This is a genomic window from Terrisporobacter othiniensis, from assembly GCF_000808015.1.
Taxonomy (GTDB): domain Bacteria; phylum Bacillota; class Clostridia; order Peptostreptococcales; family Peptostreptococcaceae; genus Terrisporobacter; species Terrisporobacter muris.
Genome location: NZ_JWHR01000087.1, coordinates 1 through 57,671, shown reverse-complemented (window position 1 = coordinate 57,671; position 57,671 = coordinate 1). Strand labels below are relative to the sequence as shown.

Sequence of the window (57,671 nt, the reverse complement as noted above, 5' to 3'; positions counted from 1 at the left end):
TAAATGTAATAGAGGATAATGAGCAATTATGGAATATAATTGACGAAAAAGCGAAAGAAATAGAAAATAATGTTCCTGTTAAGTCAATAACTACAATAAAAAATATTGCAGATTCTAGGGTGGCTTATAAATCTTTTGGAAAAGATCCATCTAGATATAGACTATCTTCTGAGGCATTATATAGAAGAATAGCTAGGGGACTTGGTTTATACAAAGTTAATAATGTAGTAGATATAAATAATTTAATTTCTTTAAATTCTTCATACTCAGTGGGAACTTATGATTTAGATAAAATAAGTGGAGAGATTCATTTTACTATAGCTGATGAGGGAGAAACTTATACAGGAATAGGAAAGGGAGAGTTGAATATTGCTCATTTACCAGTATTTTATGATGATAAAGGTAAATTTGGCAGCACTACTTCAGATTCTGTAAGAGCAATGATAACTACAGATGCTAAGCATATTTTAATGAATATAATTTCGTTTAATGGAGATGATGAACTAGCTAAATATATGGATGAGGCTTGTGAATATTTAGAAAAATACGCTGACGGGAAAATTATATGTAAAGAAATAAATAAATGGTAATATAATTAAATAAAAATAATTATTTTTCCAAAGAGTATGGAGGAATTTTAAGGATGGAGATGAGTAATTTGAAAAAAATTCAAAAGCCTAAAATAAATATTAATTTAGAAGTGATAAACACTGTGGATGACTTTTTAGAATTAATAGAAGAAGATGAAAAAATCTGTGATAAACTGATTGAAAACATTGATATTCCAACAATGGATGAGTCTAGGTTATCTTTTGACAGTTGTGTTTTTAAAAATGTAAATTTTGAAAACTGTACATTTAGATATATAGACTTACTAGATGTGATATTTGAGAAATGTGATTTATCAAACATTGATTTTTCTGAAGGAAGTATTTTTAGGACTGAATTTGTAAATTGTAAAATGATAGGGTGTAAAATCGAAGATGCACATTTAAAAGATTGCTTATTTAAGAATATTTTAGGTGACTACAGTAGCTTTGCTTTCAGTAAATTGAATAAGGTAAGTTTTGAAGGTTCGTCTTTTGCTTCTAGTGTATTTATGGAAGTAAAAAATAAATATTTAAATTTTGATGATTGTGATTTTAAAAAGACAGTTTTCACAAGAACATATTTAGAAGATGTAAATTTGTCTAACTGTGAAATTGACGGAATAGAAATTGGAATACCAGAACTATACAAGGCTAAAGTAAATGCTAGCCAAGGATTAGAATTAGTAAGATTAATAGGATTAATTGTAGAATAAACTATACTAATACATAAAAAATTTTCTTGAATATAGTCCATTTTTGTTTTAATATATTGTATAAACAATTATGTGGAAATATCTTATTCTTAAGGAGAATGTATAATGAACAAGACTATGAATACTGGCAACAGGTTTTTAGATAGTTTTAAGAGGGTATTAGTAAAATTTAGAGAAGCTGGATTTGGTATAGGATTTATAAAGAATCTGCCTAAAGTTGCAGATTACTTTAGTGATAGAAATGTATTTTTTTTAGGAAAGGCTAAAGTATTCTTTTCTTTTGTAGCTACACTAATATACTTTGTATTTTCTATAGATATTATTCCAGAAGCTTTATTTGGTCCATTAGGATTTTTTGATGATGCTTTTATGATAATATGGGCAATCGGCATAATTAATGAAGAGCTTGATAAATATAAAGGTCCACAAGACCCCAATATGAGGGGAAGTAAAAATGTATATAAAGATCCAAATATAATAGATGATGCTAGATATAGTATCAAAGACGATGAATAAAGCCAGTTTTATACTGGCTTTTTTTAAATAAATATGTCATAGAAAAAATACAATTGAAAAAAATATAACTTAAGGCTATATTTTATATGTGAAGAAAAAGGCGTTAGGGAGGATAATAACATGAAAAATAGAAAAATCTTATTTTTTGATATAGATGAAACTTTACTTTCTCATAAAACTTTCACTATACCGGAAAGTACAAAAATTGCACTAAAAAAAGCAAAAGAAAAAGGACATTTAATTTTTATAAATACAGGAAGAACAAAATCATTAATTGGTGACGATATAAAAGAAATAGGTTTTGATGGATACGTTTGTGGATGTGGTACTTATATAGAAGTTAATGATGAGGTACTTTATTCCAATAGGGTAAGCAAAGATAATTATAATATCATATTAGATTCATTAAAAAAATATAAGTTAAATGCTGTACTAGAAGGTGAAGAAGCAATATATGTGGATGAAAACACAGAAGATGACTTCTTACTATCAAATTTAAGAAAACAAAACTATCCAATAAAGACCTATGATTTAGATAATATGACATTTAATAAGATGTTTATTAGATACGATGATAATAAATATATAGACGACTTTTGTGAAGATATAAAAGAACTATTTGATTATATAGATCATGGAAAAGGAACAAGAGAGTTAGTACCTAAAGGACATTCAAAAGGGAGTGGCATAGATTTCTTAGTTAATCATTTTAACATTGATAAAGAAAATACCTTTGCTTTTGGAGATAGTAATAATGATATACCTATGTTAGAGAATGTTTCAAATAGTATAGTTATGGGAAATGGAAATCCAGATTTATTTAAAAAGGCCACTTTTGTTACAAAGCATATTGATGAAGATGGAATAGAGCATGCAATGAAATATTTTAAAATTATTGATTAGGTAGAAACCTCCTTTTTATTAGGAGGTTTTTTTAGAACAATAAGGTAGTACTACTTTAATTGACAGGATTTAACTTAAGTGATAGACTTTTTTATAAATACATATAGTTAAAGAAATAAAGGAATTTATTTGGGTTAAGGTTATAATTTTTTCAAGATTGAGGAAATAAATTTAAAACTAAAATGTCAGCTTAATTGATTTTTTGTGTTTTTGCTAAGGAGTGAAATAAAATGAGTGTTTTGGTTATTTCAGAATCAGATATTATAATTGGAGTAGTAGAAGATATACTAAATAATAGTGAAGATGAAATTGAAGTTATTTCTGTGAAAAAATTAGAACTTATTTGTAATATGCAGTACGATAATATTGAAATGATAATAATAGATATTAGAAATGACTATTTAGAATTATTAAGCTTTATAGAATCTATAAAGTCTATTAATAAAGGAATAAAAGTTATTGTATTGGATATTAGAAAAAGAGGTGTTATTTTTAAGAGAGCTTTAAAAAATGGCGTGGAAGGTTATGTTGCAGATATACCTGATAAACATGATTTTTCCTCTATTATACAAAGTGTAATAAAAGGGAAAAAATATTATGATTTGGACTTATTGGAAAAGTTATTTGAACATGAAGAAAAGCATAGTAGAAATAAACTAACTAAAAGAGAAGATGAAGTGTTGCAATTAATTGGAGATGGTTGCAATAATAAAGAAATCGGTAATAAACTGTATATTACAGAATGTACAGTAAAAAAACATGTTAGTAATATTTTTGTTAAGTTAAACCTCCGAAATAGAAAAGAAGCAATTTCTTATGTGAAGTTACAAAGTAAAGAATAAAAATATTTATATGGTATTACTTTAAGTAGTACTACCATACTAATACAAAAAGACTAGACTATGTTCTGGTCTTTTTTTTTATATAATTTTAATATAACAAAATATATCCGTTTTAGAAATATTTTGTAAAAGTCACAATAATAAACTTAAAAGGGGGATGAGTTTGATGAAAAAACTCAAGGGAAGATTTTTATCCCTAATGATGTCTTTAGTGCTTGTATTTAATATGATATGTCCAATATTTGCAAGTACAGAGAATCAGACTAATCAGAAGTTGGGCTATATTGAGGGAAAAACTCCTCAAGGGTATGTAACTTTAAGTGTAGAAAAATTTACGCTTGGTTTGGGTTATATACAAGAGCCGATTATAGTTCCTTATTATGAAGGTGATAATGGAGCTAAAGTTATGGACAGAGTTATTGGAAGTGGAAATTATCAAGCAACAGGGGATCTTGAAAGCACTTTTTATATTTCTAGTATAAAAGATAATGACTACAGAACAGAAAATATACCAACATATATTTTAGAAAAGTTATCAAGTGATCCTACTGGTAGAAAAAAAGAAGGCTGGCTATCTGCATTTGATTATACTCAAATGTCAGGTTGGATGTATACTGTAGCAAATGAATTTTTAAATGTAGGTGTAGCAGGATATCACCCAGAAAATGGGGATGTAATGAGATGGCAATTTACTGTATATGGATATGGTGAAGATTTAGGATCATCTTGGGGTTCGATTAAAACAGCTAATAAAGACAAATTAACAACAGCTGTTGCAAAAGTAAATAGTGCAGATAATAAATTATCATTATTAAACAGTATGAAAGTAAGAAAAGCTTATGATAAAGCCAATAATGTATTAACAAATATGGAAAGTACACAAGACGAGGTAGATAGTGCTTTAAAATCCTTAGAAAGTGCCCTTAAACAATTAGGTGTGAATGATAACATAAATTCACCATCACCATCTGTTAATGATGCAATAAGCTCTACTGGAAAATTCATGATAAATACTGTTCCAGAACCTGCTTTTGGAACAAATGCAGGAGAGTGGACAGTTCTTTCTCTTGCAAGGGGAAATATAAGTGTCCCACAAAATTATTATGAAGATTATTATAAAAGAATAGAGCAGATTGTTGAAGAGAAAAAAGGCGTATTACATTCTAGAAAATATACAGAGTATTCAAGATTAATTTTAGCATTGTCTTCAATAGGCAAGGACGCAAGAAATGTGGCAGGATATGATATGGTGGCTCCATTAGGAGATTTTGATAAAGTAGTATGGCAAGGAATAAATGGGCCTATTTTTGCACTTATAGCTTTAGATACTAGGGACTATAAAATGCCAACAGCACCAGAAGGCAAAGTACAAGCTACAAGAGAAAAATATATTGATTATATACTAAGTAAAGAAATAAAAACTGGTACTGATGAAGCTGGAGGATGGGCATTAAGTGGAACTACACCAGACCCAGATATAACAGCCATGGCACTGCAATCATTGGCGCCATATAAAGATGATAAAAAAGTAGCTCCTTTCATAGAAAGAGCATTAGCTACACTTTCTAAAATTCAAAAAGAGAATGGTGGTTATGCAAGTTGGGGAACAGTAAATAGTGAGAGTGTGGCTCAAGTTATCGTTGCTTTATGCGCCCTAGGCATAGACCCAACAACAGATTCTAGATTTATAAAAGAAAAAAATTGGTTAGTAACAGCAATTATGGAATATTACTGTGAAGGTGGAGGATTTAAACATACATTAGATGGAACCTTAAATGGTATGGCTACAGATCAAGCAATGTATGCCCTTGTTGCTTATCAAAGGTTTGTACAAGGTAAAAATAATCTTTATGATATGACAGATGCGATATCAATGTCACTGAATGATGTAACTTTACAAAAAAATGAAAGTAAAAAACTAGAATTAAAGATAAATGGAGACTTTATAGTTAAAGATATATACTGGTCTACAGAAAATGATAAAATAGCAACAGTTTCACAAGATGGAACAATAGAAGGTATAGGTGTAGGCACTACAAAATTATATGCTTATGCAAATGGGCAAACTGTATCTTGTAATGTAACAGTTAAATCAAAGCTTACTGGTGTAAAGCTTAGCAAAACAGAATTATCTTTAGATACAGGAAAGACATCTACTTTAAGTGCAACTCCTTTACCAGGGGATGCTATGGGAGATACTACTGTGACATGGAAATCAGAAGATGAATCTATTGCAAAAGTTGATGAGAATGGCTTAGTAACAGCAATTGCTGCAGGAACAACAAATATAGTGGCACAAATAGGTGAATTTACAGCCAAATGTAGCGTTACAGTAAATATACCTATAACAAAAATTACTATAAATCCAAGTACAGCAAAAATAAGTGTAAATGGTACTATAAAACTTTCTGTAGTTACAGAGCCAGAAAATTCAACAGTAGATAAAACAGCAACATGGACAACTTCTAGTAGCTCAATAGCTATAGTAGATAAAAATGGTGTAGTTACTGGTAAAAAGGCAGGAACTACAAATATATACGGTAAAGTAGGTGGAAAATCTGCTTACTGTAAAGTAACTGTTATAAGTCAAGATGAAGAAACAGCAAACTCTGTTATGGAAAAAATTAATGCAATAGGGGATGTTACATTAGCTAATAAATCAGAAGTTGAAGAAGTAAGAAGAGTATATGATTCATTAACAGAGGAGCAAAAGAAATATGTTACAAACTTAGAAAAATTACTTAAAGCTGAGGAAACAATAAGTAATTTAGAGATAGAAAAAGTAAAAACTGTTATATCTAAACTTCCAGATGAAATAACTTTAAAAGATGAAGATATTGTAAAGGGAGCAAGGAAAGCATACGATTCATTAACAAAAGAACAGCAAGAATTATTAAATAGTGATTTAATAAATAATATAACTAAAATAATAAATGCAGAAAATGCAATTGTTAGTATAAAAGCAGTTAACAGAGCATTTGCAGATAAAGTTATTAAAGCTATAAATAATATTAATTTAAGTGATGGATATAGCGATAAGAATAAATCAGATATATTATCAGCAAAAGTAATGTATGACTCATTAAGTGATGATCAAAAATTATTGGTAGATAATACTGTAGTATTAAAATTAAATAATTATATAGAAAAAATTAAACAATTAGAGATAAGCAACTTTGTAAGCTTAGTTGAGAAAATTCAAAGACCAGCACTAGAAGAAGATATGAATAAAGCGATAGTATCAATAAGTGCATATGGAAATATGGAAGACAGTATTAAAAATAATGACAAAGTTAAAACTGCAAAAGCTACTTTAGATGAAATAGTAGCTGAAATAGGAAAAGACAAAGTAAATAAAGAAACTGCACAAGCTCTTGTAAAAGAATTTGGAGATTTACAATTGCCATTAAAGGCTAATAGAAGTACTGTAGAAAAAGCTAAGATGCTAGTAAATAGATATGAATCATTAAACTCACAATCTAAAAAATATTTTGATTCAAATAATTCAGCAAGAGAAGATTATAACAAAGTGATAGCAAACTTAAAATTAATTAAAAAAGCTGATGCATTTGACAGTAAAGTAAAAGAAACTTCTTTAGTAATTACTAATAAAAAACAATTAGAAGAAGGAAAATCATTATTAAATGAAGTTGATAAACTTGATAAGGATGTACAAAATTATTTATTAACCATATCACAAATCAATAATTTAAAAGATTTAGTAGCAAAAGGAGAAGTAGACTTAAAAGAGGCGACTAAGGTAGATAACTTAATAAGTAAAATACCAGCCAATATAACAAAAAATGATTATGCAAAAATTAAAGAAGTAAAAGCTGCTTATGATAAATTAAGCAAAGATCAAAAAAATTATGTGGAAAAGGTAGATAAATTAAACGAAGCAGTAAGTAAATTAAAAGCTGAATTTGATAATAATGTAACTATAAATAATATTAAATACAGTGCAACTACAATTACAGGAAAAGGACAAGGCGGAGCGAAAGTGAAAGCTTATGTTGGAAGTAAATTAATAGGATCTTCAGTAGTATTAGCTGATGGAACCTATTCAATAAAAATACCTAGTCAAGTAGGTGGAACAAAAGTCACTATAAAAATGACTAAAGGTGGATATATTTCTCAAGAAGCAATAAAAACAGTATTAAAGCAAATAAAAACTTTTAAAGTAAATAGAGTAAAACCAAATAATAAACTTGTTACTGGAACAGGTATGGTAGGTGCTACAGTTAGGGTATACAATGGAGATAAAATAATAGGAACAGCAACTGTAGGAAAAAATGGAAAATATTCCGTTAAAATACCTTCACAAAAACTATATACTAAGATAAGTGTTAGAATTTCAAAAAATGGATATTGCACAAGATTAAAAACAACAACAGTTTTAAATGTTTTCTCTAAGTCACTTACTGTAAATGCCGTAAAATCAACATCAAAAAAAGTTACTGGTAAAGGTCAATCAGGAGCAACAGTTAGAGTTTATGTAAATGACAAGCAAGTAGGAAAATCAGTTAAAGTTAGTAAAAATGGTACTTACTCAATAAGTATACCAAAACAAAAGAAAAAGACTAAAATTACAGTGAAAATGAGCAAAACAGCAACAGCCAGTGCTTATAAATATATAACTGTAAAATAATAAAAGTCATCAAATAATATAATTTAATATATATTTGTCATAAAATTTGCCATTTTTAATAAATCCTCCAAATTTGGAGGATTTATTTATATAAATGGTAGTAGAGGTAGGTAGTACTACTGTAGTGATTTTAGTGTAATCTTATTGTTAATTTATTGATAAGAAATTTATCAGTAACTATAATCAAATGAGTAGTTAGAATACTTTTATTAAGGGGTGATTTCATGAAAAGAGCAAAATCTATATTAGGGAGAATGTTATCAGTATTAATGGCACTTGTTTTAACTTTTGTTATGAGTTTTGTTATGCCACAAAATGCTGAAGCTGCCTCTAGTCCAAAAGGATATGTTACAGTTAGCATGGAAAAATTTACTTTAGGGCTTGGTTATATCATAGAGCCAGTAAGAGTTCCTATATATGAAGGAGATACTGGCGCAAAAGTTATAACTAGATTAATAGATGAAAATTTGGGAAAAGGTAGTTATGAATATACAGGAAGTATAGGAAATCAATCGGGAGTAGTAGGACAAACATTTTATTTAGCAAGTGTAAGGGATAAAGATAAAAGAGATGCTAAAATACCTAAATATATTTTAGATGTATGTGATGAGCCTTATGGAAGAGACCGAGATGAATGGTTAGGTGAATTTGATTATACATTTATGTCTGGCTGGATGTATGCTGTAAATAATTGGTTTCCTAACTATGGATCAGGTAGTTATAAACTAAAAGATGGAGACGTAATGAGATGGCAATATACTGTCTGGGGATATGGAGCTGATTTAGGCTCAACATTCATGTCAGATGATGGTGGTACTGATGCATTAATAGATGCAGCAAACAAGGATGATTTAACTACAGCTGTTGCTAAAATAAATAGTTCAGATATGAAAGAACATATTTTGCAAGATAAAAATGTAAAATCAGCTTACAATAAAGCATACCGTGTATTACAAGATATGGAATCTAAACAAAGCGAAGTGAATGCTACATTAGCTACTTTAAATAAAGCTCTAGATAATGCTAAAAAACCTAAAATATTGTCACTTAATAAGATAGTAGACCAAGAATACACAGGAAAAGAAATAAAGCCATCAGTTACAGTAAAAGATGGTAATAAAACATTAAAGTTAGGAACAGATTACAAAGTATCATATAGTGATAATAAAAATGTCGGAAGTGCTACAGTAACAGTAACAGGTATTGGCAATTATGAAGGTTATATAGGAAAAGCTAAATTCAAAATTGTAAGGAAAAAAGAGTTTTCAGTATATTCAATATCAGATAAGTCATATACAGGAAAAGAAATAAAACCGACAGTTACAGTAAAAGATGGAAGTAAAACATTAAAATTAGGAACAGATTATACAGTATCATATAGTAATAATAAAAATATCGGAAGTGCTATAGCAACCGTAACAGGGAAAAATAGTTATAAAGGATTTTCAAAGAAAGTTACTTTTAAAATTGAACCAAGAAAAGTAAAAAATGTGAAAGCAACATCAACAACTTCTTCAGTTAAACTTACTTGGGATAAAGTGTCAGAAGCAACTGGATATAGAATTTATAGATATAATTCTAAGACTAAATCTTATGATTATATAAGTAAAGTAGCTAAAAATAGTACTACTTATTATACAAATTCAAAAAGAAGTTCTGCGACAAGTTATACTTACAAAGTGAGAGCGTATAAAACAGTTAGTGGAAAAATTTATTATGGTAATTTTAGTGATTCTAAAAAAATAACAACAAAGCCGTTGACTCCAAGTATTAAATTAAGTACAGGGAGTAAAAAAATTAAAGTAAGTTGGAATAAAATATCAGGCTCAACTGGATACGAGGTTTATAGAGCAACAAGTAAATCAGGAAAATACTCAAAAATAAAAACAGTAACTAAGGGGTCAACATTATCATACACAAATATCAAGCTTAGCAAAGGAAAAACATATTACTATAAAGTAAAAGCATACAAAACGGTAGATGGTAAAAAAGTTTATAGTTCATATAGTAGTGTAAAATATGCAAAAGCAAAATAGATGATAATTTGAACTATTAAAAAGTAAAATTTTTATAAAGTACTATAAGTAAAATAATATAGTTTTAGGAGTTAGGATATTTTAGTAATATTTATCCTAACTTTTTTATAAGAAGTATATTGAAAAAGTAGTATATAAAGGTAGTACTACTAAAGTAATTTAAGTATAATCTTTATCTTATTTTATTGTATATAAATAAAATAAAAATTACCATTTAAATAGAATAAAGTAATGTTTTTATAAAGGGGGAAAGATTTTGTTTAGGAATAGAATATTAAAAAAAATAATATGCATATTAACATTTCTAGTAATTATAAGTACTTTTGTAAGTGGATCTTATTCATTATCACTTAAAACTCCCAATCCTAGTGTTAAGGAAGCAATAAATAAAACAGGTATATTAATTCATAATAATACACCTGACCCAACAGTAGGAACATTTAGTGGGGAATGGTCTATACTATGTTTAGCAAGAGGTGGAATTAAAGTACCGCAGTCTTATTATGATAAATATTACTCAAATGTAGTTAAAACGTTAAAAGAATGTGACGGCATTTTACATAACATGAAGTACACAGAGTACTCTAGAGTTATTTTAGGACTAACATCTATAGGAAAAGATCCAAGAAATGTAGGGGGATATAATTTATTAGAAAAATTGGCTGATTTTAAAAAAGTTATCAAGCAAGGGATAAATGGACCTATATTTGCACTTATTGCATTAGATACAAATAATTATGAGATACCACAGGTAAAAGGTATAGAAGCTCAGACAACAAGGGATATGCTAATAGATTATATATTAAGCAAAGAGATAACTCAAAAATCTGGAACCGTAGGAGGATGGGCTCTTAGAGGGAATGTACCTGATCCAGATATTACGGCAATGGCTCTTCAATCTCTAGCTCCATACAAAAATGATGAAAAAGTAAGACCTTATATAGAAAGAGCACTTAATGTGTTATCAGAATTACAAAATAAAAAAGGCGGATATGAAAGTTGGGGAACTACAAATAGTGAAAGTGTTGATCAAGTTATAGTAGCACTATGTGCCCTTGGAATTGATCCAGCAAAAGATGAACGATTTATAAAAGAAGATGGAAGTTGGCTTATATCTAATTTACTTACATTCTATGTAAAAGGTGGAGGATTTAAGCATGTTTTAGATATGGATATTGACGCAATGGCAACAGATCAAGGTATGTATGCATTAGTTGCCTATCAAAGGTTTGTAGATGGTAAAAATAGATTATATGATATGACTGATGTAAATAAAACTCTTGATACTGGAGATAATCCTAATTTAGATAAAGATGACAATAAAGATGATTATGACAAAGATAGTAACAATGAAAATAATTCAAGTACTCTAATTAATAATGGAGGTAATTCATTAGGAACTTATTCATCTAGCGCAAATAATTCAATCAATAAATCAAACAACATATCTTCTTCTAATAATAAGAGCAAGGATAAGGAAGCTACAATAGTAGTAAAAAGCATATATGAAGGTGAGAAAGATGGTTTAATAGCAGAAAATAAAAAATGCATAATAGTAGAGTTTCCTAAAAAAAATGATAAAGTATCTGTAGTATTTAATAAAAAATATAAGCTTTACTATAGTGAAGAGCTATCAAAATTAAGCAAATCACCAACATATATTTCTCTTATAGACAAGAGTATTGAAAAAGATGTTCTGTTAGAAATGAAAAATTATGAATTTAAAGAAAATGAAATAGATGAAATATTATTTGGAGATATAAATGATGATAAGGTAGTAAATGCACAAGATATATTAAATATACAATCAATATTAAATGGAAAGTTAAGTCGTCCTAATGATAAAAAAATCTTAGCAGCAAATGTATCCGTGGATTCTAAAATAGATAATGGAGATATAGATAGTATAATAAGTAAATTTACAAGTAATAAAAAATATAAAATTTTTACTATTTATGATGATAAAAAAGATAATAACGATGATGATAAAGGAGGTGAAGGAGCATAATGTTAAAAAATTTTACTAATAAAAAAATCAGTATTATTTTGGCTCTTGCTGCAATTGTATTAGTGGGAGGAACTATCTACAGTATTCAAAAAACTAAGGATAATAAGATTGATATGGTAAGTGAAACAGAAGCAACAACAAAAGATGTAGAACTATATTTCAACTCAAGTGAAGACTCTAGGGGTAGTAATATTGTTAATGTAGATTTAAAAGTTTCACATTTGCCTTCAAATATTTATTCTAGTGCAAGTTTTTCTATTAATTTTGATAAAGATAGGTTGGAATTTATAGATTTAAAAAAAGGTGATATTTTAACTTATTCTTCTAAATCTCCTGATTGGCAATATGATGTGAATAATAGCAATAAAACGGGTTTAATAAATGTTATATATTTGGACTCATCTGGAGGTAGAGAATCCTTTACTAATAAATCTATAAGTAGTGATAAAAATAGTATATTAAGATTAGAATTTAAACTAAAGGATAATATAGAAAATGCTGATGAATTAAGCTTGAAAATAGAAGATGCTGTATTTGCAACTATAAAAGGTGATTTAGATAATACTAGTTTATCAACAAAGAAAAAGACTATAAAAACAAAGAACTTTATATTTCAACTTAAATAATTAAGTTTTTGGTGGAGGAGAAAATGAAAAAGATAAAAAGCAAATTAATAGCATTGATAGTCATTACTATTTTTTCTTTTGTAGGTTGCTCAAACGTTAGTAGCAATGAAGGTGGTAGCCCTTCGGGAAGTAATAATAAAATACCTGAAAATGGAGCAGTTACAGCAGAAACTTTTGAGAAAATAAAAGATAGTGGAAAAATGGCTCTTCTTCAAGGGGAAAATAAAACTTTTTCTTATGAGTGGATGTTTTTACCTACGGATATAACAGAAACTAAAGATATTAACTTATTAGTTAATTCAATTGATGGCAAGGCAGAAGATGTAAAAAAAGAATGTGACTCTAAAATTGTTTATGGATTTTCATTTGGAGAGTCTACAAGTTTAGATAGTAAAATTGCATTATCATTAATATTTAAAGATAAACTAGACTGCACTGCGGCAGATATATATCAATATAATGGAGATAAATTAAAAAAAGTAACAACAGCTACAGTAGACAATTCTTCTGGAACTACTTTTAATTTTAGCATTCAAGAAAGAAAAGGAGACTTTTATATTGTAGGTAGCGATCCTAAACAAGCTGCAATAGATGAAGATAATAATTCAAGTAGTGCAAGTGCATCTAGTGGTTCAAGTAATGAAAGTAAAAGTGAAAAAGAACAAGCAAGTTTACAATATAAAATTGAGCATGGGATTAACGTAGAACAGGGAACCGCTGGAGAGGGTGGAAAGGATAAATATTTAACAGATCCAACTCCAGCTGGAAAACCAAAACCATTTGAATGGAATGAAGGTGGAAATAAAGTTGATAAAAGTAAAGTAGCAGGTTATGTAACTTTATCAATAGATTGTAAAACTTTATTAAAGCCAGCTAATAGAAAGGTTGCAATAGAGAATGGTAAAGGTGATATGATTCCTAATGATGGAATTATATATAAAACTAAAAAAGTTAAGTTTTATAAAAATGAAACAGTATTTGATGTATTATTAAGGGAAGTTAAAGCTAATAAGATTCATATGGAATTTTCTATGACACCCATTTATAACAGTAATTATATAGAGGGTATACATAATTTATATGAATTTGATGGTGGAGAGTTAAGTGGATGGATGTATAAAGTTAATGGATGGTATCCTAACTATGGATGTAGTAGATATAAATTAAAAAATGGTGACAAGATAAATTGGAGATATACATGTGACTTAGGTCAAGATGTTGGATGTGATTGGATGGCAAATAAAAAATGATAAATTCATTTAAATCTTATCATCCAATTGTAAATTTTTATTATTTTACAGTAGTAATATTATTTTGTATGTTTTTTATGCATCCTGTATTTTTAGGAATATCTTTTATAACATCATTTATTTACTCCATTTGTCTTAATGGAGGAAAAGCTATAAAGTTTAATATATTATATATGATACCATTTTTAGTATTTTGTGCAGTAATAAATCCAGCATTTAGTCATGCAGGAGTTACAATTCTTTGTTATTTTAATACGGGGAATCCATTAACATTAGAATCTATTATTTATGGGATAGCAGCAGCAACTATGTTTATTTCTATGATTTTTTGGTTCTCTTGTTATAATGCAGTAGTATGCTCAGATAAATTTATATATTTATTTGGAAAAATAATACCAGGGCTATCACTTATAATCTCTATGGTGTTAAGATTTGTACCAAAATATAAGGCTCAAATTAAGGTAATATCAAATTCACAAAAGTGTATAGGTAGAGACGTTAGCAACGGAAATATAATAACCAAGGCGCTTAATGGAATTAAAATTTTATCTATAATGATGACTTGGGCGTTAGAAAATGGAATAGAAACGGCTGATTCAATGAAGTCAAGGGGGTATGGTCTTAAGGGAAGAACTAGTTTTTCTAACTATAGATTTGATAATAGGGATAAAATGATAATGGTACTCATGATATTTTTTACAATAATCATTTTAATAGGAAATTATAGAGGCGAAAATAATATGATTTATTTTCCTGCAATTAAAATGGTACCGATTACAATATTTAGTATAATTGATTATTTAGCTTATTTTCTTTTATGCATTACCCCAGTGATTCTTGATATTAAGGAGGAGATAAAATGGAGACATTTAGAGTTGAACAATTAGCTTTTTCTTACCCTAATATAGATAAACAAGCTTTAAAAAATATAGATTTAACTATTGAATCTGGGGAGTTTGTAGTTATTTGTGGAAAATCAGGTTGTGGGAAAAGTACATTGATAAGACATTTAAAAACAGTGCTTACACCTTATGGGAAAAGGGAAGGGAAGGTATATTTCAAAGGTAGATCTCTTGATATAGTTGATGATAGAACACAATCATCAGAGATTGGATATGTATTACAAAGTCCTGAAAATCAAATAGTGACTGATAAGGTTTGGCATGAGCTAGCCTTTGGACTTGAGAGCTTAGGATATGATAATAAAACCATTAGACTTAGAGTAGCTGAAATGGCAAGTTTCTTTGGGATACAAACATGGTTTGGAAAAAATGTAACAGAGCTTTCTGGAGGACAAAAACAACTATTAAATCTAGCTTCAATTATGGTCATGCAACCTTCTGCACTGATTTTAGATGAACCAACAAGTCAACTAGATCCAATAACAGCTAGTGATTTTTTAAAGACTATAAAAAAAATCAATGAAGAGTTGGGAATTACAATAGTAATGGTAGAGCATGACTTAGAAGAAGTATTTAATATGGCAGATAGAATAATACTTATGGATGAAGGTGAAATAATCATTGATGACAAGCCAAAGAACATTGGAGGTAAAGTGAAACAACTAATACCAGAAATGTTTGAGGCAATGCCATCACCTATAAAAATAGCATCTTCTTTAAATACAAATGAAACACCAATTACAGTAAAAGAAGGTAGATATTTTATAAATGAGCTATTTTCTAATGAGGAAGTTGCATATACAAGAATAGAAGATGATAAAGAAAATAACATATCAGAAGAGAAAGCTGCCATAAAAATGAAGGATGTTTGGTTTAAATATGAGAAAGACGGAAATGACGTTTTAAAAGATTTAAATTTTGAAGTTAAGTCAGGAGAGTTTTTCTGCGTGGTAGGAGGAAATGGTACAGGTAAAAGTACTACAGTTTCTTTGATATGTGGAATAAGAAAACCTTATAGAGGTAAAATAGAGATCTTTGGTAAGAATATACAAGAATATAAAAATAAAGAATTATTTGATAATAATTTGGCTATTCTTCCTCAAGATCCTCAAGCTTTATTTGTGAAAAATACAGTAGAAAAGGATTTATATGAAATGCTTCCTAAGTTTGGAATGAGTAAAAAAGAAAAAGCAGAAAAAGTAGCAAAAGTAGCAAGACTAGTTGAAATAGAAAATTTATTAAATCATCATCCTTATGACTTAAGTGGAGGAGAGCAACAAAGAGCTGCTTTGGCAAAGGTATTACTTTTAGAACCTAAATTATTAATACTTGATGAACCAACAAAAGGTTTAGATGCACATTTTAAAGTTAAATTTGCTAAAATGATTAATAAATTAATAGAAAGTAAAGTAACAGTAGTTATGGTATCTCATGATATAGAGTTTTGTGCTAGTTATGCTCATAGATGTGCTCTTTTCTTTGATGGAAATATTGTAACTAGTAATACACCAAATAAATTTTTCTCGGGAAATAGTTTCTATACTACTGTAGCAAATAGAATGAGCAGACAAGTATTTGAAAATGCTGTAACATGTGAGGATGTGATAACTTTATGCAAAGGGAACAAGGAATCAGTTCTACAAACACTAGCTTAGTAGACGAGCTATATTATGATACTAACTCATTAGAAGTAGCAAAAGAGAAGACCATATATAAGAAAGTCATAAATATTGAAGAAAAAAGAAGAAAAAGCAGACGATATTACTTTATGAGAAACAGAGTGACAAATAGACATATATTAACCGACTCAAAATTAAGTAAAAGAACTTTTGTAGCCATGTTTATAATACTACTTGCCATACCATTTACTATATACTGGTCAGTTTTTCATGGAAATCAAAGGGAAAATTACTATATGACTAGTTTAATTATAGTTATAGAAACTATGATACCATTTTTTATGGTATTTGAGGATAGAGACCCACAGGCAAGAGAATTAGTTATAATAGCAGTACTAGCAGCTATAGCGGTAGCTGGAAGGGGGGCATTTTTTATGCTTCCTCAATTTAAACCTGTTGCAGCTATAGTAATAATAACAGGAGTTTGCTTTGGAGGAGAAGCAGGTTTTTTAGTTGGAGCTGTGTCTGGACTTGTTTCAAATTTCTTTTTTGGGCAGGGTCCGTGGACTCCTTGGCAAATGTTTGCTTTTGGAATAATAGGATTTATAGCAGGAGTGTTATTTAAAAAAGGAATGTTAAAAAAGAAGAAAATATCTCTATGCATATATGGAGGTATTTCAACTTTTTTAATATATGGTTTCTTATTAGATACTGCATCAATACTTATGTTTTCGGAAAAAAATATAACAAAAGCAGGTGCAATATCAGTATATATAAGTGGTGTTCCATTTAATATAGTTCATGCTATATCAACAATATTTTTCTTATTTGTGCTTAGTAAACCTATGATAGAAAAGCTTGATAGGATAAAGATAAAATATGGGTTAATTGAACCATAAAAAATAATGCTCCACTTGAGGAGCATTATTTTTTGCCACATAAATAAAGTGAATTTTAGGTTTGTCCAACAATTTTACCAGTATCTTTTAAATCATACCCTCCAAGTCCTTCAAGTTCACTTTTAAACTCTTTAGAAGATAAAATATCAACAATAGATTTATAAATTGGGTTATTTAAATCATAACTTTTTATAACTAAATCATAACGTTCTTTTTGAAGAGGAATAAAATCGATATTATCTACTTGTTTAGAAACTTTTTCATTACCAATTCCCACATCAGCATCACCTCTAGCAACACAGCTAGCAACACTAAGGTGAGATGTTTCCTCATTTTCATATCCCTTTATATTATTTGATAAATTAAGAGAATTAAGCTTTCCATCAAGTAAAACCCTAACGCCAGAACCTTTTTCCCTATTAATCATAGTTATATCACTTCTATTTAAATCATTCCATGTTTTAATATTTTTAGGATTTCCGCTTTTAACATAAAAGCCTTGCATTCGATAAGCAATATTAATTAAAGTACAAGATACACCTGGAAGTAGTTTCTTTACAAAGTTAGTATTATATGTATCTGTTTCGCTATCCCAAAGATGGCAAGAAGATATGGAAACATTATTATTATACATGTCATATAATCCATTATAACTACCTATATTAGAACGATATGTTCTTATATTTTTTGTTCTAGATTCGATCATTCTACATAAGATATCTAAAATAATATCTTGGCCAGAAATTATAATTTCTCCACTTTTTACTGAAGAGGATTTAATATTAATAGTAGGTTCAAGTGACAAAATAGGTTTATTTGTAAATGTATTTTTTTGATTATTTATATAATTTTCAACATCAGTTTTATCGATTCTTATTTTCCTACCAACCTTATAAGAGGGAAGTTCTCCTCTTTTTATCATTTCATAGACTGTATTTTTTGTAATGTTTAGCATTTGTGCAACTTCCATTGCATTTAAAGATGAATTCATAATAAACACCCCCCTAGAAATATTGTAACATAAAATATTTTTTTTGCTAATTATTCTAAAAAATGTACAAATTTGTTGCGCTAAAAGTATCAAATATATACAATATAAGTTATAAAACATGACATAATACTATGAAACGTAATTAAACACAATAAAGGGGGATATTTATGAAAGTATTAAAAAAGTTAGGAATAATAGGATTGTTTTTAAGTTTAGCCATAGGAGTAGTTGGATGCTCTAGCAGTGAAGATAAAAGTAAAAAAGATGATACTGCAAGTGAAGAAACAGTTACATTGAATATATCTGCAGCAGCATCTTTACAAGAAGCAATGGCTGAATTAGAGACAAAGTTTAAAGAAATAGAACCAAATGTAAAATTAGAAGTTAACTTAGGTGCATCTGGTGCCTTACAACAACAAATAGAAGAAGGAGCACCTTGTGATGTATTTATATCAGCAGGTGAAAAACAAATGACTGCATTATCAGACAAAGATTTATTATTAGCAGATACTAATAAAACTTTATTAACTAATGATTTAGTATTAGTAGTAGCTAAAGGAACAAAAGTTAAAGACTTAGATGCACTATCTACAGATGATATAAGTAAAATAGCTATAGGTGATCCAGAATCAGTACCAGCTGGTAAATATGCTAAAGAAGTTTTAGATAACACAAAGATATATGACAAAGTTAAAGATAAATTAGTTTTAGCTAAAGATGTTAAAGAAGTTTTAGCTTGGGTACAACAAGGAAACGCTGAGGTTGGATTTGTTTACTTAAGTGATGCACAAGGTGACGATGGTGTTGAAGTTGCTTATACTACTGAAGCAGATAGTCATTCACCTATAAACTATCCAATAGCAGTTTTAAAATCTAGTGAAAAACAAGATAAAGCAAAAGCTTTTGAAGAATTCTTATTAAGTGCTGATGGACAAACTATTTTAGAAAAATACGGATTTAAAAAAGCTAAATAGGCTTTAAGATAGGAGAAAGAAGAATGAATGCAGGATTAACACCTCTTTGGATTTCCATAAAGACATCATTATTAGCAACATTTATAACATTTTTCATAGGAATAGGAACTGCGTATCTAGTAGCAAACTACAGAGGAAAGTGGAGAGGTTTTATAGATAGTTTATTTACACTGCCTCTTGTTCTTCCTCCAACTGTACTTGGTTTCTTTTTGTTACTTTTATTTGGTAAAAATGGACCAATGGGAAAATTATTAGAACTTATGGATTCAAGTATTATATTTACTTGGACAGCTACTGTTATAGCCGCTGTTGTAGTGGCTTTTCCTATGATGTATAGAAGTGCCAGATCTGCTTTTGAACAAATTGATAATAATTTAATATCAGCAGCCAAAACTCTTGGACTTAGCAATTGGAAGATTTTTTATAAGATTGCAATACCACTTGCTTGGCCTGGAATAATTGGTGGTGTTGTATTATCTTTTGCTAGAGCTTTAGGTGAGTTTGGAGCGACTTTAATGATAGCAGGAAATATTCCGGGAAAAACTCAGACTATGCCATTGGCAATATTCTTTAAAGTACAGGCTATGGACTACAAAGGAGCAATGCTTTGGGTTTGGACTATAGTAGCTATTTCAGTTGTAATGATATTAATATTAAACAAATGGTCAGACAAACAACAAGAAATTGTAGGGAAGAGGGGTTAGGTCATGTCATTAATAATAGATATAGAAAAAGATTTTGGAACCTTTTCTCTAAAAGTTAATATAGAGCAAGAAAATGGGGTTTTAGGACTTTTAGGGGAATCTGGATGTGGGAAAAGTATGACTCTAAAATGTATTGCTGGAATTGTAAAACCTGATAAAGGGAAAATAATTTTAAATGGAAGAGTATTTTTCGATTCAGAAAAGAAGATAAATATTCCTCCTCAAGAACGTAAAGTAGGTTACTTATTTCAAAACTATGCCTTATTTCCTCATATGACAATTAAGGAAAATATAGAAATAGGATTATCTAGTCTTAGTAAGGATGAAAAGAAAAAAATTGTAAAAGAATATCTTATAAAAATGAAGCTAGAAGGATTTGAAAATAGATATCCTCATCAATTATCAGGAGGACAAAAGCAAAGGATAGCATTTGCTAGAGCTTTAGCTTGTAGTCCAGATATACTTCTTTTGGATGAACCATTTTCAGCGCTGGATTACCATCTAAAAAGTAATATGGAAAATGAATTAATAGAAATTATTAAAGATTTTGAAGGTCATATAGTTTATGTAACGCATGATATAAGTGAATGTTATCGTGTATGCGATGACATAGTTGTATTTAATAGAGGTAAGGGATTAAACAAAAGATCTAAAGATGGTTTATTTAAACATCCTATGTCAATGACCGAAGCAATTATTACAGGATGTAAGAATATTTCACAAATAGATATTATTGATGAAAAAACAGTTTTTTCTAAGAACTGGGGAAACAAAATGAAATTAAGTGCAAGAAATCAATTCGCAGGGAAAGTGAAAGAAATAAATGAAGGTGCAGTTAACTCAGTAGTTAAAATAGAATTACCCAAAGGATAAGTTATTACATCAACAATAACATGTGAAGCAGTAAAAGAATTAGGATTAGCAGTGGGTACTGATGTAACAGCTATAGTAAAAGCTACAGAAGTTATGGTAATGGAATAAATAGTTACTGAAGATACAATAAATAATGGTATATTTAGAAGAGCGGGTTTTAATTAAACTTTAAAATCTGCTCTTTTTATTTTATACGGATTAAATACTATTTAATATTTTATATATTTATGAACATATTTTGAAAACATATTATTTATATGATAATATAATATTACAAATAAAAATTAAAAGGAGAGTTGTTTTTGAAAAATAATAAGAGCACCGTGGGAGAACTTCTTTATAAATAAGGAGTATCCGCTATAAATACAATCCTTATTTATAGAGAAGTCTTTTTAAGTGAAGAAAAGAAAGATTGGAATATAAATAAAGGAGATAATAAATGAATTTAGATACATTTGAAAAATTACAATTAAACGAAGTTAAAGAGTTAGTTAAAATTAACTGTGTAAGTTCGCTTGGGAAGAGTCTTATAGATAAATTAGAACCTAGTGCAAGTTATTCAGTAATAAAAAGAAAGTTATCAGAAAATAAAGAAGCAAGAAAAGTTTTAGAAAATAGTAATCATGTACCGCTAGAAGGATTATTTAATATATATCCTGTTATAGATAAAGTAGAAAAAGGTATGATTCTAGAAGTTACAGAGATTATTTCTTGTGAAGATTTCCTGAGAGGGTGTAGAAAGATAAAAGGATTTATGTTGGATAAAGAGTTTTATTCACCAACACTAAGTTCTTATGCACTAAATATAACTGAATGTGAAAGTATAGAAGAAGAAATCAAATTTTCAATTAAAAATAACAAAATTTCTAGTGAGGCTAGTAAAGAATTAAAAAAAATTAGACGAAATATAGAAATATGTGAAGGTAGAATAAAGGAAAGGTTAAATAAATTTTTAACTTCTTCTACCAATAAAAAATATATACAAGAATTTATTATAAGTAAAAGAGATGATAGATTTGTAGTGCCTATTAAATCATCTTTTAAGAATGAAGTTGATGGAACAATTCTATATACTTCATCAAAGGGTTCTACAGTATTTATTGAGCCCGCATCTATAAGTAAATATTCTCTAGAGTTAATTACATTGAAAAGCGAAGAAGCTATAGAAGAGTATAAGATTTTATCTTATCTTACAGAATTAATTTACGATAAGATTACAGAAATTAAGTTAAATATGGAAATAGTATCTGAATATGATATGGTATTTGCGAAGGCTAAGTTTAGCCAAAATAATAAATGTATTACTCCAAAGATAAATAATCATGGATACACAAAAATTATTAAGGGAAAACATCCTCTTCTAAAGGTAAATGTGATACCGCTAGATTTTGAAATAGGTGATAAATATAGAAGTTTAATTATAACAGGTCCTAATGCAGGTGGAAAAACTGTTACTTTAAAAACTGTAGGTATTTTAACTTTGATGACACAGTGTGGACTTGATATACCAGCTAAGGAAAATACTGAAATAGCTATATTTGAGAAAGTGTTTGTTGATATTGGAGATAATCAAAGTATTGAAAATGCACTTAGTACTTTTTCATCTCATATAAAAAATATAGCAAATATTATGAAAGAAGCTAACAAAAATACACTGGTACTATTTGATGAAATTGGTTCTGGAACAGATCCGAATGAGGGGGCTAGCTTAGCCATTGCTTTGCTTGAGGAGTTCTATCAAACGGGATGCATAACAATAGCATCTACTCACTATGAAGAAATTAAGCATTTTGCAAATAAACATCCTCATTTTGAAAATGCAGGTATGATGTTTGATAAAGAAACATTGGAACCTTTATATAAGCTTATTATTGGGAGGTCAGAGGATAGTAATGCATTATTTATTTCTAGAAAAATGGGAATAAAAGAAAAGGTATTACAAAAGGCAAAATCTTATATGGATAATAAAAATTATTATTTTACTTTGATAAACAAAAATAAGATTATGCAGAAAACTGTTGAAGAAGAAAAAATATCCTTAACGACTTTTCCAGACTTTGAAATTGGAGATAAAGTTGAATTATTAGATTTTGAAGATTTCGGCATAGTATATAAATCTATGGATAAATTTAATAATGTAGAAGTCTTATATAAAGATGAATTTATTAATATAAATGCTAGAAGATTAAAATTGCAGTTGAAAGCTAAAGATTTATATCCTGAAGGATATGATTTAGATAGTTTGTTTGTGAGTTTTGAAAAACGAAAGTTAGATAGAGACATAGAAAGAGGATCTAAAAAAGCTTTAAAGAAAATTCAAAAAGAAATAAGAAATAGTAGATAAAATTAAACCCCATGAGAAAATACTCGTGGGGTATTTTTATTATAAATTATAGTACTTTAATTATAAGTATAAATTATAGATAAATAAATATTTATAATTTTACATTATAGTAATTTATTGGTAGAATTGAAATGAAATTATACAAAAGGAGACATTATTTAGAATGAAGAAAAAATTAGAAGTCATTCCTGGTTTCTTGATAGCTTTACTTGTGGCATTTTGTGCAAGATTTATAGAGTCAATTTTACCAATACATTTAATAGGAGCATCAGTAATAGCACTATTTATTGGAATGGGTATAAATCAAATTAAAAAGCCGAGCAAGAAAATTCAAACTGGATTAAAATTTACATCAAAGAAAATATTAAAATTTGCAATTATATTATTAGGGGCATCTTTAAGTATAGGGACTATACTTCATGTAGGAAAACTTTCTTTAACAGTTATGATATTTACTTTACTTACTTGCTTTGGTGGAGGATATTATATAGGAAAGATATTAGGTCTTGATTGGAAACTTTCAAACTTAATTTCTGCAGGAACAGGAATATGTGGAGGATCTGCCATAGCAGCTATAGCACCAGTTGTGGATGCAGATGATAAAGATATAGCATATGCCATGTCTGCTACATTTTTATTTGATATGGCTATGATAATCATATTTCCAATTTTAGGTCAAAAGTTAGGTCTTAACGATATGGCTTATGGACTTTGGACTGGAACAGCTGTAAATGATACGTCTAGTGTTGTAGCCGCTGGATATGCATTTAGTGAAGGTGCAGGAGACTTTGCTACAATGGTTAAATTAACAAGAACTCTTTCTATAATTCCAACAGTACTTGTTTTCTCTATGATAAGTGCAAAGCTTAAGAGAAAAGAAAATCCAAATGCAAAACAAGAAAAAGTTAAATTAACTAACATAATACCTTGGTTCATACTAATGTTTGTAGCTATGGCTGTAGTTAATAGTTTTGGTGTAATACCAGAAAATATATCTTTATTGATGAAAGATTTAAGTAAATTTTTAATGGTAGCAGCTCTTGCAGCTATTGGAATGAATACGGATTTTAATGAGATGAAAAAGTCAGGATTAAATCCTATGATACATGGGTTTATTATATCATTACTAGTTGTAATTGTTGCAATTGCAGTGGAATATGCCATGGGAATAGTATAATAAATATAAAAAGGAAGTGTGACTCATACACTTCCTTTTTATATTTAGTCAACCATTCTAAACTTAAATCTTGTTCTAGGACCCGCATATTCTGATCTAGCGACCAACATATTATCTCTTTGTTTAACATTGACGTACTTTCCTTGCGGAGCCATCAGACTAAATTCCATATACCCAGTTCGAAAAATATTAAAAATAGTGGCATTATTTTTATTAGCATCAGCAACTAATGCGCCATTATAATCAATTCTTACAAATTGTCCCCCGACAATTCTAAGCTTTACTTGATAATTATTAATAGGAATTATTCTAAAAGTCTCACCTTGTTGAGGAATGGCACCAACAGCATATAAAACCTCATCATATCCGACTATTATAAATGCATTTGAAAATAACGATTTTATTTTTACCCTAGGAATATCTTGACCTGGAGGTATGACTGGTCCAGGTTCTGTTTCAGTTGGAAATGGTGGAATAACTGGACCAGGTCCTGGGATTATCCAAGGTTGTGATGCGGGGCCTGGCCCTACTTGTATAACTGGCTCACGACTTTCTATACTCATATTTTGCCCCCCTATGCTAAACTACTTACTTTACTTTATGATTATGAGTAATGGAAGGTTACTTTTAGTGAATTTAATTACTGATAAAAGAGTATTTGAATAACAATATTAAGAGTAAATAAAAACGCTGAAAGCTAGGAAAATCTTGTATTTATTAAGATAATGTGATATGCTTAGATGTAAAGAAAAATAAATAAAGATTAATTTAGATAATAATTTTCTCCTATAAAGGCAAATTATTGCTATCTAGTCTTTATAGGAGGATTAATATAATGGATAAAAAAATAATATGTAAAGACTGTAAAGCTGAGTTCTTATTCACAGAAGGAGAACAACAATTCTACAAAGAAAAAGGATTTGATAACGAGCCAGTTAGATGTCCAGAGTGCAGAAAAGCTAGAAAACAACAAAATAACAACAACAGAAGATAGTTCTGTTAAAGAAAAGCTATAAGATTAAATCTTATAGCTTTTTTAATGCAAAGTAAAAGAAAAATATATTAATAATTAAGTGTAATTCTATGGAAGACAAAATTCTCTTAAAATTTCTAGAAAACTCAAAAAATGTTAATAAAATTTTATATTTTGACAACGTTTGCTAGCGTTGACTTATGATAATCACGGGTATATAATGAGTAATTATTAAATTAAAATAAAAACAAAATTGAAAGAGTGGAGATGAATTGTATGGAAGGAAGCATAGAAACAATTGCTACCAATAATTTATTGTTAATATTTTCGATGATAATAATTACGGGTATTGCACTGGGAAGAATAAGTGAAATATTAAAAATTCCAGATGTAATACTATACTTAATAGCAGGTATAATAATAGGACCAGCTTTTTTTAATATTTTAAGTATAGGGGCTTTTCCAGTAGAAAATAATTTAATACTTACTTTTGGATCAGCATTTATATTATATGAAGGTGGTAAAGAAATTAACTTAAAAGTATTAAATAAGGTGAAGGTAAGTGTTGGAATGTTATCAACAGTAGGTGTTGTAATATCTACAGCTGTAGTAGGTGTTGTGGTAGCTAGGATATTTAATTTACCTATTATGACAGCTTTTCTTTTAGGTGCTGTTATAGCTTCAACAGATCCAGCAGCTCTTATACCTGTATTTAAACAAGTTAGAATAAAGGACAAGATAAAACAGACTGTAGTAAGTGAATCTGCTTTTAATGATGCAGTAGGAGCTATATTATCTTCAGCATTATTAGGTATAGTTATGAGTGGTCAGTTCTCAGCTATGGAAAGTTTTAAGGAATTACTTATTTCTGCAGCAGTAGGAATAGGTGTAGGAATATTAGTAGGATATTTATTAATAATATTAGTTTCAGATAAAAGAGTGGGAATATTTCATTCCTATGCTCCAATTATGTCGATGTTAACAGTTACTCTTGCTTATGAATTAGCTACAATGTTCCATGGTAGTGGATATATGGCAGTATTTATGGCAGGGTTAATTTCAGGAAATAAAAAAATGTTTGGAATTTGGTTAGAAGAAGCTGATTATCAACCAACAGTACATTTTACAGAAAGTATAGCTACAATATGTCGTATGTCGATATTTGTTTTACTAGGGACTCAAGTAAATATATCAGCATTAGCTCAATATTGGTTACCATCATTAATAACAGTATTAGCTTTAATGTTTGTAGGAAGACCTTTAGTAGTGTTAGTATCTACTGTATTTGATAGAAAAGCACAGTGGACATTTAAAGATAAATTATTTATGATGTGGGTTAGAGAAACTGGAGTTATACCAGCTGCAGTATCAGGAATAATAGTGGCTATGAAAGTACCAGGTTATGAAATAATATCTTCAGTAGTATTTATGACTATACTTGTAACGTTAATAGTACAAGCAAGTACTACTAAGCTAGTTGCTAAAAAGCTAGGAGTATTAGAAGAAACAACAAGTAACGTATCTGAAGTTGTAGCTTAATGTAATATCAAATCCCCTTATAATATGATAGTTATATCATATTATAATGGGATTTGATTAATTATTTAAAAGAATATAAAGTTTTATTTTTTGATTTAGAACAAAGATTATAAATTATCTTTCATAAACAGAAATGGAACCTATTGCAACACTTCTATCATGTACTACTATTATACTTGGATACTTCCCTGCTCATGTCTTGGTAAAATTAGTTCAATATCATCCTGATTGTAAATAGCATCAAAAATATCAATGTCATACCAACCTGGATACCCAAAATATTATGGATATTTTCTTCTTTTAATTCCTTAATTATTAATTCAGCACCTTTTATTTTTATTAATATACCTCCTAGTCATTTAAAAATTATTATAAAAAAACCAAGCTGAAATGTCAGCTCAGGGCGAATATTATCCGTGTTACCACCTGAATTAAAGAAAAAGTCTTGCACTCAACTCCTATAGAGTAAATAGGATTTCCTTTTATCGGTAGAATTCCAGTGAAGTTTACTAAAGTAAAAACCTGTTCTTTTCACTGTTTAAAGGCTAGTTCCATTTTATTTTCATGAAGATTTTCATAAACCATCTTCTTTCTGGGCTTTAAATAAAAGGTATTATTCCTTATCATTGCACCAATTATAATGTTTTGAAAAATCTGAAAAATAAATCGGTAAGATTTTATCACTATACATTGATAACTGTCAACAGTAAAATATTATTAATTGCAAAGTTTAATAAAACTAATTATATATAAAAAAATATATATACGCTCTATATAATATATTTTTAGTGTACAATTATTTAATAAGGGTCATCGAAGGATGGGGGAGTTACAGATGAAAAAAGCTATAGGACTAATCATTTTTGCAATAATAATATTATATAATTATGATAAGATAGATGAAAATTTTTTCCAAATGAATTTAGCACAAAATCAATTAAATTATGATGAAACTTATTTTTTTGATTTAAATGGTGATGGGGATAGTGAAGAAGTAAAGTTAGAATCATACAAAGACAAAAAAGGTGATTTTATTGTGGATTTATATATAAATAGTAAGCTGAAAGAAACATATTATGATGAAAATAATATAAGTGTACATATATACGATTTTAATAAAATAGATACTAATAAGGAAATATGTGTAATTTTAGGAGATAAAATTGAAAATTATAAAACAAATCTATTTATATATTATGATGAAAATAAAAATGATAACTTTATAATGAATGGAAGAATTATAAATAATGATGATAAAAATGGAACAATAAAAATTAGTTATTCAAATACAGATAATTCATCAAATTTTAATCATTATAGTAAAGTTATTGGTGAAGAACCTATTGTTATAAATTATCTTTATAAAAGAGTATTTCATTCTGAACTTATAGATGTAGATGAAAAAGAGGTACAAGTTGTTGGAGCTAGTAAAGAAAAGGAATATAGGGCTAAAGAAGAAACAATAGTATATGAAACTAATGTTGGAGATGTGAAGGCATATACCCTTTTGAAGGGTGCTAAAATTAAGTTAGTATCGTTATATAATTATAATGGGAATGAATGTATAAAAGTAGTAAATGAAGAAGGTAGATATGGATGGATAAAGATAGAGGATAAGCAAATTTTTGAATACATACAATAAAAGGTCAACCTAGAAAATCTAGATTGACCTTTTATTATTAAAGTTTATTATTTCTTAGCAATTAATTTTAATTCTACAGGAGCAAAGCTTTCAACTTTTTCACCAGATAAGAATCTATGAGCTAAATCTACAGCAGTTTCACCTATTAGTTTAGGCTGTTGAGCTATAGTAGCAGCCATATTGCCTTTTTGAACAGATGCTACGGCATCATCAGTAGCATCGAATCCTACAACTAATACATCATTCATATTAGCATCTTGTAATGCTTTTAGAGCTCCAAGTGCCATTTCATCATTTTGAGCAAATACTGCATCAATGTCACCTTTTGATTGAATTATGTTTTCCATTACAGAAAGACCTTTAGTTCTATCAAAATCAGCACTTTGTTTAGTGATTATATTTAAATTACTATTTTTAATTTCATTATCAAATCCAGCACCTCTATCACGAGTAGCTGATGAACCAGCGATTCCTTCAAGTTCAACTATATTTCCTTTTCCATCAAGTTGATCAACTACATACTGAGCAGCCATTTTTCCACCCTCTACATTGTCAGATGCTACGTGAGAAACTACCTTTCCGCCATTGGCAGCCCTGTCAACTGTTATTACAGGTAGATCTAAATTGTTTGCTACCATAACCGATGCTATGGCAGAATCAGAATCTACAGGGTTTAATAAAACAACATCTACATTTTTAACAGATATATCTTCCATGTTAGAAACTTCTTTGGCAGGATCATTTTGTGAGTCTAGAACAACTACATTATATCCTAACTTTTTTGCTTCACTTTCTATACCAGATTTTAGATCTACGAAGAAAGGATTATTTAAAGTAGATACTATAAGACCTATTTTTTTAGTATTGTTAGAACTTTTTTGTGAACATCCAACTAGTAACGATGTACATAATATTAATGACATCATTATGGCAGCAAGTTTTTTTAACATAATTACTACCTCCTAGTTACTTTTTCTGTCTAAAAGTACAGCTACTAAGATAACAGCACCTTTAACCATCATTTGATAATATGATGATACGTCTAATATGTTTAAGGCATTGCTTAGAACACCTATTATTAATGCTCCTATTATTGTTCCAGTTATTTTTCCTTTACCACCAGTAAGAGAAGTTCCACCAAGAACTACAGCGGCTATGGCATCAAGCTCGTATCCATCTCCAGCAGTAGGCTGAGCAGAGAACAATCTAGAAGTTATTATTATACCTGCAACAGAAGCAAGTATTCCACTTATAGTATAAACTGCTATTTTTATTTTATCTGTGTTTAAACCAGAAAGTCTTGTGGCCTCTTCATTTGAACCTAAAGCATAAGTATATCTACCCATTTTTGTATTTTTTAATACATAAGCACATAGGGCAAATGTTACTATCATGATTAGAGCAGGAGTAGGTATACCTAATATTTTACCTCCGCCTATTTGTCCAAAGTTTAAAGCTAAATCTCCACTTCCAAGAGTTATTGGTTTACCATCAGTATAAACTAAAGTTAAGCCTCTAAGTATTGTCATTGTAGCAAGAGTTGCTATGAATGGCTGCAATTTACCTTTAGTTATTATGAAACCGTTTAAAAATCCAACTAATGCACCTATTACTAAAGCAGCTAAAACTGCTACAAATATTCCCTTACCGGATACTAAAAGAGAGGCACAAACTGCACCACTTATGGCAAGAATAGAACCTACAGATAAGTCTATTCCTCCAGTTAATATAACGAAAGTCATACCAGCGGCAATTATTCCGTTAACAGAAGTTTGTCTTAAGATATTAAATATATTTTTTGAACTTAAGAACGATGGGCTAAGTATTGAAACCACTACTATTAAAGTAAGTAGTCCAACTAAGCTTTTATATTTTATTAATGTTTCTTTTAAATCAAATTTATTATGCTGTTTCTTCACTTGAGATGACATCCCTGTGACCCTCCTTAATTTCTACTGCGCATTTTAATATTTTTTCTTGTGTAGCTTCTTTTATATCAAATTCTCCTGTTATTTCACCATGGCTTAAAACTAGGATTCTATCAGATAGACCTAAAATTTCAGGCATTTCAGAAGAAATCATAATTATTGCTTTTCCTTGCGATTTAAATTCGTTTATCAAATCGTAAATTTCCTTTTTAGCACCAACATCAACACCACGAGTTGGCTCATCTAAAATTAATACATCTGGATGTATCATAAGAGCTTTTGCTATAGCAACCTTTTGTTGGTTACCACCAGAAAGATTTTTTATTAATTGTTCCATGTTAGGAGTTTTAATTCTTATTCTGTCTATATAGCTATTAACTCTTTCTTTCTCTTTATTTTTATCAACTACAAAAGATTTTGAAATTCTTTCAAGAGAGGATAAAGTCATATTTTCTCTTATTGATAAGTCTAAAATAAGCCCATCACCTTTTCTATCTTCGCTAACATAAGCAATTCTGTTTTTTACACCATCAGATGAAGATTTAAGATTTAATTCTTTTCCTTTTTTTATAATACGACCACTCTCTAAAGAAAGGTGGCCATATATAGTTTTAGCAAGTTCACTTCTACCAGCACCCATAAGTCCTGATATACCAAGTATTTCACCTGCCTTAACTTCAAAAGATATATCTTTCACAAATTTATTAGATACATTTTCTAATTTTAAAATTGTTTCACCTTTTTCAACTTTTAAATGAGGGAATTGATCAGTTAATTTTCTACCAACCATCATTTCTATCATTTTGTCTTCATCAAGGTTACATATTTCTTCTTGGCCAATAAATTTACCATCCCTAAGAACTGTTATATAATCGCAAAGCTCAAAAATTTCTTTTAACCTATGTGATATATAGACAATGGCTTTATTATCAGCTTTCAATTCATTAATTACTTTAAATAAAGAATAAGTTTCTTTATCTGTTAAAGCATCTGTTGGTTCATCCATTATTATTATTTTTGCGTCTAGAGAAAGAGCTTTAGCAATTTCTATCATTTGCTTTTCGCCTATACTTAAGTTTTCTACAAGTTCTCTAGAGTCTTTATCTATATTTAATCTTTTTAATAAAACCTGGCTATCAGCATGTAATTTATTAAAGTCGATTCTAAATCCTTTTTTAGGCTCTCTTCCTAAGAATATATTTTCACCTATGCTTAAATCATTAACTAAGTTTAACTCTTGGTGTATGATAGCAATACCTTTATTTGTTGCATCCTTAGGTCCTTTTATATCTTCTTTTTGTCCTTTATAGAAGATTTCGCCACTATCTTTTTTATATACACCACTTAATATTTTCATAAGTGTTGATTTCCCGGCTCCATTTTCACCCATAAGAGCCATAACTTTACCTTCGTAAAGTTCGATATTAACCCCATCTAGGGCCTTAACACCTGGGAATTCTTTAACTATATTTGTCATTTTTAAAATTGGTGTTTTCATTAAAATACTACTCCTGATTTTAAAATTATATTTGCATAAGGACTGCACTCTCCAGTTCTTACCACTGCTTTGCTGTTTTTTGTTAAAACTTTGAATTCTTCATGACTTACTTCTTGTAAGTTAGGCACTCTATTCTTTATTGCTTCATAAACTTCTGGATTTTTTTCTTTTATTTCAGAAGCAATTATAGCTTCTTCAACACATAATTCCTCAAGCACAACATCTAAAGTTTGAATAAAGGTAGGTACATTATGAGTTAAAGCTAAATCAATTCTTCTAGTTTCAGAAGGTATTGGTAAGCCACAATCTCCAATTGTCAGAGAATCAGTATGTCCCATTTGACTTATTGCATAAGATAATTCGCTGTTTATCATTTTTGTTTTCTTCATAATTACCTCCCAAAATTTTCAACATCTTTTAATGTTGGCAATGAGCTTTGAGCTCCCTCTTTCATAACAGATAAAGCACCTACTTTAGAAGCAAAGTCCATAGCTTCTTCCATAGTTTTGTTATTTGATAGAGAAACGGCTAGCGCTCCTGTGAAAGAATCACCAGCAGCAGTAGTATCAACTGCTTCAACCGTATAAGCTGGTTTAAAGAATGATTTTTCTTCATTTATATATAAGCTACCCTTAGATCCAAGAGTAACTATTAATTCTTTAACACCCTTTTCTATCATTTTTTTAGCTGCTTTATTTATATCATCTTCATTTTCTATTTTTATTTCAGAAATGATTTCTAGCTCAGTTTCATTAGGCGTTAATAAATCAACATGTCCTATTATTTCATCATCTAACTTAACTGCTGGCGCAGGATTAAGTATTGTATATTTGTTTAAGCCTTTTGCAACTTGTAGAGCATATTTTACAGTTTTCAATGGAGTTTCCAATTGGATAACTACTATATCACTGTTTTTTATGCAATCTATATTTTTATCTATATCATCTTTAGTTAATTGAAAGTTTGCTCCTGGGGCCACAACTATAGCGTTTTGGGCATTTTTATCTACAGTTATAAATGCCACACCAGTAGAGCAATTAGCTATATTAACATGATTTGTATTAACATTATCATTATTTAGGGCTTTTATTAATGTTTTACCAAAGCCATCCTTACCAACTTTGCCTATCATAGAAACATTTCCTTCTAATCTAGCCATTGCAACAGCTTGGTTTGCACCTTTACCTCCTGGTACTTCTTTGAAATTCCCTCCTAAAAGAGTTTGTCCAGGCTTTGGCATTGTGTCAACATTAACAACTAAATCCATATTTAAGCTGCCTATAACGCATATATTTTTCATGTTTTACCTCCAAAGTCGTATTGTATACATATTATGTATAAAAAATATTTTACCTAATATAGAGTAACATATTGAAGAAAATAGTGCAACATAATTCGATAAGATATGACATATATAATGATATAGTATTTCATAATGAATTAAATAAGGCTTTATAATAAAAGGGCTATTTAATAAGATTATGTTGAAAAGATAAATAAGAATAACATAAAAAAGCCAGTTTAAGTGCTGGCTTTCTTTAAAAAAATTAAGTCATTTATTCATCTATTTTAATTTTCACATAAACAGTTCCAGAAAAAATATTATTTATACCAGCAAAATCAAAACTAACATCGCAAGGTATACAATCTAAACTCCAAGTGATAGAGTCTTTTTCTTTATTATACATACCATTTTGGCACGGAGTTATATTCTTTATAACACTTCCATCAATATCTTTTACAAAGTCTAAAGATAAATTAAAAATATTGTTTTGTGGATTTGTACTTTTTTCAATGCTAATTTTTTGATTATTAGCATAAATATAAGAGATATTTTTATAACAAGAAGATAAAGGTGATAAATCTTTTAAATTATTATTGCTAAGATCTAAATAAGTTAGCTTAGTTAAAGCGCATATAGGATTTATATCGGAAATTTTATTATTTAAAAGACTTAAAATCTTCAAATTTTCAGCATACTGTAATCCTTCTAAAGAATTAATATGATTAGCAAACTCATCCAATACGGTCAATTTTTTTATATCATTAAAGGTAAGAACACACTTATCATTTTTGCCTAGAACAATATTGATAAGTGATTTTAATCTATCATCTGGAATATTTACTTCATTCTTTAAATTTTTTGAAGAAATATAATTAACAGATGAAGGAACATATTGCAAATCAGTAACATAAGTACCATCTAGAATTAATGTATACAAATTACTTGCACATTCTAAACCTTTTAAAGACTTAATGTCTTTATTAGTTAAATCTAAAGTTCTAAGCTTTAACATATCTTTTAAAGTTATAATATTATTCTCTTTATTTAAAATATCAATTAATTCATTTTGTAAATTTTCATCATCTATAATAACAGTTTGATCTACATCAATTAAGTCCACTGTAACAATACCTGAAAAATAGCCATCATTACTTTCAAAAGTAAAGCTAGGACTTTCAAAAGATATTAAGGATGTATCCCAAATTATTTCTTTATGTTCACTATTATATTCACCTAAGTGGGTAGGGGATATTTTGCTAGGTATTTCTCCATTAATATCTTTCAAAAAGCTAACATCTAATGTATAAAAATCAGAGGACTCTATAACATCCTTGATTTCTATATCTTGATTCATGGCACGTAATTCTCGAAGGTTTTCTAAAGTAGACAATGAAGATAAATCAGAAACTCTATTTTCATTAATTTTAATAAATCTAAGATTTTTCCCACTGGAAATAGGAGAAATATCTTTAATTTCATTACCGTTAAGTAGTAAAGACGTCAAATTATTCATATTAGACAAATCTGGTACAGATGCAATCAAATTGTTATTTAAAAATAAAGTATTTAAATTTTTTAAGTTAGTAAGTTGCTCTATATTGGTTAATAAATTATTCTCGATAATCAACTCTGTCATATTAGTGGCATACTGAAGACCTTCTACACTACAGATATATTTGCCTAGGGAGGATATATCTGAATATATATAACCTTTGATACTTTCCAAGTCTAATTTAGTTATTTCTGCATCTTCTGATCTAGAAAAGTATTGGTTGATGACAGTCTTTAAGTTTATGTCCGGTATTAGGTTAGTCATTTTACGCACCTCCTTTGTTATTTATATGATTGAAGGTGTTGATTTGTTAATATGTATTGATCTAGTTAGTAATAATTTATATGCAATCATAATATATTTATTAAAAATTAATAAATGGAGGTGATTAGATGGATGAAAACAATGTGCTACAAGAACTAATAAAGATAGTTAATAATGCTAAAAAATTAAAAGTTGAATATGGAGTTACAGGACAGGAAGTGGATAGGGACAATAATGATATAATTACCTTCTCATCTAATACAACTATGGAGGTAAATTATGATGAAAAAAAGGGATCAATGACAACTGTTAGAGGTGATTTTTCAAGAACATATACAATTAAAGAGAAATTCGAAAATTATAAGGAAGAAATAATAGAAAAGGATAGCAATACTAAGTCAGAAAAATCATATATAATTGAATATAGTAAAGAGGATTATGAAAATCTTTTTAATCCAGGTGGAAAGCTACATCCATTACAAGTTGAAGAGTTGATTCCTGAGGATAGCCAAATGAATAATAAAAACTGTCAAGTTTGTTTTCCTTCTAAGGTGATAACAGATTCTATACCAGGATATATAAAATCAACTTATGCCATTTATAAAAAAGATGTAAATTATTATGATATTACTATTATTATGAGCCAGATAGATAAGGAAACAGAGATACCACTTATGCAGTACTGTAATACTAGAATATATACTATGTAATAAGACTAACTTTATATTTTAACAAAATCTGCCTTAGATATATATCTAAGGCGGATTTTGTTTCAAATTTAAAAATAGAATTATAGTTATATAGTTCTTGTATATTTCATAAAAATCAGAACTTTAATTATAAAAATTAATTTAAAGTTCGTAAAAACTTGGAAATTAACAAATTTTCATACAAATACATTAATAATCATGTGTAAAAGTAAAGAAAAGTAATAAAAATAAAGTTGTTAATAAAAAAACTTTAAAAAATAAAGAAAAGTAATTCGGAAACATCTGTAAACTTAAAAAAATAAACAAAAATATGAAAAAGTGTTGTATAATGAAATAGTAATCGAGAAAAAGAGAAAAGGGAGATTGAATAATGAAGAAAAAAGTCACATTAACGAGTAAAATTTTATTAGGATTGTTTTTAGGTTTTATATTTGGATTAATATTGAAATCATTGCCAGAAAGTTACATAAAGGATACAGTAATTATAGGTGGAGTATTTAAGGTATTGGGTAGTGGATTTACATCAGCGATAAAAATGATGGTTGTTCCACTAGTATTTGTCTCATTAGTATGTGGAGCATCATCTATGGGAGATGTTAAACAATTAGGAAGAATCGGAACTAAAACAATGTCATTTTATTTATCAACTACTGCAATAGCAATAGTAACAGCTTTATTTTTAGGAAGTGTATTAAAGCCAGGTGAGGGACTAGACATGAGTTCTGTAGTTACTGGGGAGGTAGCCATAGGAGAGTCCAAATCACTTGTAGACATTATACTTGGAATAATACCATCAAATCCAATTGCATCTTTTGCAAATGGTGATATGTTACAAATAATATTCTTTGCATTACTTACTGGAGTGGCAATGAGTATGGTGGGAGAGAAAGCAGAGCCAATAAGAAAAGTATTTGAAAGTGCGAATGATATATGTATGAAAATGGTTGGCATAATAATGATGGCAGCTCCAATAGGTGTATTTGCATTAGTTGCAGAGACATTCTCTACTGTTGGAAAAGATGCTATATTAGTGTTAATTAAATACTTAGCAGTTGTACTTTTAGGACTAGCTATTCATGTTACTATAGTTTATGGTGGATTATTTAAGATTTTCACAAAACAAAAGATAATGCCTTTTTTAAAGAAATTTACAAAAGTTGCGGCTATTACTTTCTCAACTTCATCAAGCAACGCCTCTGTTCCAGCTAGTATGGAAATATTAGAAGACTTAGGTGTAGGTAAAACAACAAGATCTTTTACAATACCTATGGGAGCTACTATAAATATGGATGGAACTGCTATAATGCAAGGTGTTGCAGCATTGTTTATAGCTCAAATATATGGTATAGATTTAGAAATAAATCAAATGATGACGATAGTTTTAACAGCAACATTGGCATCTATAGGTACTGCTGGAGTTCCAGGAGTGGGAATGATAATGCTATCTATGGTTCTTACTTCAGTTAATTTACCACTAGAAGGAATAGGATTAATTATGGGTGTTGAAAGAATAGTAGATATGTTTAGAACGACTGTAAATGTTATGGGGGATAATGTGTGTACATTAATTGTTGCCAATAGTGAAAAAGACTTTGAAGTAGAAAAATACTACGGTGAAGAAAAAGAAGCCGTAGTAGCTTAAAAGTTTGATAGAACAATTTTCTTCATTATTATAAATAAAAATTTAAGATAAATACTAATAGGAATATTTTTTAATATTCCTATTTTTTTATGAAAAAATTAAAATTGTAAAATTTAAAAAGTGTTAAATTTATTGCAAAAATAGAATCAAAATTTATTGAATAATAAGTGTATTGAAGCAAGAATTTATTAAATCTATTTGGTTAACATAAGTACAGTTGGAAAAGAGAAGAATACTTTAAGTCAGGAGGGAAATTGCTATAAAAAAATTAGATAAAAAGAAAAAAATTCTATTAATTGGAGGAGTAATATTTCTACTAGTTATTGCTATTCTAGGATTTACAGTAGGAGGCAAAATAGTTTCCCTTGTGAAAAATCCAAAAGAGTTTAGAACATGGGTAAATGACATTGGAATATGGGGTAAATTTATTATGATAGGTATTTCTGCTTTTCAAATTATTGTAGCAGTCGTACCTGGGGAGCCTATTGAAATTGCATCAGGTTATGCTTTTGGATGGTTTTGGGGATCAGTTTATTGTTTAATTGGAACCTTGATAGGGCAAATGGTGGTATTTTTATTTGCAAAAAAGTTTGGAATGGATTTTGTTGAAATATTTGTATCAAAAGAAAAATTAGAAAAGATGACCTTTTTAAAAGATAATGAAAAAATATATATGACCATATTTTTTATTTTTTTAATTCCAGGAACGCCAAAGGATGTTCTTTCTTATGTAGCAGGAATTACGCCTATTAAATTATTACCATTTTTATTAGTTTCAGGAGTGGCTAGAGTACCATCGGTTATCTCCTCTACTATTGGAGGAAGTTATCTTGGAACAAAGAATTACACCATGGCAGCTATTGTATTTATAATAACATTACTTGTAAGTGGCATATTATTTTTTATTTATAAAAGACATGAAAAAAAGAAAAGTAAATAATTTATTAGATATGAAAAAGCTCTCTTTATTAGGAGGGCTTTTATAATATAATAAATATAAATAGATAAAAGGAGAGTGTTGTATGGAATTTAGAAAGTCGAGAAAGTCAGATATAAAAGAAATTATAAATATTATTGAAGAAGCTCAAAGTTATTTTAAGGCGAATGGTATCGATCAATGGCAAAATGGATATCCAAATGAAGAAAGTATAATGAATGATATTGAAAGTGATGAGTCATATGTTTTATTAAAAGATGATAAAGTAATTGCTACAGCGTATTTGTCTTTTTCTGGTGAAAGTGATTATGATGTTATATATGATGGAAAGTGGATTAGTCAAGGAGATTATGCTGTTGTACATAGAGTAGCCGTTTCTAGTAATATAAAAGGTCACGGAGTAGCTGGAGAGTTATTCAAATACATAGAGAAAATTTGCTTAGAAAATAATATAAAACATATTAAAATTGATACTCATAGACAAAATCAATCAATGCAAAGGTTCTTGAGCAAGAATGGATTTGAGTACTGTGGTGTAATTTATTTAGAAGACGATTCTGAGAGGATAGCTTTTGAAAAGGTATTAGGGTAAAAAAGTATCTAAAGTATGCCTTAATTGCAAATAAAAGGTGATTTTAAATAAAAATAAAAAAATACAAAAAAATATAAATAAATACTAGCATATGTGAAACAAAGTGTATATAATTTATAGTGTAATAGCTAAATATTGGCAAATCTAGAGAAATCTAGAGACGCAAAGCTATAGGGGCTAAGGTTAATCACACTATGCCAGCCAGTTGCCGAAGAATAAAAAGTTCTTTGTTGTCATAAACTTAAGCTATTTTTTACAAAGGTTTATGATTTTAAACTTGAATGGCAACTACCAACAAATGGTAGTTTTTTTATTTTAGGCTTGGTAGTAAAACCCCGTATTTAAACAACCCCATGTTTAAATACATCAAACCCTATATTTAAATATAGTATAATCCCCATTATACAAATATTTAAATGTAACATACCCCATAATTAAGAAAAGACGGTAATTTCACCCCTGAAATTCCGTCTTTTTTGTATTTAAATTTGACATAAATAAAATTTAGATTTTTTCTGGCTCATCATATTTTACACCTTTAGTGTCTACTTTTATAGATTCTATAACTATAGTTTTTACAGGTTTATCGTTTGAGCCTGTTTTTGAATTTTCTATTTCATGTACTATATCTAGACCACTTGTAACCTTGCCAAATGAAGCATACTGACCATCTAAATGAGAAGCTTCTTTAGTCATTATAAAAAATTGACTACCACCACTATTTTTGTTTTGGCTTCTGGCCATAGATAAAATACCTTCTGTATGTTTTAAATCATTTTTAAATTTATTTTTAGTAAACTCACCTTTAATACTGTATCCTGGACCACCTGTACCATCGCCATTTGGGTCTCCACCTTGTATCATAAAGTCTTTTATTACTCTGTGGAAAGTAAGTCCGTCATAAAAACCGCTGTTAGCTAAAGATATAAAGTTGTTTACAGTGTTTGGAGCTATATGAGGATAAAGTTCAGCCTCAATAGTTCCATAATTTTTAATAATGATAGTTGCTACAGGAAGTTCTTTTGGAGGTGTTCTAACTTCATCATTCATTTCACTTTTAGAACATCCTACAAGAGCCATTGCTCCAGCTAATAAACTTGCTAAAATTCCTTTTTTTCTTTTGTCAGTCATAATTTACCACCTTTTGTTTTTAATTATAATTATTTATTATATCATAAATACAAATCAATAGTTTAAAATGAATTGAAACTGAAATTTAATACATAATTATAAGTTTAATATATAGAATTAAGTGAATAATAGATAATAATAAGGGAAGATTAAGAATAAATATTAAATAAAATTCATGACTCATTAGCTCAGTCGGTAGAGCACCTGACTTTTAATCAGGGTGTCCCGAGTTCGAGTCTCGGATGGGTCACCAAAAAGGTGTATTAATTTTAGTACATCTTTTTCACGTTTATAACTAAATAAAAAATTGTTTTGTTGAAAATGATTTCATAAGGGGAGGTTAAAATATACTTATTGACCTATAATTTCTTATCTGATATCATTTATAAGATTGAAAAATTAATGCAGACATTATTAAAGTAATGGTTGCTTTTTTTATTATACAAAGAAATTATAAATTATTTGATTTATAAATAATTTATGTCAGAGTAATAGATGTATATATAGAGCTAGAAAAATATTATTTACAGCATAATAAAATTTTGATAGCTTAAAAAATAAAGATAGGAGAAGCTGTATATGACTAACGATATGACTAAGGGGAATCCTTTGAAAATTTTCATATTCTTTTCTATACCTTTATTAATTGGAAATGTGTTTCAACAATTGTATAGCATGGTTGATACGATTATAGTTGGAAGATTTGTAGGGGTAGATGCACTAGCAGCAGTTGGTTCTACTGGATCTATGTTCTTTTTGGTAAATGGTATGATATTAGGGTTAACTAGTGGATTTGGAGTGCTAGTTGCTCAAAAGTTTGGAGCAAAAAATGAAGTAGGTGTAAAAAAGGCAGTAGCTAGTAATATTACATTAACATTAATTTCGACTCTTTTAATGACAGTAATAGCTTTACTAGTTAAAAATCCTCTTCTTAGAATGATGAATACACCAAATAATATTTTTAATAATGCAGATACTTATATAACAATAATTTTCGCAGGACTTATAACTCAAGCGCTTTATAATATGGCAGCGGGAGTACTTAGAGCATTAGGTGATAGTAAGACACCTTTATATTTTTTAATAATCTCATCTATTCTTAATGTTATTTTAGACTTGGTATTTATAGTTAATTTTAAAATGGGGGTATCAGGAGCAGCTTATGCTACTAATATTGCACAAGGGTTTTCAGCTATTTTATGTTTAATTTATAGCTATAAGAAATTCCGAGTTTTAAGATTAAAAAAAGAAGATTTTAAGGTTGAATCAAATTATTATAAAAAACATTTAAAAATTGGTATACCTATGGGATTACAATTTTCAGTAACAGCAATTGGTATCATAATAGTCCAAAGTGCTATAAATGTATTCGGATCAACTGTGATAGCATCATACACAGCATCATCTAAAGTTCTTCAACTTGTTATGCAACCATCAACTTCATTTGGTGTAACAATAGCAACTTATGCAGGACAAAATTTAGGTGCTGGAAGATTTGATAGAATAAAAAATGGGATGAAAATAATGAATAAAGTATCAATAGTTACGAGCTTAATAGCAGGATCTGTTCTTGTATTCCTTGGGAAATATTTTGTCACTTTATTTATGGAAAATCCAACTCCTGAAATATTTAAATATGCTCAACTAGTATTTAATTATTCAGCTATATTCTTTATACCATTAGGATTTATATTTGTATATAGAAATGTACTTCAAGGTATGGGAGAATCTTTTGTACCAATGATGGCAGGAGTTTATGAGTTATTGGCAAGAGCTATAATTGCATTCACATTGCCAAAGTTTATAGGATTTACTGGTATTTGTTTATCAGATCCTATAGCATGGATATCTGCATGTATACCGCTTATGATAACTTATTATAGAAAAATGAAAAAAATAGAACTTGAAAATAAAGGTATTGCTTAGTAAGCAATACCTTTATTTTTTTAACATATATTATATTCTTTGATTATTTACTAGAAATTGACTTTATAGGACTATAAGAACTATAAACTTTTTTGTTATTTACTATTTTATAGGCCCTTACTTTATAGTAGTAGGTCTTACCTTTAGTTAGACCTGTATTAGTATAATTCAAATTACTTGTAGTTGTTCTTTTGGAATAAGTACCTTTTTTACTAGTTGAACTATAAACATCATAGCCTTTGGCTCCAGAGACTTTGTTCCATGAAACTTTTATACTTTTACTTTTTGGTGTTGATAACTTTACTGAAGGTGTAGATAATTTTGTTTCTCCGTTTATTATGCTTGAATAATATCCATAGTACCTTTGTCCATTAATAGTTTTAAATGATTTTATTTTATAATAATATTTTTTATTACTATATAAATTAGAATCAGTATAACTTAAAGTGGAATTATTAGTAATATCTTTTACTTTAGTATAAGTTCCATTTTTACTAGTCGATCTATACACTCTATATCCATTAGCGCTTGAAACTTTTGACCAACTTAATTTTATACTTGAAGAAGTAGTACTTGAAACTTTAGTATTTGTTACAGTTTTGGGAACAATTTTAAAAGTTATACTTTTTGCACCAGTATAATTACCTTTACCCTTTATAGTAGCAGTTGCAGTTCCTACGTTAGTGTTTTTTTCAAATGATACAGTATAATCTTTATTTTTTACTAGAGTTTTATTATTATATTTAACACTTATACTGGGTGTTATTTTGCTACCTGTATATTTTTGATCTGAAATAGAACTTATAGTAGTTTTTGACATACTTATAGGATTACTCTTAAAGTAATAGTTTAGATCTACATTGCCATTTATGCCATTAACTTTTCCAGTTTGGCTATATTGCCACATGGTGTATTTTCCCCAGTAAGTACATTTATCATTATACTGAGCTATCCAAAAATCATAAGAATTTCTTAGAGCATCACTAAGATAATATTTAGAAACTGTTTTGTTTGTATATATACCACATTTATATCCGTTTGATTTTAAATTAGATAAAAATGTTTTACAAATATTAGACACTGAACTTAAACTAAGGTTAAAATTACTTTCTTGAGCTAGCTTTAGAGTATATTCTTCATAGTCAAAGAAGACAGGAAAAGATAATTTACTTTTGTAAGGTGAAATTACTTCCATACATTTTTGAGATTCATCCTTTGCACCATTAACTGTATAAGCATTGGAGAACCAATAAACACCAACTTGGATTCCAACAGCTAAAGCGCCTTTTATATTTTCTTTAAATTTGCTATCTTCTTTAGTGCCACTACCAGCACGAATAATAGCAAATTTCACACCATCATTTTTTACTTTTTCCCAGTTGATATCTCCTTGATGATAACTCACATCTATTCCTTTTATAGAAGTTGTATTACTAGGAATATAAGATTTATCTTCTCCTAATAACTTAATATAATCTGCAGAAACATAGCCAAAGCTATTTGAATAAGATATTTTATACCATGGATCTGTTACTACATTCTTACCATCTACTTTTATAATTTTAGCAATACTATCTAAAATATTTACTGAGTTACCGTTTTTTATAGAACCTATCTTTGAAGCGGATGTAGAAGGTTTAGACCTTACATTCAACTCTCGAGTAGATATCCAAGATGGTATATCAACATATCCTTTAGAAAGTGTAGAATTTTCTGTGGCAAAAGAGTAGCTTAAATTTTGAAAGCTACAAAAACTAATCATACTAGCTAAAAAAATAGCTAAAAATTTTCTTATTAAATTCCTCATAAATTTATCCCCTTATTACATAATTTACATGATGTTACAAATATGTATAAATATATTATAGGGTATTTAAGGTTTAAGAGAAATATTTGTATGAAATAAAAAAAATATTTTAATAAAAAAACTTGACTAGGAATATAAATATGATATTATAAGATTTAAAAAATATTTGATAGTTGGGAGAATATTATGTACATTAGTGAATTAATCGACAGATCAATGAAAAATAAAAATCCAAATTTAGTATTAAAAAATGCAAATATAGTTAATGTATTTACACACGAAGTTATAGAAGGTGATTTGGCAGTACATGATGGAATAATAATAGGTATTGGAGAATATACAGGAGATATTAACATAGACTTAAAAGGAAAATATATAGCACCGGGTCTTATAGATTCCCATATTCACATTGAATCATCTATGTTGTCGCCAGGGGAATTTTCAAAAGCTATAGTCCCTAGAGGAACGACTACAATAATTACAGATCCACATGAAATAGCTAATGTTTGTGGTCTTGATGGAGTTGAGTATATATTAAATTCAACGGAAGAATTGCCTTTAAATACATACGTTATGTTACCTTCATGTGTTCCGGCAACTAATTTTGAAAATTCAGGAGCAATACTTAAGGCTGACGATTTGGAGAAATATATAAACCATCCAAGGATTTTAGGATTAGGGGAAATGATGAATTACCCTGGTGTCATATATAAAGATAAAGACGTAATGGATAAGCTGAAGTTAGCTCACAAAAACAACAAAAGTGTGGACGGTCATGCGCCTCGTATAAATGGAGAAGGTTTAAATGCATATGTTTTAAGTGGAGTAAATACAGACCATGAATGTACAACAGAAGAAGAAATGTTAGAAAAATTAAGACTAGGCATGTATGTTATGATAAGGGAAGGTTCGGCAACCAAAGATCTTAAAAACCTTATAAATGGTGTTAATCAATATAACTATCAAAGAATTTTATTATGCACGGATGATAAACACCCAGAGGATTTATTAAAAGAAGGTCATATAGATCATAATGTAAGGTTAGCTATAAAAAATGGGATAGATCCAATAACGGCAATACAAATGGCAACCATAAACGCGGCAAATTGTTATAACTTAAAAAATGTCGGGGCTATAGCTCCAGGATATAAGGCAGATATAATAGTATTTGATAACTTAGAAAACTTTAATATAGAAGAAGTATATAAAGATGGAGAATTGGTAGGGAAAGATAAAAAACCTTTGTTTACAACAAAAGAAAAAGATTTTTCTAAAGTTTTAAAAACTGTTCATCTTTCTAAAATAAATACAGATAATATACAAATTTACTTTGAAAAAGAAGATGGTGAAGAAGATGTAAATATTATTTCGTTAAAGCCGCATAGTTTAATAACTGAAAAGGTAAAAGCTAAGGTCAAAATAGTTGATAATAAGTTTGAATATGATAATGAAAAAGATATATTAAAATTAGCAGTAATAGAAAGACATAAAAATACAGGCAATATAGGTATAGGATTAGTAGAAAATTTCAAATTAAAAAATGGTGCTATAGCTACAACCATATCTCATGACTCACATAATATTATAGTTGTGGGGGATAATGATGAAGATATAGTAAATGCTGTAAATAAAGTTATAAGTATGGAGGGTGGAATTGCAATCTCATCTTCTAATGAAATTCTAGAAAGTTTATCTTTAAATATTGGTGGGCTAATGAGTGATAAAAATATAGAGTATGTTAATTCTAAGTTTAGTAAACTAGTAGATATAGCTTATAACTCATTAAAAGTAAGTAAGGATATAGATCCATTCTTAACCTTAGCATTTTTGGCATTACCAGTGATACCTAATATAAAACTTACAGATAAAGGATTATTTGATGTAGAAGAATTTGAATTTATAGATATAAGTTCTAAAACAAACTAAACATATATGAAATAAATACGAACAAATGATAAATAGTAAAATGTAAAATTCGAATATAATGTAATAAGATAAGGAATCTGACTAAATGTTGGATTCTTTTTTATTGAGATTTATAACTTTTACTTGTTAAATGTTGAAAAATAATACTATTTTATGATGTGAGACAAATGAAATATAAAAAATAGAACAAAAAATAGTAGAAAAAACGCGAAATATGTTGAAATTTAATCCAAACATGATATAATAAAAACGGAAAACGAACTAAATGAAAATGAAAAAAACAATAGTTCGTGTAGAGGTGTATTATGGATAATAGAATTTGGAATGAAATAAATTCAATAAAAAATGAAATGATTAATTTAGGTGAAAACATATTTGAAAATCCTGAACTTGGTTTTAAAGAGTTTGAAACTAATAAATTAATTTGTAAAATTTTTGATAAGTATGATATTGATTATAAAAATGATATAGCTATAACAGGAATTAAAGCTACACTAGATTCTGGAAAAAAAGGTCCTCATATAGGTCTTTTATGCGAAATAGATTCGGTTCCTAGTACAGACCATAAATACTTAGGAAAAAAAGATGAATGTGCTCATTCTTGTGGTCACTATGCTCAAATAGGCACAATACTTGGTTCATTTATTGCATTAAAAGAATCTAAGGTTATAAATGAATTAGGTGGAAAGATTTCATTTATAGCAACACCTGCAGAAGAATATTGTGACTTTAATTATAGAGAAAATTTAATTGAAGAGAACAAAATATCTTATATGTCGGGTAAACAAGAAATGGTAAGATTAAATACGTTTAATGATATTGACTTAATAATATCTTGTCATTCTATGCCACCTAATGATAAATATTATACAGAAATAAATTCAAGTTTAAATGGATTTTTAGGTAAAAAAATTACTTTTAAAGGAGTTTCATCACATGCAGGACTTAATCCATGGGATGGAGTAAATGCACTAAATGCAGCAAATGTAGCTTTAAATGCAATAGCTTATTTAAGAGAAACATTTAAAGAAGAAGATACAGTAAGGGTTCACTACGTAATAAGTGAAGGTGGGGCAAGTGTTAATAGTGTTCCTGAAAAAGTAGTTTTAGATATGTACATAAGAGCAAAGACATTAGATGCAATAATGGATGTAGATACTAAGGTAAATAGAGCGATAAAAGGTGGAGCATTAGCACTTGGAGCTCAAGTTAAGATTTCGAATACAGGAGGATATTTACCTCTTACTCAAGATAAGAATCTTACAGAAGTATTAAAAGAAAATATGCTTAAATTTATGGATGAAGATAAAATTCTTAAAGACTGCCATTCTTTTGCTAGTGGAGATATAGGAGATTTATCTTATATAATGCCAACTGTTCAAATAGGAGTATCAGGATTTGCAGGAAGAATTCATGGTAATGATTTTAGAACAGAAGATAAATACTTAGCATATGAATTACCTATGAAATATATTACATCATCAGTAATAGATTTATTAAAAGATGATGGTAAAAAAACAAAAGAAATATTATCAAAGTATGAGCAAAAGCTTAACTTTGATCAATATATAGAACTATTAAATGATACAAACAATACACAAGTTTACAACTGGGAGGATTAGTAAATGTTTAAGAAAAAAATATTATCAACACTATTAGCAATAGGATTAAGTGCTACTTTCTTGGTAGGATGTGGAGCAGGAGGAGAAGATACAGCTTCTAGCTCAGATAAAGTAAATGTGAAATTATTAGTAACAGGAGCATTAGGAGATAAAGGTATAAATGATTCAGCAAATGCTGGAGCAGAAAAAATAGAAGAGCAATTTGGTGATAAGGTTGATGTTGAAGTTGTAGAGATGGGATTTGATCAAACTAAGTTTGAACCAGCTTTAATAGATGCATCAGAATCAGACGCTGATGTTATAATAACTGGTGGTTGGGATATGAAAGAGCATGTTGAAAATACAGCAGAGCTTTATCCTGAAAAGAAATTCTTAATATATGATACAGATGTAAATTATGATGAATATAATTTAGAAAATGTATATTCAATGACATATAAGCAAAATGAAGCAGGATTCTTAGCTGGTACTTTAGCAGCTTTAGTTACTACAAGTGACATGGAACTTGCTAATAAAGATAAAGTTGTAGGATTTGTTGGAGCTAGAGATACATCAGCAGTTATAAACGACTTCTTAGTAGGATACATAGAAGGAGCTAAGTTTATAGATAAAGATATGAAAGTTGAAGTAGCTTATGTAGGTTCATTTACAGATACAGCAAAAGCTAAAGAATTAACATTAGCTCAATATTCAAATGGAGCAGATGTAGTGTTTACAGCAGCTGGACCAGCTTCAGCAGGATCAGTAGAAGCAGCTAGAGATTCTAAAAAATATGTTATAGGTGTGGATAGTGACCAAGCATTAGCTTACGAAGGAAAAGAAGAACAAAAATATATAATTTCTTCAGCGTTAAAAAGAGTAGACAACTCATTAGCTTTAACTATGGAATCTTTCTTAGATAATTCATTACAATTCAATAGCCACAATGTTTTAGGAGCAAAAGAAGGTGTTGTTGAATTAGCTGAAAATGATATATATACTTCAACTGTAAGTGAAGAAATAAGAAATAGAGTAACTGAAATATCTAAAGAATTAAAAGATGGTAAAGTAGAAGTTAAGTCTGCATTAGGTATGAAAGAAGCTCAGTTAAAAGAAGTAATAAACTCAGCAAAGTAGAAAATATATAAAATATTAAATAAATATAAGGGCATAACAAAAATGTTATACCCTTATAAAAAATTCGCTATGCTCATGGCGCCAACGATATATCTTTGCTATCGCTGCAGATATATCCATTGCTTAAATGAAAATAATAATCGGGAGTGTGTTAAATGACAAAAGAAATATTAAAAGTAAGTAATTTAACAAAAGTATATCCTGGTGGTGTAGTTGCAAACTACAATGTAAATATTGCTATAAACGAAGGTGAAATTCATGCACTTATAGGTGAAAATGGTGCAGGCAAGTCAACTCTAATGAAAATGCTATTTGGAATGATGCCACAAACTAGTGGTGATATATATGTAAATGGAGAACAGGTAAACTTTTCTTCATCTAAACAAGCCTTAGAAAAAGGTATAGGGATGGTGCATCAACATTTTATGTTGGTGCCCTCTTTAAGTGTGGCAGAAAACTTGATTTTAGGTCATGAAACCTCTAAATCAGGGTTTATAAATATAGAAGAAGCCATAAAACAAACAGAAGAAATTTCAACTAAGTATAACTTAAAAGTTGACGCAAGAGCTAAAGTAAAAGACATTTCAATAGCAATGAAACAAAAACTAGAAATATTAAAAGCATTATATAGAGGTGCAAAGATATTAATTCTAGATGAACCAACAGCAGTACTTACACCACAAGAGATAGAAGAGTTATTTAAACAATTAAAATTACTAAAAGAGCAAGGATACACAATAATATTTATATCTCATAAGCTTCACGAAATAAAAGAACTTTGTGATAGGTTGACTGTTCTAAGAGATGGTAGAACTATGGGAACTTATTCAGTAAGTGAGCTTTCTGAGCAAGAAATATCTAAATTAATGGTTGGACGTGATGTTGATTTAAATATTGAAAAAACAGAAGGAAACTTTGAAAAGACAGTTTTAAAAATTGACAACTTAACAGTTAAAAATCAATTTAAGAACGTAGTAGTAGATAATATGAGTTTTACAGTAAGAGAAGGACAAATATTAGGTGTTGCAGGTATAGAAGGAAACGGACAATCAGAACTTGTAAATGCCATAATAGGAACTACTGATATAGTAAGTGGAAAAATATCTTTAAAAGATAAAGATATTACAAAAGAATCTATATTAAAAAGACAGGAAATGGGAATATCTCATGTATCTGAAGATAGATTGCATTTTGGTAGTGCACCAAACCTTTCAATAGAAGACAATGCTATATCTAAAATATATGCGTCAAAAGAATTAAATAAAAAAGGATTACTAGATTTAAGAAAAGTAAAAGAATTTACAACTAATTTAGTAAAAGAATTTATAGTAAAGCATGATAATACAAAACAATCTATAAAAGATTTATCTGGAGGAAATATACAAAAGGTTATAGTAGGACGTGAATTTTTATATGACTCAGATCTTTTAATAGTTAATCAACCAACTCGTGGAATTGATGTTGGGGCAATAGAATTTATAAGACATAAGATATTAGATATGAGAGAGGCTAAAAAAGCCATACTTCTTATATCATCAGATTTAGGAGAAGTTTTATCTTTAAGTGATAGTATAATTGTTATGCACGAAGGTAAAATAGTAGGTTACATAGAGGATGCTAAGAATGTAACTGAAGAAGAATTAGGTCTTTACATGCTAGGAGTTAAGCATGACAGTGAGGAAGTAATTGGAGGTGCTTATTATGCATAAAGACAAAAAGTTTAATATACTTAAATATTTTGATTTATTAAGATTATTTGTTGCTATAGGTATAGCACTTATTATAACAAGTGGAATAATATTTTTAGTTAGTGAAAATCCAACTAAAGCCTTATCTACTTTACTTTTAGGACCAGTAAGCTCAAAAAGATATATATTTAATGTGCTTGAAATGATGGTTCCGTTAATGTTTACAGGTTTATCATTAAGTTTAGTTTTTAAATCAGGAAACTTCTCAATGATAACAGATGCATCTTTCTATATGGGGGCAGTTATAGCATCATTTGTAGCTATAATGATACCACTACCAGGAGGAGTTCATCCTATGGTTGCAATAGTTATAGCAGGTTTTATAGGTGGGCTTATAGGAAGTATACCAGCATTTTGCAAGGTTAAATATAAAGCAAATGAACTTGTTACTTCATTAATGCTTAATTATGTATTTTTCTATACAGGGCTTTATATAATAAATAAGTTTTTAGCAGACAGACAAGCTTCTAACTTTGCTTCACTTAAGTTTTTAAATACTGCTCAACTTTCTACTATTGTTAGTGGGACAAGACTTCATAGTGGATTTATAATAGCTATTATAGTTTGTGTATTATTGTATATTTTCTTAACTCGTACTAAATGGGGTTATGAAATAAGAATAGTAGGGTCTAATCCAGAGTTTGCAAAATACTCAGGAATAAATACTAAAAGATGCATACTTTATACTTCATTTATATCAGGATTTGTGGCAGCTATAGGAGGTGCTATAGAAAAGCTAGGGATGTATAGACGTTTCCAATGGTCTCAAGCTCCGACATATGCTTGGGATGGAGTTATAATATCTATACTTTCATCTAATAATCCAATATTTATACCAATAGCAGCATTTTTCCTATCATATGTGCGTGTTGGTGCAGATATAATGTCAAGACAAACAGATGTACAAAATGAAATAGTTGCTCTTATACAAGGTGTAATAATACTTTTAGTTACAGCTGAAAGATTCTTATACTTTATAAAACAAAGAAAAGAAAGCCAATTAGCTTTAGCAAATAATGAAAACAAAGGGGGCGATAAGTAATGGAAGCTCTATTTGATATCTTATTAAAAGATGGTTTTTGGTTTGCTGTTATAAGATCCACAACTCCTATACTTTTAACGACTTTAGGAGCTATGATAGCTGCTCGTGCAGGAGCTAGAAATATAGCGCTAGAGGGTACAATGTTAACAGCGGCATTTGTTGGGGTAGCAGCAAGTCATTTTACACAAAGTGCTTTTGCAGGTTTAGCATTTGCAGTACTTTCAGGAATAATAATGAGTAATATAATTGCTTATTTTGCTCTTAAATTAAAATCAAATATAATAATATCTGGTATATCGTTAAACTTAATGGCATCAGGAATGACAGTATTTGGTTTATATTTATTAACAGGAGATAAGGGAGCGTCAACTTCTTTAAATTCTTTAGTTTTACCTAATATAAATATACCAATAATAGAAAATATACCAGTAGTGGGAAACATATTATCAGGACATAATATATTAACGTATGTGGCATTAATACTAGTATTACTTGTTTGGGTGATGTTCAAATATACAAAATTAGGACTTAGAATTAAAGCTGTTGGAGAAAGTCCAGAAGCTGCGGAATCTGTAGGAATTAGTGTTAATAGAGTAAAATATATAGCATTAACAATGAGTGGAGCATTAGCAGCCCTTGGTGGAGCATTTTTATCTATGGGATATGTAACACTATTCTCAGCAGGTATGACATCAGGAAGAGGATATATAGCACTTGCTACTCAAGCCATGGCAGGATCTAATCCAGTTGTAGGGCTTTTAACATCAAGTCTATTTGGATTCACGGAAAGTATGAGTAACTATTTACAAGGGGCAAAACTTCCAATAGAGTTTATTCAAATGTTACCTTACCTTGCAATAGTAGTTATATATGTAATTTACTGCGCTAGTAAAACAAAAAAAGAAAATAGTTTATAAAAAACTATATAGATACTAAATAGTTCACATTAATTAAATTTAGTATTTATAAAAATAAAATCTATTATGTTAATTTAGATTTATTTAATTAACGTAATAGATTTTTTAATATATTTATAATAAAAGGATATCTAAGGAGAAGTAAAATGATAAATAAAATAGCTAAAGTAACAATATATGTAAATAATCAAGATGAAGCTAAGAAGTTTTGGACTGAAAAATTAAACTTTGTAACAAAGATAGATGCAACAGAAGGGCCTTTAAGATGGATAGAAATAGCACCGAAAGAAAGTGAATGGGTAACTATAGTTCTATACGATAAAAACCTTATGAAAGCTCAATATCCAGATGCTAATACAGATTATAAAACAGTTATATTAAGTACGGAATATCTAGATAATGCGTATATAGAAATGAAAGCTAAAGGTGTTGAAGTAACTGATATAGTAACTATGCCTTATGCTAGATTATTCACATTTAAAGATCAAGATAATAACGAATATTTATTACGTGAAGATAAATTTTAAATAAAAAATGTTTGACAATTCCAAACATTCATATTAATATTAATTACAAATGAAAAATAATTAAAACAAATATTGAGAAGAGGAGAAATGGTGTTATGAAAAATTCAATAATTGCAATAAAATTAAATATACAACTTCATCATCACCATCATAGAACCAAGGGATTGTAAATTATGAAATTTAATTCATAGATACAAGCCCTTTTAGTGTTGTTAAAAAGGCTTGTATCTATGGTGGAATATATATAACAAATATTAACCACATAGGTATTAGCCTATGTGGTTTTTTTATTGCAATAATAAAAGATTAAATTATTAGGAGGAGAAAGAAATGAAAAAGATATCAAAGAAATTAATAATGGGATTAGCGGTTTTAGCAATTATGGTAGGAGCAGTAGGATGCAACAAAAAGAATGTTACTTCCGATGATAATGAAATAGTAATCGGATATGATAATACATACTTCCCAATGGGATATTTAGATGATAATGGAGATACAGTAGGGTTTGATGTGGATTTAGCTAAAGAAACCTTTAAAAGATTAAATATGGATGTTAAGTTCCAAAGTATAGATTGGTCAATGAAAGAAACTGAATTAAATTCAGGAAATATAGATGCTATATGGAATGGATACTCATTAACTGAAGAAAGAAAAGCAAAGGTTACTTATACAGATGCATATATGAAAAATAGCCAACTTATAGTGACATTAAAAAATTCGACAATTAAAAGTAAAGAAGATTTAAATGATAAGGTAGTAGGTACTCAACAAGGGTCTGCAGGATTAGAAGCATTAGAAAAAGATTCAGAGATATTAAATAGTTTAGATGGTTCGCCAATTTTATATGATACTTTTGATAAAGTCTTTAGAGATTTAGAAGCTGGAAGAATAGATGCTTTAGTTGGAGATGAAACTTTAGTTAAATATTATATAAGTAAAAAGGGTGAAGAAAAGTATAAAATATTAGATGATAATTTTGGAACAGAAGACTATGTTGTTGCATTTAGAAAAGAAGATATTGAACTTAGAGATAAAGTTAACAATACAATAAATGAGATAAAAGATGATAAAGTCTTTGATGAAATTTATAATAAATGGTTTGGAAAAGCTAAATAATATGTAAAAATTAAGAAATATAGATTAAGATACACAAGGAGGAAATTTCACTATGATAGAAGGATTAAAAGTTACATTATTAGTATTTTTTATAACGCTGATAATATCAATACCACTTGGAATTATGATAGGCTTTTTAAGAATATCCAAAAATAAAATAATAAGTCAAATAGCAAATTTATACATACTAATTATGAGAGGAACCCCCCTATTATTACAACTAGTATTTGTATTCTTTGGGCTTCCTTTAATGGGAATAGTATTTGATAGATTTGATGCTGTAATTGTAGCATTTTCACTAAATTATGCAGCTTATTTTGCTGAAATATTTAGAGGGGGGATCCAATCTATAGACAAAGGGCAATATGAAGGAGCTTTTGTATTAGGATTTAGCAAATTTGATATGTATAGAAGAATAGTTTTCCCTCAAGTTATAAAAAGAGTATTACCAGCTATGTCAAATGAAGTAATAACATTAATTAAAGACACAGCTATAGTATATGCCATAGGTTTAAATGATATATTAAGAATTGCTCAAATAGCACAAAATCGCCAAGCGAGTATAGTACCTTTAATAGAAGCTGGTGCAGTATATTTAGTGCTAATTGGAATTTTAACAATAATGTTTAAAAAAATTGAAAATAAATATGCGTATTATAGATAAATAGAGGTGAGACAAATATGCTAAAAGTAAAAAATTTAAATAAATCTTTTGGGGAGAATAAAGTATTAAATAATATAAATTTTGAAGTTAATACTGGAGAAGTATGTGTGATTTTAGGAAAATCAGGTGCAGGAAAAACTACAATTCTTAGATGTATAAATGGTCTTGAAACTTTTGATGATGGAGAAATTATAGTAGATAATTATGTAATGAAAGATAAAAGTCATATATCAAAGAATAGAGATAAAATAGGAATGGTATTCCAAAACTTTAACTTGTTTCCACATATGTCAGTATTGGAAAATATAATATCAGCACCAATAAATGTTCTTAAAAAACCAAAAGAAGATGCAATTAAACAAGCAAAAGATATTTTAAAAATGGTAGATTTAGAAGATAAAGTAGATGCTTATCCTTATGAATTATCTGGTGGTCAATGTCAAAGAGTTGCCATAGCAAGGGCATGTGCATTAACGCCAAAAGTTCTTTGTTTTGATGAGCCAACATCTGCGTTGGATGTTGATTCAATAGAAAAAGTTTTAAAAATTATAAGAAATCTAAAGGCTAAAGGTATGGCAATTCTAATAATAACTCATGATATAGGATTTGCTAATGATATCAATGATAAAATTATAAAAATAGGAAGCTAAGAATTAAAGAAAAATAAAAATATAAAAAATTAATTATACAATTTACATTAAAAAGAAACAGTGCTATGATAATTATCAAATTAAAAAATAAAAAATCTCTTATCTAGAGTGGTGGAGGGACTGGCCCTATGAAACCCGGCAACCAGTATATTTTTATATACACGGTGCTAAATCCTGCAGTAGGTTTACTGAAAGATAAGTATAAATTCGCTATTAAAACTTGAGTTTATACTCAAGTTTTTTTGTTTTAGAGGAATTAAAGTTTAACTAATGGAGGAATTAGAGAGATTTTTATTATCAATTTAAGGGGGATATTATTATGAAATCAAAAAAATTATTAAGTGTAGTGATGAGTGCGCTACTATGTGTATCATTAGCTGGATGTGCAACATCATCTGAATCTAAGGATGATAAAATAATCAAAGTAGGAGCTACATTAGTTCCAGGTGGTGAATTATTAGAAAAGTTGAAACCACTTATAGAAGAAAAAGGATATGATTTAGAAGTTGTGACATTTAATGATTATATTTTACCTAATGAATCATTAAACAATGGAGAAATAGATGCTAATTTATTTCAACATAAGCCTTATTTAGATGAAGCAGTAAAAAGCAAAGGTTATGAAATAATGGCAGGGTCTAAGCTATATGTTTGTCCAGGAGTGTTATATTCTAAGAAAATAAACTCTATAGATGAATTTAAGAGTGGAGATACAATTGCTATAAGTGATAACGCTGCTTCTGCATCAAAGTCTTTAAGATATTTAGAAAGTGAAGGACTAATCACTTTAAAAGAAGGTGATATAGTAGGGGTTAATGACATTATTAAAAATCCAAAAAATTTAGATTTTGTTCAATTAGATGTGGCACAAATACCACCATCATTAGAAGATGTTACTGCTGGATTTGTTGATACAACTTATGCTATACCTGCAGGACTTAGTGCAGAAGAAGACGGAATCTATACAGCACCAGTAAATGATGAATATGCAAATTTACTTGCTTATAGAACGAAAGACAAAGATAATGAGAAAATAAAAGTATTAGAAGAGGTTCTTACATCTGATGAATGTAGAGAAATTATAGAATCTAAATATAAAGGAATTGTAATACCTGTATTTTAATATTAATACAGCCACTAAAATAAAAATATACATATAATTAGGAAAAAATATTTATTATGTTGTAATATTTTGTCTAATACTTATATATTAATTATAAAAATATTAAATCAAGGTTGTAGCTATATGAATGAATGACTTAGATTGATCTTAGACAGTATTTCTTTTCCAATATGGATAAAGGATTTAAGTTTCATCAGTGTTGGATTTTTCCTCTAATATATGAAAATGATAAAATACTGAAAATTGTAGGATGGGGATTGATGAATTAATTATAGTAGGGGAACTTCATGATATAGGCAAAATAGGGATTAGCGAAGAAATATTAATAAAAGAAGCTTGAGAGATGTGCTGGAACTCAGTTTTACCAAGTTGTTGAAAAATTTATTGAATGTATCAGATAGGAAATTTATGACAAGTAATTTAAAAATCACCATGATTGAATAGCAATACAAACATGGTATAATATAAATGTATTAAAAACTTAAACTATTTTGGAGGATAACATGGCAGGAAATATATTTGGGAAAATGGCAGCAGATACATTAGGTTTATCTGATATAGGTAAGATAATAGATCCAAATGACTTTAACAAAGTTGATGGAGATGACTACATAATGAATGAAGATGGTGAAAAAATCTACTTTGTTATAAAATCAAAATCAGATGAATACGTATTTACGAACAGAGGTCTAATACATGTAGATGGTGCATCTGCTGTAAGTAAAAAAAGAGTAGTAAAAAGACATGAGTTTCGTAGTGAAAATGTTCATTCAGTAACATTAGAAACTGCAGGAACAGTAGATTTAGATGTGGAAATTAAGTTTAGTTTTGCAGATAATTACTTTAGTATAGATGTTGATAAAAAACAAATAGAGCAACTAAAAGACTTATATAAAGCTTTATTTGAAATTGGAAAAATCCAACATAAGAATAGACAATCTTATGAATATGGGATGAAAAGTTTAGATATGGCTAATGATGCCATAAGCAGAGGTCATGTAGAAGGTAATGCTGCTACTATGATAGAAGAAATTACTAAGTTTAATTTTGGTTGGATGAATGATATAAGAGAGACTTATAATAATAAAGATTTCGGATATGTCTTTGAAAAATATATAAATAATTAATAAGTTTAATTATTTATTATAAAATTATATAACTAAGAAAAGGTATTGATTT

The 57,671-nt window shown here is 28.6% G+C and carries 49 protein-coding genes, 1 tRNA gene and 2 riboswitches (1 of these 52 running past the window's edge); of the genes, 40 read left to right on the top strand and 10 right to left on the bottom strand.

Features of this window, described 5'->3' with window-relative positions; all coding sequences use genetic code 11:
• From QX51_RS09670 to QX51_RS09605, 13 genes are all read left to right on the top strand, one after another.
• Nucleotides 1-590, top strand: partial view of a B3/B4 domain-containing protein gene (locus tag QX51_RS09670; RefSeq protein WP_039679699.1) — the 3' portion only. 73 nt of this gene lie to the left of the window's left edge; only the last 590 of its 663 coding nucleotides appear in the window; the start codon falls outside the window, past its left edge; it ends in the stop codon at nucleotides 588-590.
• Nucleotides 591-649: 59 nt separating this feature from the next.
• The gene (locus tag QX51_RS09665) at nucleotides 650-1,303 is read left to right on the top strand and encodes a pentapeptide repeat-containing protein (protein ID WP_039679718.1); all 654 of its coding nucleotides are present in this window, start codon (nucleotides 650-652) and stop codon (nucleotides 1,301-1,303) included.
• Between the two features lie 105 nt (nucleotides 1,304-1,408).
• A complete protein-coding gene (locus QX51_RS09660) occupies nucleotides 1,409-1,819 on the top strand; it encodes a YkvA family protein (RefSeq protein WP_039679698.1) in 411 nt (136 codons plus the stop codon).
• 120 nt (nucleotides 1,820-1,939) lie between these two features.
• Nucleotides 1,940-2,722 (top strand): Cof-type HAD-IIB family hydrolase, encoded by a 783-nt coding sequence (locus QX51_RS09655; RefSeq protein WP_039679697.1) that lies wholly within the window; start codon nucleotides 1,940-1,942, stop codon nucleotides 2,720-2,722.
• A gap of 230 nt (nucleotides 2,723-2,952) precedes the next feature.
• Nucleotides 2,953-3,564 carry a response regulator transcription factor gene (locus QX51_RS09650; protein WP_039679696.1) on the top strand — a complete coding sequence of 204 codons (612 nt, stop codon included), beginning with the start codon at nucleotides 2,953-2,955 and terminating at the stop codon, nucleotides 3,562-3,564.
• 166 nt (nucleotides 3,565-3,730) lie between these two features.
• Nucleotides 3,731-8,212: an Ig-like domain-containing protein gene (locus QX51_RS19495; protein ID WP_052232980.1), complete on the top strand. Its 4,482-nt coding sequence runs from the start codon at nucleotides 3,731-3,733 to the stop codon at nucleotides 8,210-8,212.
• 224 nt (nucleotides 8,213-8,436) lie between these two features.
• Nucleotides 8,437-10,248 (top strand): DUF4430 domain-containing protein, encoded by a 1,812-nt coding sequence (locus tag QX51_RS09635; RefSeq protein ID WP_039679695.1) that lies wholly within the window; start codon nucleotides 8,437-8,439, stop codon nucleotides 10,246-10,248.
• Nucleotides 10,249-10,504: 256 nt separating this feature from the next.
• On the top strand, nucleotides 10,505-12,256 hold the full coding sequence (locus tag QX51_RS19490; RefSeq protein WP_052232979.1) for a hypothetical protein: 1,752 nt from the start codon (nucleotides 10,505-10,507) through the stop codon (nucleotides 12,254-12,256).
• Complete coding sequence (locus QX51_RS09625; RefSeq protein ID WP_039679694.1) at nucleotides 12,256-12,882, top strand: cohesin domain-containing protein; 627 nt, start codon at nucleotides 12,256-12,258, stop codon at nucleotides 12,880-12,882. Before QX51_RS19490 ends, QX51_RS09625 begins: the two co-directional genes overlap by 1 nt.
• A 23-nt stretch (nucleotides 12,883-12,905) precedes the next feature.
• Nucleotides 12,906-14,132, top strand: coding sequence for a DUF4430 domain-containing protein (locus QX51_RS19485; protein WP_052232978.1), 1,227 nt, complete (start codon nucleotides 12,906-12,908; stop codon nucleotides 14,130-14,132).
• A 173-nt stretch (nucleotides 14,133-14,305) separates the two neighbouring features.
• Complete coding sequence (locus QX51_RS09615; protein ID WP_330376063.1) at nucleotides 14,306-15,019, top strand: energy-coupling factor transporter transmembrane component T; 714 nt, start codon at nucleotides 14,306-14,308, stop codon at nucleotides 15,017-15,019.
• Nucleotides 14,992-16,689 (top strand): ABC transporter ATP-binding protein, encoded by a 1,698-nt coding sequence (locus QX51_RS09610; protein ID WP_039679692.1) that lies wholly within the window; start codon nucleotides 14,992-14,994, stop codon nucleotides 16,687-16,689. The genes QX51_RS09615 and QX51_RS09610 overlap by 28 nt, the downstream gene beginning before the upstream one ends.
• Nucleotides 16,647-17,552, top strand: a complete 906-nt coding sequence (locus tag QX51_RS09605; protein ID WP_079768020.1) for an ECF transporter S component — start codon at nucleotides 16,647-16,649, stop codon at nucleotides 17,550-17,552. Before QX51_RS09610 ends, QX51_RS09605 begins: the two co-directional genes overlap by 43 nt.
• 55 nt (nucleotides 17,553-17,607) lie before the next feature.
• Here QX51_RS09605 and QX51_RS09600 read toward each other — a convergent pair whose 3' ends face one another.
• A complete protein-coding gene (locus QX51_RS09600; protein WP_039679691.1) occupies nucleotides 17,608-18,543 on the bottom strand; it encodes a helix-turn-helix transcriptional regulator in 936 nt (311 codons plus the stop codon).
• A gap of 167 nt (nucleotides 18,544-18,710) precedes the next feature.
• Between QX51_RS09600 and modA the strand changes: the two genes are divergently transcribed.
• From modA to QX51_RS09575, 6 genes are all read left to right on the top strand, one after another.
• Nucleotides 18,711-19,517 (top strand): molybdate ABC transporter substrate-binding protein, encoded by an 807-nt coding sequence (gene modA / locus QX51_RS09595; protein WP_039679690.1) that lies wholly within the window; start codon nucleotides 18,711-18,713, stop codon nucleotides 19,515-19,517.
• Nucleotides 19,518-19,540: 23 nt separating this feature from the next.
• On the top strand, nucleotides 19,541-20,221 hold the full coding sequence (gene modB / locus QX51_RS09590) for a molybdate ABC transporter permease subunit (protein WP_039679689.1): 681 nt from the start codon (nucleotides 19,541-19,543) through the stop codon (nucleotides 20,219-20,221).
• 3 nt (nucleotides 20,222-20,224) lie between these two features.
• The gene (locus QX51_RS09585; protein ID WP_082007820.1) at nucleotides 20,225-21,094 is read left to right on the top strand and encodes an ATP-binding cassette domain-containing protein; all 870 of its coding nucleotides are present in this window, start codon (nucleotides 20,225-20,227) and stop codon (nucleotides 21,092-21,094) included.
• A gap of 3 nt (nucleotides 21,095-21,097) precedes the next feature.
• Nucleotides 21,098-21,202, top strand: a complete 105-nt coding sequence (locus tag QX51_RS21665; RefSeq protein WP_082007821.1) for a TOBE domain-containing protein — start codon at nucleotides 21,098-21,100, stop codon at nucleotides 21,200-21,202.
• A gap of 331 nt (nucleotides 21,203-21,533) precedes the next feature.
• On the top strand, nucleotides 21,534-23,438 hold the full coding sequence (locus QX51_RS09580; RefSeq protein WP_039679688.1) for an endonuclease MutS2: 1,905 nt from the start codon (nucleotides 21,534-21,536) through the stop codon (nucleotides 23,436-23,438).
• Nucleotides 23,439-23,601: 163 nt separating this feature from the next.
• A complete protein-coding gene (locus QX51_RS09575; RefSeq protein WP_039679687.1) occupies nucleotides 23,602-24,615 on the top strand; it encodes a YeiH family protein in 1,014 nt (337 codons plus the stop codon).
• A gap of 44 nt (nucleotides 24,616-24,659) precedes the next feature.
• Here QX51_RS09575 and QX51_RS09570 read toward each other — a convergent pair whose 3' ends face one another.
• Nucleotides 24,660-25,178: a fascin domain-containing protein gene (locus QX51_RS09570; RefSeq protein ID WP_039679686.1), complete on the bottom strand. Its 519-nt coding sequence runs from the start codon at nucleotides 25,176-25,178 to the stop codon at nucleotides 24,660-24,662.
• Nucleotides 25,179-25,450: 272 nt separating this feature from the next.
• Between QX51_RS09570 and QX51_RS09565 the strand changes: the two genes are divergently transcribed.
• The 3 genes from QX51_RS09565 to QX51_RS09555 all read left to right on the top strand — a co-directional run bounded on the left by QX51_RS09565 (nucleotide 25,451) and on the right by QX51_RS09555 (nucleotide 28,769).
• The gene (locus QX51_RS09565; protein ID WP_209006040.1) at nucleotides 25,451-25,609 is read left to right on the top strand and encodes a zinc-ribbon domain-containing protein; all 159 of its coding nucleotides are present in this window, start codon (nucleotides 25,451-25,453) and stop codon (nucleotides 25,607-25,609) included.
• A 255-nt stretch (nucleotides 25,610-25,864) separates the two neighbouring features.
• Entirely contained in the window at nucleotides 25,865-27,127 is a 1,263-nt protein-coding gene (locus tag QX51_RS09560; RefSeq protein ID WP_039679685.1) for a cation:proton antiporter, read from the top strand.
• Nucleotides 27,128-27,962: 835 nt separating this feature from the next.
• Nucleotides 27,963-28,769, top strand: coding sequence for a hypothetical protein (locus QX51_RS09555; RefSeq protein WP_039679684.1), 807 nt, complete (start codon nucleotides 27,963-27,965; stop codon nucleotides 28,767-28,769).
• 47 nt (nucleotides 28,770-28,816) lie between these two features.
• On the opposite strand, the gene rbsB is transcribed toward QX51_RS09555, so the two are convergent.
• From rbsB to QX51_RS09525, 6 genes are all read right to left on the bottom strand, one after another.
• Nucleotides 28,817-29,719, bottom strand: coding sequence for a ribose ABC transporter substrate-binding protein RbsB (gene rbsB / locus QX51_RS09550; protein WP_039679683.1), 903 nt, complete (start codon nucleotides 29,717-29,719; stop codon nucleotides 28,817-28,819).
• Between the two features lie 12 nt (nucleotides 29,720-29,731).
• Nucleotides 29,732-30,700, bottom strand: coding sequence for a ribose ABC transporter permease (gene rbsC / locus QX51_RS09545; RefSeq protein ID WP_039679682.1), 969 nt, complete (start codon nucleotides 30,698-30,700; stop codon nucleotides 29,732-29,734).
• A complete protein-coding gene (locus QX51_RS09540) occupies nucleotides 30,672-32,195 on the bottom strand; it encodes a sugar ABC transporter ATP-binding protein (protein ID WP_039679681.1) in 1,524 nt (507 codons plus the stop codon). The genes rbsC and QX51_RS09540 overlap by 29 nt, the downstream gene beginning before the upstream one ends.
• The gene (gene rbsD / locus QX51_RS09535; protein WP_039679680.1) at nucleotides 32,195-32,584 is read right to left on the bottom strand and encodes a D-ribose pyranase; all 390 of its coding nucleotides are present in this window, start codon (nucleotides 32,582-32,584) and stop codon (nucleotides 32,195-32,197) included. The genes QX51_RS09540 and rbsD overlap by 1 nt, the downstream gene beginning before the upstream one ends.
• 2 nt (nucleotides 32,585-32,586) lie before the next feature.
• Nucleotides 32,587-33,495 carry a ribokinase gene (gene rbsK, locus QX51_RS09530; RefSeq protein ID WP_039679679.1) on the bottom strand — a complete coding sequence of 303 codons (909 nt, stop codon included), beginning with the start codon at nucleotides 33,493-33,495 and terminating at the stop codon, nucleotides 32,587-32,589.
• Between the two features lie 256 nt (nucleotides 33,496-33,751).
• Nucleotides 33,752-35,296 carry a leucine-rich repeat domain-containing protein gene (locus tag QX51_RS09525; protein ID WP_039679678.1) on the bottom strand — a complete coding sequence of 515 codons (1,545 nt, stop codon included), beginning with the start codon at nucleotides 35,294-35,296 and terminating at the stop codon, nucleotides 33,752-33,754.
• Between the two features lie 128 nt (nucleotides 35,297-35,424).
• On the opposite strand from QX51_RS09525, the gene QX51_RS09520 reads away from it, so the two are divergent.
• From QX51_RS09520 to QX51_RS09505, 4 genes are all read left to right on the top strand, one after another.
• Nucleotides 35,425-36,006: a hypothetical protein gene (locus QX51_RS09520; protein ID WP_039679677.1), complete on the top strand. Its 582-nt coding sequence runs from the start codon at nucleotides 35,425-35,427 to the stop codon at nucleotides 36,004-36,006.
• A gap of 370 nt (nucleotides 36,007-36,376) precedes the next feature.
• The gene (locus tag QX51_RS09515) at nucleotides 36,377-37,648 is read left to right on the top strand and encodes a dicarboxylate/amino acid:cation symporter (RefSeq protein ID WP_039679676.1); all 1,272 of its coding nucleotides are present in this window, start codon (nucleotides 36,377-36,379) and stop codon (nucleotides 37,646-37,648) included.
• 367 nt (nucleotides 37,649-38,015) lie between these two features.
• Entirely contained in the window at nucleotides 38,016-38,588 is a 573-nt protein-coding gene (locus QX51_RS09510) for a TVP38/TMEM64 family protein (protein ID WP_052232977.1), read from the top strand.
• An 82-nt stretch (nucleotides 38,589-38,670) separates the two neighbouring features.
• Entirely contained in the window at nucleotides 38,671-39,177 is a 507-nt protein-coding gene (locus tag QX51_RS09505) for a GNAT family N-acetyltransferase (RefSeq protein ID WP_039679674.1), read from the top strand.
• Between the two features lie 127 nt (nucleotides 39,178-39,304).
• Nucleotides 39,305-39,390: riboswitch (cyclic di-GMP riboswitch) on the top strand.
• A gap of 291 nt (nucleotides 39,391-39,681) precedes the next feature.
• On the opposite strand, the gene QX51_RS09500 is transcribed toward QX51_RS09505, so the two are convergent.
• The gene (locus QX51_RS09500) at nucleotides 39,682-40,308 is read right to left on the bottom strand and encodes a peptidylprolyl isomerase (RefSeq protein ID WP_052232976.1); all 627 of its coding nucleotides are present in this window, start codon (nucleotides 40,306-40,308) and stop codon (nucleotides 39,682-39,684) included.
• Nucleotides 40,309-40,485: 177 nt separating this feature from the next.
• Here QX51_RS09500 and QX51_RS09495 point away from each other — a divergent pair.
• Nucleotides 40,486-40,561, top strand: a tRNA-Lys gene (locus QX51_RS09495).
• 326 nt (nucleotides 40,562-40,887) lie between these two features.
• Entirely contained in the window at nucleotides 40,888-42,234 is a 1,347-nt protein-coding gene (locus QX51_RS09490) for an MATE family efflux transporter (protein ID WP_039679673.1), read from the top strand.
• A 43-nt stretch (nucleotides 42,235-42,277) separates the two neighbouring features.
• Here the strand turns inward: QX51_RS09490 and QX51_RS19480 are convergent, their stop codons facing one another.
• Entirely contained in the window at nucleotides 42,278-44,041 is a 1,764-nt protein-coding gene (locus QX51_RS19480; RefSeq protein WP_052232975.1) for a GH25 family lysozyme, read from the bottom strand.
• A 186-nt stretch (nucleotides 44,042-44,227) separates the two neighbouring features.
• On the opposite strand from QX51_RS19480, the gene ade reads away from it, so the two are divergent.
• The 12 genes from ade to QX51_RS09425 all read left to right on the top strand — a co-directional run bounded on the left by ade (nucleotide 44,228) and on the right by QX51_RS09425 (nucleotide 57,619).
• Nucleotides 44,228-45,967: an adenine deaminase gene (ade, locus tag QX51_RS09480; RefSeq protein ID WP_039679672.1), complete on the top strand. Its 1,740-nt coding sequence runs from the start codon at nucleotides 44,228-44,230 to the stop codon at nucleotides 45,965-45,967.
• 305 nt (nucleotides 45,968-46,272) lie between these two features.
• On the top strand, nucleotides 46,273-47,589 hold the full coding sequence (locus tag QX51_RS09475) for an amidohydrolase (protein WP_039679671.1): 1,317 nt from the start codon (nucleotides 46,273-46,275) through the stop codon (nucleotides 47,587-47,589).
• A 3-nt stretch (nucleotides 47,590-47,592) separates the two neighbouring features.
• Entirely contained in the window at nucleotides 47,593-48,705 is a 1,113-nt protein-coding gene (locus QX51_RS09470; RefSeq protein ID WP_039679670.1) for a BMP family ABC transporter substrate-binding protein, read from the top strand.
• A 155-nt stretch (nucleotides 48,706-48,860) separates the two neighbouring features.
• On the top strand, nucleotides 48,861-50,414 hold the full coding sequence (locus tag QX51_RS09465; protein ID WP_039679669.1) for an ABC transporter ATP-binding protein: 1,554 nt from the start codon (nucleotides 48,861-48,863) through the stop codon (nucleotides 50,412-50,414).
• Nucleotides 50,407-51,495, top strand: coding sequence for an ABC transporter permease (locus QX51_RS09460; RefSeq protein WP_039679668.1), 1,089 nt, complete (start codon nucleotides 50,407-50,409; stop codon nucleotides 51,493-51,495). The genes QX51_RS09465 and QX51_RS09460 overlap by 8 nt, the downstream gene beginning before the upstream one ends.
• Nucleotides 51,495-52,412, top strand: coding sequence for an ABC transporter permease (locus tag QX51_RS09455; protein WP_039679667.1), 918 nt, complete (start codon nucleotides 51,495-51,497; stop codon nucleotides 52,410-52,412). The genes QX51_RS09460 and QX51_RS09455 overlap by 1 nt, the downstream gene beginning before the upstream one ends.
• A gap of 146 nt (nucleotides 52,413-52,558) precedes the next feature.
• On the top strand, nucleotides 52,559-52,939 hold the full coding sequence (locus QX51_RS09450; RefSeq protein ID WP_039679666.1) for a VOC family protein: 381 nt from the start codon (nucleotides 52,559-52,561) through the stop codon (nucleotides 52,937-52,939).
• Nucleotides 52,940-53,269: 330 nt separating this feature from the next.
• Nucleotides 53,270-54,055 (top strand): amino acid ABC transporter substrate-binding protein, encoded by a 786-nt coding sequence (locus QX51_RS09445; protein ID WP_039679665.1) that lies wholly within the window; start codon nucleotides 53,270-53,272, stop codon nucleotides 54,053-54,055.
• A gap of 52 nt (nucleotides 54,056-54,107) precedes the next feature.
• Nucleotides 54,108-54,719, top strand: coding sequence for an amino acid ABC transporter permease (locus tag QX51_RS09440; protein ID WP_039679664.1), 612 nt, complete (start codon nucleotides 54,108-54,110; stop codon nucleotides 54,717-54,719).
• A 17-nt stretch (nucleotides 54,720-54,736) separates the two neighbouring features.
• Nucleotides 54,737-55,369, top strand: a complete 633-nt coding sequence (locus tag QX51_RS09435; RefSeq protein WP_039679663.1) for an amino acid ABC transporter ATP-binding protein — start codon at nucleotides 54,737-54,739, stop codon at nucleotides 55,367-55,369.
• Between the two features lie 96 nt (nucleotides 55,370-55,465).
• A riboswitch (SAM riboswitch) is annotated at nucleotides 55,466-55,571 on the top strand.
• 117 nt (nucleotides 55,572-55,688) lie between these two features.
• Entirely contained in the window at nucleotides 55,689-56,492 is an 804-nt protein-coding gene (locus tag QX51_RS09430) for a MetQ/NlpA family ABC transporter substrate-binding protein (RefSeq protein WP_039679662.1), read from the top strand.
• 503 nt (nucleotides 56,493-56,995) lie between these two features.
• Nucleotides 56,996-57,619, top strand: a complete 624-nt coding sequence (locus tag QX51_RS09425) for a PH domain-containing protein (protein WP_079764685.1) — start codon at nucleotides 56,996-56,998, stop codon at nucleotides 57,617-57,619.
• The last annotated feature ends 52 nt before the right edge of the window (nucleotides 57,620-57,671 follow it).

Coding starts and splice junctions, on each gene's coding strand:
- QX51_RS09540 (WP_039679681.1), bottom strand. CDS start 32,195: ATGAAAACACCAATTTTAAAAATGACAAATATAGTTAAAGAATTCCCA.
- QX51_RS09440 (WP_039679664.1), top strand. CDS start 54,108: ATGATAGAAGGATTAAAAGTTACATTATTAGTATTTTTTATAACGCTG.
- QX51_RS09570 (WP_039679686.1), bottom strand. CDS start 25,178: ATGAGTATAGAAAGTCGTGAGCCAGTTATACAAGTAGGGCCAGGCCCC.
- QX51_RS09660 (WP_039679698.1), top strand. CDS start 1,409: ATGAACAAGACTATGAATACTGGCAACAGGTTTTTAGATAGTTTTAAG.
- QX51_RS09475 (WP_039679671.1), top strand. CDS start 46,273: ATGGATAATAGAATTTGGAATGAAATAAATTCAATAAAAAATGAAATG.
- QX51_RS09525 (WP_039679678.1), bottom strand. CDS start 35,296: ATGACTAACCTAATACCGGACATAAACTTAAAGACTGTCATCAACCAA.
- rbsK (WP_039679679.1), bottom strand. CDS start 33,495: ATGAAAAATATATGCGTTATAGGCAGCTTAAATATGGATTTAGTTGTT.
- QX51_RS09605 (WP_079768020.1), top strand. CDS start 16,647: ATGCAAAGGGAACAAGGAATCAGTTCTACAAACACTAGCTTAGTAGAC.
- rbsD (WP_039679680.1), bottom strand. CDS start 32,584: ATGAAGAAAACAAAAATGATAAACAGCGAATTATCTTATGCAATAAGT.
- QX51_RS09650 (WP_039679696.1), top strand. CDS start 2,953: ATGAGTGTTTTGGTTATTTCAGAATCAGATATTATAATTGGAGTAGTA.
- QX51_RS09665 (WP_039679718.1), top strand. CDS start 650: ATGAGTAATTTGAAAAAAATTCAAAAGCCTAAAATAAATATTAATTTA.
- QX51_RS09460 (WP_039679668.1), top strand. CDS start 50,407: ATGCATAAAGACAAAAAGTTTAATATACTTAAATATTTTGATTTATTA.
- QX51_RS09575 (WP_039679687.1), top strand. CDS start 23,602: ATGAAGAAAAAATTAGAAGTCATTCCTGGTTTCTTGATAGCTTTACTT.
- QX51_RS09430 (WP_039679662.1), top strand. CDS start 55,689: ATGAAATCAAAAAAATTATTAAGTGTAGTGATGAGTGCGCTACTATGT.
- QX51_RS09445 (WP_039679665.1), top strand. CDS start 53,270: ATGAAAAAGATATCAAAGAAATTAATAATGGGATTAGCGGTTTTAGCA.
- QX51_RS09490 (WP_039679673.1), top strand. CDS start 40,888: ATGACTAACGATATGACTAAGGGGAATCCTTTGAAAATTTTCATATTC.
- modB (WP_039679689.1), top strand. CDS start 19,541: ATGAATGCAGGATTAACACCTCTTTGGATTTCCATAAAGACATCATTA.
- QX51_RS09635 (WP_039679695.1), top strand. CDS start 8,437: ATGAAAAGAGCAAAATCTATATTAGGGAGAATGTTATCAGTATTAATG.
- QX51_RS09515 (WP_039679676.1), top strand. CDS start 36,377: ATGAAGAAAAAAGTCACATTAACGAGTAAAATTTTATTAGGATTGTTT.
- QX51_RS09585 (WP_082007820.1), top strand. CDS start 20,225: ATGTCATTAATAATAGATATAGAAAAAGATTTTGGAACCTTTTCTCTA.
- QX51_RS09520 (WP_039679677.1), top strand. CDS start 35,425: ATGGATGAAAACAATGTGCTACAAGAACTAATAAAGATAGTTAATAAT.
- QX51_RS09425 (WP_079764685.1), top strand. CDS start 56,996: ATGGCAGGAAATATATTTGGGAAAATGGCAGCAGATACATTAGGTTTA.
- modA (WP_039679690.1), top strand. CDS start 18,711: ATGAAAGTATTAAAAAAGTTAGGAATAATAGGATTGTTTTTAAGTTTA.
- rbsC (WP_039679682.1), bottom strand. CDS start 30,700: ATGTCATCTCAAGTGAAGAAACAGCATAATAAATTTGATTTAAAAGAA.
- QX51_RS09505 (WP_039679674.1), top strand. CDS start 38,671: ATGGAATTTAGAAAGTCGAGAAAGTCAGATATAAAAGAAATTATAAAT.
- QX51_RS09615 (WP_330376063.1), top strand. CDS start 14,306: ATGATACCATTTTTAGTATTTTGTGCAGTAATAAATCCAGCATTTAGT.
- ade (WP_039679672.1), top strand. CDS start 44,228: ATGTACATTAGTGAATTAATCGACAGATCAATGAAAAATAAAAATCCA.
- QX51_RS09560 (WP_039679685.1), top strand. CDS start 25,865: ATGGAAGGAAGCATAGAAACAATTGCTACCAATAATTTATTGTTAATA.
- QX51_RS09435 (WP_039679663.1), top strand. CDS start 54,737: ATGCTAAAAGTAAAAAATTTAAATAAATCTTTTGGGGAGAATAAAGTA.
- QX51_RS19480 (WP_052232975.1), bottom strand. CDS start 44,041: ATGAGGAATTTAATAAGAAAATTTTTAGCTATTTTTTTAGCTAGTATG.
- rbsB (WP_039679683.1), bottom strand. CDS start 29,719: ATGTTAAAAAAACTTGCTGCCATAATGATGTCATTAATATTATGTACA.
- QX51_RS09625 (WP_039679694.1), top strand. CDS start 12,256: ATGTTAAAAAATTTTACTAATAAAAAAATCAGTATTATTTTGGCTCTT.
- QX51_RS09465 (WP_039679669.1), top strand. CDS start 48,861: ATGACAAAAGAAATATTAAAAGTAAGTAATTTAACAAAAGTATATCCT.
- QX51_RS09450 (WP_039679666.1), top strand. CDS start 52,559: ATGATAAATAAAATAGCTAAAGTAACAATATATGTAAATAATCAAGAT.
- QX51_RS09580 (WP_039679688.1), top strand. CDS start 21,534: ATGAATTTAGATACATTTGAAAAATTACAATTAAACGAAGTTAAAGAG.
- QX51_RS09470 (WP_039679670.1), top strand. CDS start 47,593: ATGTTTAAGAAAAAAATATTATCAACACTATTAGCAATAGGATTAAGT.
- QX51_RS09455 (WP_039679667.1), top strand. CDS start 51,495: ATGGAAGCTCTATTTGATATCTTATTAAAAGATGGTTTTTGGTTTGCT.
- QX51_RS09555 (WP_039679684.1), top strand. CDS start 27,963: ATGAAAAAAGCTATAGGACTAATCATTTTTGCAATAATAATATTATAT.
- QX51_RS09600 (WP_039679691.1), bottom strand. CDS start 18,543: ATGAATTCATCTTTAAATGCAATGGAAGTTGCACAAATGCTAAACATT.
- QX51_RS09500 (WP_052232976.1), bottom strand. CDS start 40,308: ATGACTGACAAAAGAAAAAAAGGAATTTTAGCAAGTTTATTAGCTGGA.
- QX51_RS19485 (WP_052232978.1), top strand. CDS start 12,906: ATGAAAAAGATAAAAAGCAAATTAATAGCATTGATAGTCATTACTATT.
- QX51_RS09565 (WP_209006040.1), top strand. CDS start 25,451: ATGGATAAAAAAATAATATGTAAAGACTGTAAAGCTGAGTTCTTATTC.
- QX51_RS09655 (WP_039679697.1), top strand. CDS start 1,940: ATGAAAAATAGAAAAATCTTATTTTTTGATATAGATGAAACTTTACTT.
- QX51_RS19495 (WP_052232980.1), top strand. CDS start 3,731: ATGAAAAAACTCAAGGGAAGATTTTTATCCCTAATGATGTCTTTAGTG.
- QX51_RS09610 (WP_039679692.1), top strand. CDS start 14,992: ATGGAGACATTTAGAGTTGAACAATTAGCTTTTTCTTACCCTAATATA.